Source organism: Rhodanobacter sp. Root561, assembly GCF_001427365.1.
Lineage (GTDB): Bacteria > Pseudomonadota > Gammaproteobacteria > Xanthomonadales > Rhodanobacteraceae > Rhodanobacter.
Genome location: NZ_LMGH01000016.1, coordinates 196,813 through 251,929, shown reverse-complemented (window position 1 = coordinate 251,929; position 55,117 = coordinate 196,813). Strand labels below are relative to the sequence as shown.

General features: G+C 67.8%; 54 protein-coding genes (2 of these 54 running past the window's edge). 36 read left to right on the top strand and 18 right to left on the bottom strand.

The window, feature by feature from the left end; translation table 11 throughout:
• Positions 1 to 87 carry the 5' portion of a LysR family transcriptional regulator gene (locus ASD55_RS17545; protein ID WP_056768268.1) on the bottom strand. Its footprint begins 822 nt before the window's first position, so only the first 87 of its 909 coding nucleotides appear in the window; it begins with the start codon at positions 85 to 87; its stop codon lies off the left edge, out of view.
• A gap of 99 nt (positions 88 to 186) precedes the next feature.
• On the opposite strand from ASD55_RS17545, the gene ASD55_RS17540 reads away from it, so the two are divergent.
• Positions 187 to 1,407 (top strand): MFS transporter, encoded by a 1,221-nt coding sequence (locus tag ASD55_RS17540; protein WP_056768267.1) that lies wholly within the window; start codon positions 187 to 189, stop codon positions 1,405 to 1,407.
• Between the two features lie 59 nt (positions 1,408 to 1,466).
• Positions 1,467 to 2,483, top strand: a complete 1,017-nt coding sequence (locus ASD55_RS17535; RefSeq protein ID WP_056768266.1) for a zinc-binding alcohol dehydrogenase family protein — start codon at positions 1,467 to 1,469, stop codon at positions 2,481 to 2,483.
• An 84-nt stretch (positions 2,484 to 2,567) separates the two neighbouring features.
• Here ASD55_RS17535 and ASD55_RS17530 read toward each other — a convergent pair whose 3' ends face one another.
• Both ASD55_RS17530 and ASD55_RS17525 read right to left on the bottom strand, forming a co-directional pair.
• Positions 2,568 to 3,167 (bottom strand): ferritin-like domain-containing protein, encoded by a 600-nt coding sequence (locus tag ASD55_RS17530; RefSeq protein WP_056768265.1) that lies wholly within the window; start codon positions 3,165 to 3,167, stop codon positions 2,568 to 2,570.
• An 81-nt stretch (positions 3,168 to 3,248) separates the two neighbouring features.
• Positions 3,249 to 3,914: a TetR/AcrR family transcriptional regulator gene (locus tag ASD55_RS17525; RefSeq protein ID WP_056768263.1), complete on the bottom strand. Its 666-nt coding sequence runs from the start codon at positions 3,912 to 3,914 to the stop codon at positions 3,249 to 3,251.
• Positions 3,915 to 4,175: 261 nt separating this feature from the next.
• Between ASD55_RS17525 and ASD55_RS17520 the strand changes: the two genes are divergently transcribed.
• A complete protein-coding gene (locus ASD55_RS17520; protein ID WP_056768378.1) occupies positions 4,176 to 4,835 on the top strand; it encodes a protein-L-isoaspartate O-methyltransferase in 660 nt (219 codons plus the stop codon).
• Positions 4,836 to 4,869: 34 nt separating this feature from the next.
• On the top strand, positions 4,870 to 6,171 hold the full coding sequence (locus tag ASD55_RS17515; RefSeq protein ID WP_056718040.1) for a TolC family outer membrane protein: 1,302 nt from the start codon (positions 4,870 to 4,872) through the stop codon (positions 6,169 to 6,171).
• 69 nt (positions 6,172 to 6,240) lie between these two features.
• Here ASD55_RS17515 and waaA read toward each other — a convergent pair whose 3' ends face one another.
• The gene (gene waaA, locus ASD55_RS17510) at positions 6,241 to 7,482 is read right to left on the bottom strand and encodes a lipid IV(A) 3-deoxy-D-manno-octulosonic acid transferase (RefSeq protein ID WP_235577872.1); all 1,242 of its coding nucleotides are present in this window, start codon (positions 7,480 to 7,482) and stop codon (positions 6,241 to 6,243) included.
• 124 nt (positions 7,483 to 7,606) lie between these two features.
• Here waaA and lpxL point away from each other — a divergent pair, with 124 nt between their 5' ends.
• Entirely contained in the window at positions 7,607 to 8,524 is a 918-nt protein-coding gene (gene lpxL, locus ASD55_RS17505; protein ID WP_235577869.1) for an LpxL/LpxP family Kdo(2)-lipid IV(A) lauroyl/palmitoleoyl acyltransferase, read from the top strand.
• Here the strand turns inward: lpxL and ASD55_RS17500 are convergent.
• The 4 genes from ASD55_RS17500 to ASD55_RS17485 all read right to left on the bottom strand — a co-directional run bounded on the left by ASD55_RS17500 (position 8,518) and on the right by ASD55_RS17485 (position 12,165).
• Positions 8,518 to 9,294: a glycosyltransferase family 2 protein gene (locus ASD55_RS17500; RefSeq protein WP_056768257.1), complete on the bottom strand. Its 777-nt coding sequence runs from the start codon at positions 9,292 to 9,294 to the stop codon at positions 8,518 to 8,520. The two genes, lpxL and ASD55_RS17500, sit on opposite strands and share 7 nt — an antisense overlap.
• Positions 9,284 to 10,675, bottom strand: a complete 1,392-nt coding sequence (locus ASD55_RS17495; protein WP_082542845.1) for an O-antigen ligase family protein — start codon at positions 10,673 to 10,675, stop codon at positions 9,284 to 9,286. Before ASD55_RS17495 ends, ASD55_RS17500 begins: the two co-directional genes overlap by 11 nt.
• A 74-nt stretch (positions 10,676 to 10,749) precedes the next feature.
• A complete protein-coding gene (locus ASD55_RS17490) occupies positions 10,750 to 11,877 on the bottom strand; it encodes a glycosyltransferase (protein ID WP_056768377.1) in 1,128 nt (375 codons plus the stop codon).
• 78 nt (positions 11,878 to 11,955) lie between these two features.
• On the bottom strand, positions 11,956 to 12,165 hold the full coding sequence (locus tag ASD55_RS17485) for a zinc-finger domain-containing protein (protein WP_056718035.1): 210 nt from the start codon (positions 12,163 to 12,165) through the stop codon (positions 11,956 to 11,958).
• A 197-nt stretch (positions 12,166 to 12,362) separates the two neighbouring features.
• Between ASD55_RS17485 and ASD55_RS17480 the strand changes: the two genes are divergently transcribed.
• Positions 12,363 to 13,628 (top strand): Yip1 family protein, encoded by a 1,266-nt coding sequence (locus ASD55_RS17480; RefSeq protein WP_056768254.1) that lies wholly within the window; start codon positions 12,363 to 12,365, stop codon positions 13,626 to 13,628.
• Between the two features lie 66 nt (positions 13,629 to 13,694).
• Here ASD55_RS17480 and ASD55_RS17475 read toward each other — a convergent pair whose 3' ends face one another.
• Complete coding sequence (locus ASD55_RS17475; protein ID WP_056768251.1) at positions 13,695 to 14,279, bottom strand: YceI family protein; 585 nt, start codon at positions 14,277 to 14,279, stop codon at positions 13,695 to 13,697.
• A 252-nt stretch (positions 14,280 to 14,531) separates the two neighbouring features.
• Between ASD55_RS17475 and ASD55_RS17470 the strand changes: the two genes are divergently transcribed.
• Positions 14,532 to 15,506 (top strand): mitochondrial fission ELM1 family protein, encoded by a 975-nt coding sequence (locus ASD55_RS17470; protein WP_056768249.1) that lies wholly within the window; start codon positions 14,532 to 14,534, stop codon positions 15,504 to 15,506.
• A gap of 15 nt (positions 15,507 to 15,521) precedes the next feature.
• Here the strand turns inward: ASD55_RS17470 and glnE are convergent, their stop codons facing one another.
• Positions 15,522 to 18,365: a bifunctional [glutamate--ammonia ligase]-adenylyl-L-tyrosine phosphorylase/[glutamate--ammonia-ligase] adenylyltransferase gene (glnE, locus tag ASD55_RS17465; RefSeq protein ID WP_056768247.1), complete on the bottom strand. Its 2,844-nt coding sequence runs from the start codon at positions 18,363 to 18,365 to the stop codon at positions 15,522 to 15,524.
• 158 nt (positions 18,366 to 18,523) lie between these two features.
• Between glnE and ASD55_RS17460 the strand changes: the two genes are divergently transcribed.
• Both ASD55_RS17460 and ASD55_RS17455 read left to right on the top strand, forming a co-directional pair.
• Positions 18,524 to 20,422: an LTA synthase family protein gene (locus ASD55_RS17460; protein ID WP_056718029.1), complete on the top strand. Its 1,899-nt coding sequence runs from the start codon at positions 18,524 to 18,526 to the stop codon at positions 20,420 to 20,422.
• Positions 20,423 to 20,592: 170 nt separating this feature from the next.
• On the top strand, positions 20,593 to 21,138 hold the full coding sequence (locus ASD55_RS17455; RefSeq protein WP_056718028.1) for a hypothetical protein: 546 nt from the start codon (positions 20,593 to 20,595) through the stop codon (positions 21,136 to 21,138).
• A gap of 104 nt (positions 21,139 to 21,242) precedes the next feature.
• On the opposite strand, the gene groL is transcribed toward ASD55_RS17455, so the two are convergent.
• Together groL and ASD55_RS17445 are read right to left on the bottom strand one after the other, a co-directional pair.
• Positions 21,243 to 22,892: a chaperonin GroEL gene (gene groL / locus ASD55_RS17450; RefSeq protein WP_056768241.1), complete on the bottom strand. Its 1,650-nt coding sequence runs from the start codon at positions 22,890 to 22,892 to the stop codon at positions 21,243 to 21,245.
• A 120-nt stretch (positions 22,893 to 23,012) separates the two neighbouring features.
• Positions 23,013 to 23,306, bottom strand: coding sequence for a co-chaperone GroES (locus tag ASD55_RS17445; protein ID WP_007806603.1), 294 nt, complete (start codon positions 23,304 to 23,306; stop codon positions 23,013 to 23,015).
• A gap of 221 nt (positions 23,307 to 23,527) precedes the next feature.
• Between ASD55_RS17445 and cutA the strand changes: the two genes are divergently transcribed.
• The 12 genes from cutA (at position 23,528) to ASD55_RS17385 (ending at position 34,571) form a co-directional block, all read left to right on the top strand.
• Positions 23,528 to 23,884, top strand: coding sequence for a divalent-cation tolerance protein CutA (cutA, locus tag ASD55_RS17440; protein WP_056718026.1), 357 nt, complete (start codon positions 23,528 to 23,530; stop codon positions 23,882 to 23,884).
• A 49-nt stretch (positions 23,885 to 23,933) separates the two neighbouring features.
• Positions 23,934 to 26,192, top strand: a complete 2,259-nt coding sequence (locus ASD55_RS17435) for a protein-disulfide reductase DsbD (RefSeq protein ID WP_056718025.1) — start codon at positions 23,934 to 23,936, stop codon at positions 26,190 to 26,192.
• Positions 26,192 to 26,731 carry a TlpA disulfide reductase family protein gene (locus ASD55_RS17430; RefSeq protein ID WP_056718024.1) on the top strand — a complete coding sequence of 180 codons (540 nt, stop codon included), beginning with the start codon at positions 26,192 to 26,194 and terminating at the stop codon, positions 26,729 to 26,731. The genes ASD55_RS17435 and ASD55_RS17430 overlap by 1 nt, the downstream gene beginning before the upstream one ends.
• 159 nt (positions 26,732 to 26,890) lie before the next feature.
• Positions 26,891 to 27,343, top strand: a complete 453-nt coding sequence (gene aroQ, locus ASD55_RS17425) for a type II 3-dehydroquinate dehydratase (protein WP_056718068.1) — start codon at positions 26,891 to 26,893, stop codon at positions 27,341 to 27,343.
• Between the two features lie 68 nt (positions 27,344 to 27,411).
• A complete protein-coding gene (gene accB, locus ASD55_RS17420) occupies positions 27,412 to 27,873 on the top strand; it encodes an acetyl-CoA carboxylase biotin carboxyl carrier protein (protein WP_056768240.1) in 462 nt (153 codons plus the stop codon).
• A gap of 16 nt (positions 27,874 to 27,889) precedes the next feature.
• Positions 27,890 to 28,273 carry a four helix bundle protein gene (locus tag ASD55_RS17415; RefSeq protein WP_056718022.1) on the top strand — a complete coding sequence of 128 codons (384 nt, stop codon included), beginning with the start codon at positions 27,890 to 27,892 and terminating at the stop codon, positions 28,271 to 28,273.
• Between the two features lie 46 nt (positions 28,274 to 28,319).
• Complete coding sequence (gene accC, locus ASD55_RS17410; RefSeq protein WP_056768238.1) at positions 28,320 to 29,693, top strand: acetyl-CoA carboxylase biotin carboxylase subunit; 1,374 nt, start codon at positions 28,320 to 28,322, stop codon at positions 29,691 to 29,693.
• A gap of 91 nt (positions 29,694 to 29,784) precedes the next feature.
• Entirely contained in the window at positions 29,785 to 30,684 is a 900-nt protein-coding gene (prmA, locus tag ASD55_RS17405; RefSeq protein ID WP_056768236.1) for a 50S ribosomal protein L11 methyltransferase, read from the top strand.
• Positions 30,685 to 30,754: 70 nt separating this feature from the next.
• Positions 30,755 to 31,615 carry a zinc-ribbon and DUF3426 domain-containing protein gene (locus ASD55_RS17400; RefSeq protein ID WP_056768233.1) on the top strand — a complete coding sequence of 287 codons (861 nt, stop codon included), beginning with the start codon at positions 30,755 to 30,757 and terminating at the stop codon, positions 31,613 to 31,615.
• Between the two features lie 158 nt (positions 31,616 to 31,773).
• Positions 31,774 to 32,097 (top strand): helix-turn-helix domain-containing protein, encoded by a 324-nt coding sequence (locus ASD55_RS17395; protein ID WP_050981427.1) that lies wholly within the window; start codon positions 31,774 to 31,776, stop codon positions 32,095 to 32,097.
• Between the two features lie 72 nt (positions 32,098 to 32,169).
• On the top strand, positions 32,170 to 33,780 hold the full coding sequence (gene purH / locus ASD55_RS17390; protein ID WP_056768230.1) for a bifunctional phosphoribosylaminoimidazolecarboxamide formyltransferase/IMP cyclohydrolase: 1,611 nt from the start codon (positions 32,170 to 32,172) through the stop codon (positions 33,778 to 33,780).
• Between the two features lie 80 nt (positions 33,781 to 33,860).
• Entirely contained in the window at positions 33,861 to 34,571 is a 711-nt protein-coding gene (locus tag ASD55_RS17385) for a glutathione S-transferase (protein ID WP_056718017.1), read from the top strand.
• A gap of 116 nt (positions 34,572 to 34,687) precedes the next feature.
• Here the strand turns inward: ASD55_RS17385 and ASD55_RS17380 are convergent, their stop codons facing one another.
• Positions 34,688 to 35,218 carry a DUF2782 domain-containing protein gene (locus ASD55_RS17380; RefSeq protein ID WP_056768374.1) on the bottom strand — a complete coding sequence of 177 codons (531 nt, stop codon included), beginning with the start codon at positions 35,216 to 35,218 and terminating at the stop codon, positions 34,688 to 34,690.
• 159 nt (positions 35,219 to 35,377) lie between these two features.
• Here ASD55_RS17380 and polA point away from each other — a divergent pair, with 159 nt between their 5' ends.
• The 3 genes from polA (at position 35,378) to ASD55_RS17365 (ending at position 41,046) form a co-directional block, all read left to right on the top strand.
• The gene (gene polA, locus ASD55_RS17375) at positions 35,378 to 38,158 is read left to right on the top strand and encodes a DNA polymerase I (protein WP_056768227.1); all 2,781 of its coding nucleotides are present in this window, start codon (positions 35,378 to 35,380) and stop codon (positions 38,156 to 38,158) included.
• A 326-nt stretch (positions 38,159 to 38,484) separates the two neighbouring features.
• Positions 38,485 to 38,703 (top strand): hypothetical protein, encoded by a 219-nt coding sequence (locus ASD55_RS17370; protein ID WP_056718015.1) that lies wholly within the window; start codon positions 38,485 to 38,487, stop codon positions 38,701 to 38,703.
• Between the two features lie 72 nt (positions 38,704 to 38,775).
• Positions 38,776 to 41,046 carry a 3'-5' exonuclease gene (locus tag ASD55_RS17365; RefSeq protein ID WP_056768371.1) on the top strand — a complete coding sequence of 757 codons (2,271 nt, stop codon included), beginning with the start codon at positions 38,776 to 38,778 and terminating at the stop codon, positions 41,044 to 41,046.
• Between the two features lie 5 nt (positions 41,047 to 41,051).
• Here the strand turns inward: ASD55_RS17365 and ASD55_RS17360 are convergent, their stop codons facing one another.
• The 3 genes from ASD55_RS17360 to ASD55_RS17350 are packed head-to-tail and all read right to left on the bottom strand — an operon-like array spanning position 41,052 to position 44,288.
• A complete protein-coding gene (locus tag ASD55_RS17360) occupies positions 41,052 to 42,308 on the bottom strand; it encodes a heme biosynthesis HemY N-terminal domain-containing protein (RefSeq protein WP_056718014.1) in 1,257 nt (418 codons plus the stop codon).
• Positions 42,305 to 43,459, bottom strand: coding sequence for a uroporphyrinogen-III C-methyltransferase (locus tag ASD55_RS17355; protein ID WP_056768224.1), 1,155 nt, complete (start codon positions 43,457 to 43,459; stop codon positions 42,305 to 42,307). Before ASD55_RS17355 ends, ASD55_RS17360 begins: the two co-directional genes overlap by 4 nt.
• A 58-nt stretch (positions 43,460 to 43,517) precedes the next feature.
• Positions 43,518 to 44,288, bottom strand: coding sequence for a uroporphyrinogen-III synthase (locus ASD55_RS17350; protein ID WP_056768218.1), 771 nt, complete (start codon positions 44,286 to 44,288; stop codon positions 43,518 to 43,520).
• Between the two features lie 376 nt (positions 44,289 to 44,664).
• Here ASD55_RS17350 and ASD55_RS17345 point away from each other — a divergent pair, with 376 nt between their 5' ends.
• The 3 genes from ASD55_RS17345 to ASD55_RS17335 all read left to right on the top strand — a co-directional run bounded on the left by ASD55_RS17345 (position 44,665) and on the right by ASD55_RS17335 (position 46,142).
• Complete coding sequence (locus ASD55_RS17345; RefSeq protein ID WP_056718011.1) at positions 44,665 to 45,135, top strand: YiiD C-terminal domain-containing protein; 471 nt, start codon at positions 44,665 to 44,667, stop codon at positions 45,133 to 45,135.
• Between the two features lie 56 nt (positions 45,136 to 45,191).
• Positions 45,192 to 45,608, top strand: coding sequence for a hypothetical protein (locus ASD55_RS17340; RefSeq protein WP_056718010.1), 417 nt, complete (start codon positions 45,192 to 45,194; stop codon positions 45,606 to 45,608).
• Between the two features lie 87 nt (positions 45,609 to 45,695).
• Positions 45,696 to 46,142 carry a rhodanese-like domain-containing protein gene (locus ASD55_RS17335; protein ID WP_056768212.1) on the top strand — a complete coding sequence of 149 codons (447 nt, stop codon included), beginning with the start codon at positions 45,696 to 45,698 and terminating at the stop codon, positions 46,140 to 46,142.
• A 76-nt stretch (positions 46,143 to 46,218) separates the two neighbouring features.
• Here the strand turns inward: ASD55_RS17335 and ASD55_RS17330 are convergent, their stop codons facing one another.
• A complete protein-coding gene (locus tag ASD55_RS17330; RefSeq protein ID WP_056768210.1) occupies positions 46,219 to 47,280 on the bottom strand; it encodes a 2Fe-2S iron-sulfur cluster-binding protein in 1,062 nt (353 codons plus the stop codon).
• Between the two features lie 62 nt (positions 47,281 to 47,342).
• Here ASD55_RS17330 and ASD55_RS17325 point away from each other — a divergent pair, with 62 nt between their 5' ends.
• The 8 genes from ASD55_RS17325 (at position 47,343) to ASD55_RS17290 (ending at position 53,334) form a co-directional block, all read left to right on the top strand.
• The gene (locus ASD55_RS17325) at positions 47,343 to 47,783 is read left to right on the top strand and encodes a hotdog fold thioesterase (RefSeq protein ID WP_056718007.1); all 441 of its coding nucleotides are present in this window, start codon (positions 47,343 to 47,345) and stop codon (positions 47,781 to 47,783) included.
• Positions 47,784 to 47,871: 88 nt separating this feature from the next.
• Positions 47,872 to 48,819, top strand: a complete 948-nt coding sequence (locus ASD55_RS17320) for a serine/threonine protein kinase (protein WP_056768207.1) — start codon at positions 47,872 to 47,874, stop codon at positions 48,817 to 48,819.
• A 26-nt stretch (positions 48,820 to 48,845) separates the two neighbouring features.
• Positions 48,846 to 49,340, top strand: coding sequence for a hypothetical protein (locus ASD55_RS17315; protein ID WP_157599049.1), 495 nt, complete (start codon positions 48,846 to 48,848; stop codon positions 49,338 to 49,340).
• 78 nt (positions 49,341 to 49,418) lie between these two features.
• Positions 49,419 to 49,958, top strand: a complete 540-nt coding sequence (locus ASD55_RS17310) for a DUF1190 domain-containing protein (RefSeq protein WP_007806646.1) — start codon at positions 49,419 to 49,421, stop codon at positions 49,956 to 49,958.
• Positions 49,958 to 51,136, top strand: a complete 1,179-nt coding sequence (locus ASD55_RS17305) for a glutathionylspermidine synthase family protein (RefSeq protein WP_056768197.1) — start codon at positions 49,958 to 49,960, stop codon at positions 51,134 to 51,136. The genes ASD55_RS17310 and ASD55_RS17305 overlap by 1 nt, the downstream gene beginning before the upstream one ends.
• A gap of 28 nt (positions 51,137 to 51,164) precedes the next feature.
• The gene (locus tag ASD55_RS17300) at positions 51,165 to 51,599 is read left to right on the top strand and encodes a hypothetical protein (RefSeq protein ID WP_007806653.1); all 435 of its coding nucleotides are present in this window, start codon (positions 51,165 to 51,167) and stop codon (positions 51,597 to 51,599) included.
• Positions 51,600 to 51,773: 174 nt separating this feature from the next.
• Positions 51,774 to 52,109, top strand: coding sequence for a VOC family protein (locus ASD55_RS17295; protein WP_056768196.1), 336 nt, complete (start codon positions 51,774 to 51,776; stop codon positions 52,107 to 52,109).
• A gap of 52 nt (positions 52,110 to 52,161) precedes the next feature.
• Positions 52,162 to 53,334 (top strand): class I SAM-dependent rRNA methyltransferase, encoded by a 1,173-nt coding sequence (locus tag ASD55_RS17290; RefSeq protein ID WP_056768195.1) that lies wholly within the window; start codon positions 52,162 to 52,164, stop codon positions 53,332 to 53,334.
• A 19-nt stretch (positions 53,335 to 53,353) separates the two neighbouring features.
• Here the strand turns inward: ASD55_RS17290 and ASD55_RS17285 are convergent, their stop codons facing one another.
• Positions 53,354 to 54,547 carry an FAD-dependent oxidoreductase gene (locus ASD55_RS17285; RefSeq protein WP_056768194.1) on the bottom strand — a complete coding sequence of 398 codons (1,194 nt, stop codon included), beginning with the start codon at positions 54,545 to 54,547 and terminating at the stop codon, positions 53,354 to 53,356.
• A 123-nt stretch (positions 54,548 to 54,670) separates the two neighbouring features.
• Here ASD55_RS17285 and rmuC point away from each other — a divergent pair, with 123 nt between their 5' ends.
• Positions 54,671 to 55,117: the 5' portion of a DNA recombination protein RmuC gene (gene rmuC, locus ASD55_RS17280; protein ID WP_056768193.1), read on the top strand. The gene runs 996 nt beyond the window's last position; the window shows 447 of its 1,443 coding nt (coding positions 1-447); it begins with the start codon at positions 54,671 to 54,673; the stop codon falls past the right edge of the window.

Genomic DNA, 55,117 nt, shown 5'->3' with positions numbered 1-55,117 from the left:
CGACAGGTCGAGGCTGCGCGCGGCGGCGCTGATCGAACCCAGGTCGAGCACGCGCAGGAACAGGCCGAGGTCGCCGATGCGGTCCATGACTATCAACCATTCATTGATAATGATTAGTCATCTTGGTGGTTTTTGCAGAAAAGGCAAATCCCTAAGCTGGCGCATCGTTTCTTCAGGACTGTCGCCATGCGCTCCCCTTCCGTCCGGCCACGCACCCCGCTGGCGCTGTACGCGCTGACCGCCGGCGCGTTCGGCATCGGCACCACCGAATTCGTGATCATGGGCCTGCTGCTGCAGGTCTCCGCCGACCTGCACGTCGGCATCGCCGCCGCCGGCCTGCTGATCTCCGGCTATGCACTGGGCGTGTTCGTCGGCGCGCCGCTGCTGACCGCGGCCACCAGCCGGCTGCCGCACAAGACCGCGCTGATCGCCCTGATGATCATCTTCACCCTGGGCAACCTGGCCAGCGCGCTGGCGCCGAGCTACACCGTGCTGATGATTGCGCGGGTGCTCACCTCGCTGGCCCACGGCACGTTCTTCGGCGTCGGCGCGGTGGTGGCGACCGGGCTGGTGGCGGAGGATCGCAAGGCCTCGGCGATCTCGATCATGTTCACCGGCCTCACCGTAGCGACCCTGCTCGGCGTGCCGGCCGGCGCCTGGCTGGGCCTGCACCATGGCTGGCGCGCCACGTTCTGGGCGGTGACCGCGATCGGCGTGCTGGCCACGATCATCATCGCCACGCTGGTACCGGCCGATCGTAGCCGGCACGCGCCGATGAAATTCGTCGAGGAGCTGAAAGGCATCGCCCATCCGCAAGTGTTGCTGGGCCTGCTGATGACCGTGCTCGGCTTCGCCGGCGTGTTCGCGGTGTTCACCTATATCCAGCCGATCCTGACCCGCATCACCGGCTTTGCCGACAGCGCGGTATCGCCGATCCTGCTGGTGTTCGGCGGCGGCATGGTGGTCGGCAACCTGCTCGGCGGCCGGCTCGCCGACAAACGGTTGATGGCGACCCTGCTGGGTTCGCTGGTCGTGCTGGCGGTCGTGCTGGGCACGATGACCTTGGCCCTGCACAGCAAGCCGGCGATGATCGCGTTTGCCGCGGTGTTCGGCATCGCCGGGTTCGCCACCGTGGCGCCGCTGCAGCTGCGGGTGCTGCAGAAGGCCAGCGGCGGTGGCGTGCTGGCGTCGAGCTTCAACATCGCCGCGTTCAACCTCGGCAACGCGATCGGCGCGTGGCTGGGCGGCGCGGTGATCAGCCACGGACCGGGCCTGGGCGCGGTGACCTGGGTGGCGGCGACCTTGCCGCTGCTCGGCCTGATCGTGGCGCTGTACAGCATGCGGCTGGATCGCGCCCACGCTTCCCGTGTCGCGCCCCGCGCCGCCGGCCTCGAAGCATCCTGCTGAAACCGCGTTCGCGCCAGCGCAAACTCTTTCCCGTCCCCTGCCCGAAGTCCGGAGCTCCCATGAAAGCCGTCGCCCTCACCCGTTATCTGCCGATCGACGATCCGCAATCGCTGATCGACATCGAACTGCCCCGCCCCGTCGCGGGAGAACATGACTTGCTGGTGCGCGTGGAGGCGGTTTCGGTGAATCCGGTCGACACCAAGCTGCGCTCGCCGAAGCCCCAGGTGGAAGTGCAGCCGAAGGTGCTGGGCTATGACGCCGCCGGCACGGTCGAGGCGGTCGGCGCGGCGGTGACCGGCTTCCGGCCTGGCGATCGCGTGTACTACGCCGGTGACGTCACCCGGGCCGGCAGCAACGCGCAGTACCAGCTGGTGGATGCACGGCTGGTCGGCCACGTGCCGCCATCGGTCGAACTGGCCGACGCCGCGGCCTTGCCGCTGACCGTGCTCACGGCCTGGGAGCTGCTGTTCCAGCGCATGCCGTTCGACAGCGAGCACGGCGGCGAAGGAAAGTCCCTGTTGATCATCGGCGGCGCCGGCGGAGTAGGCTCCATCGCGATCCAGCTGGCCCGCCGCGCTGGTTTCACCGTGATCGCCAGCGCCTCGCGCGCCGAAACCATCGACTGGTGCCGCACGATGGGCGCGCAGCACGTGGTCAACCATCGCGAGCCGCTGGTCGCGCAGCTGCAGGCGCTGGGTTTCTCCCAGGTCGATGCAGTGCTCAACCTCGCCGACACCGACCGCTACTGGTCCGTCATCGGCGACCTGCTGGCGCCGCAAGGCCACGTGGGGCTGATCGTGGAACCGGTCGGCGCGCTGAAGATCGGCGATCCCTACAAGGCCAAGTGCATCGGCATCCACTGGGAAATGATGTTCGCGCGTGCCCGCTACAAGACGCACGACCAGGCCGAACAGGGACGCATCCTCGAACGCGTGGCAGCCCTGCTCGCCAGCGGTGAACTGCGCGGCACGCGCACCGCCACCCTGACGCCCATCCATGCCGCCAACCTGCGCGAGGCGCATCGCCAGCTGGAATCCGGCAGCATGATCGGCAAACTGGTGCTGGCCGGCTGGTAAAAATGAAGCAGGGTGGCGGCGGCCACCCTGCTTCCTGTTCCAGCCACACTTTTGATCGAGGGATTTCCTGGCCTTTCGACAGGACTATCTCGACGAAACGGGCTTGGCCGGTTCGCCTTTCTTGCCGAAATCCTCCATCAGGGTCTTCATGTCCTCGGCGTGCTCTTCCTCCATCGCCAGGATGCCTTCCAGCATGCGCTTGGTGGTGGTGTCCTGGTCACCCACGTAGTTGATGATTTCCCGATAGCTGTCGATGGCGATGCGTTCGGCAACGAGGTTTTCCTCGATCATCGCCGCCAGTTCCTCGGGCACCACGAATTCGGCATGGCTGCGACTGGAAAGGCCATCCGGCGAGAAATCGGGTTTGCCATCGAGCTGGGTGATGCGCTCGGCGATCAGGTCCGCGTGACCTTGTTCCTCGTTGGCGTGTTCGAGGAATTCGGCGGCCACGCTCTTGGCGTTGATGCCGGAGGCAAGATAGTGGTGGGCCTTGTAGCGCAATACGCAGACGAGTTCGGTGGCCAGCGCCTCGTTGAGCAGCTTCAGCACCGTTTCCCGATCCAGCGTGTAGCTGTCGGTGACCGCCCCGCGCTGCATGTGTTCCCGTGCTCGCCGCCGGATCGTCTCGATGTCGGAAAGAAACGGCGTGGATTTCGACGGCGTGGACTTCGACTGGGTGGCCATGAAATATCCCTTGCGTGGGCGGATTCAGATCAGTCTAGTCACCCGGTGTGGCGGCGGCGTCAACGCCAGCTCGCCTGCCACTCAGGCCGCGGACGAATCACGCGGCAGATAGGCGCGCAGGAACATGTCGACACCAGCCCGAGCGGTGGCTTCGATTTCTGCGGCATAGCTTTCGGGACAATCCGTGCAACCGAACATCTGGCGCATCATCAGGTTGCCCTTGATCAGGCTGAGGAATTGCGTGCAGGCGCGTGGCACGTCCGCGATATCCAGCTGGCCGGCGTCGACCGCCTGCTGCAACAGCCGCTCCATCAGTCCATGCGTGCGCGCGGCACCTTCTTCCCAGATCAGCTTGCCGTAGCGCGGATTGCCCTGACGGCAATCACTGAGGATGGCGCGAAACGTGCCCACGGTCTCCACGTTGCAGTCGAGGTGGGCATGGATCAGCGCCACCCGCAACAAGGTCTCGCGGATGTCCGCGTGCGGGTCGAAGGCATAGGTTTCCTCCGGCAGCAGATCCTCGATGCGCGAACGGATCACTTCGCGGAACAGGTTGTCCTTGTCGCCGAAGTGGCTGTACACCGTGAGCTTGGACACCCCGGCGTCGGCGGCGATCGCATCCATGCTGGTGCCGGCGAAGGCATTGCGGATGAACAGCGCCTTCGCCGCGACCAGAATGGCCGCACGCTTCTCCATGTCCTTCGGACGACCGGGACCCTGGGCTCTGATTTGCGCGCTGCTGCTCATGCCTCCACCTTCACAAACGGGGTTCATCGCTTTATTATACGCCCCGGTTCATTTATTTTCCAGAACAGGCACCGGCGCCAGTTCCCGTGTCGAACGCACGCGTGCATCAGGTGACGTGCGTCAACCGCTTCCGATGACTTCCGGCACTTCGTGGCCCGTCGCGCAACCGGCAGGCTGTGACCGTCGGAGCGTGTCATTGTGGGAGCGCGCGCTAGCGCTTATCCTTTTTGACCTTTTTCGATCCGCATGGGACACGAGCAGATGGCGATGAATATCGAGCAGGCGCGACTCAACATGGTGGAAAACCAGGTGCGCCCGTGGGAAGTCCTGGACGCCCGCGTGCTGGACGTGATCGCCCGCGTTCGCCGCGAGGATTTCGTCGCCGCCGAACATCGCCAGCTCGCCTTCGCCGACCTGTGCCTGCCGCTGGGCCACAACGAAGTGATGATGAAGCCGGTGGTGGAAGGCCGCGTGCTGCAGGCGCTGGAACTGCAGGGTACCGAGCACGTGCTGGAAATCGGCACCGGCTCGGGGTTCCTCACCGCCTGCCTGGCCGGCTTGTCGGCGCATGTCACCAGCGTCGACATCCATGCGGACTTCACGGCGGCCGCCGGTCAACGCCTGCAGGCCGCCGGCGTTTCCAACGCTGACCTGATCACCGGCGAAGCCGTGAACCAGTGGCAGCCCGACGGCTTGTTCGACGGGCTGGTGGTGACCGGTGCGGTGCATGCGATACCGCCACGCTGGCTGACCTGGCTCAAGCCCGGTGGTCGCGCCCTGGTGGTCCGCGGTGAATCGCCGGTGCAGCATGCCACCCTGCTCATGCACGAGGGCGCCGGTCGCTACCGCGAAGAGGCCCTGTTCGAAACCGATCTTCCCTACCTGAGTCACGCCGAGCCGCCGCCGCGGTTCGTGTTCTGAGCTCATCCCCGAATCGATACCCACGAGGCAACTCATGCGTTTGAAGCTGCTCACTCTTGCACTGGCCCTGGCCGCCATCTCGCTGCCCAGCCACGGCGAGGACTTGCTGGACGCCTACCGTGAAGCCCGCAACAACGACCCGGTGCTGTCGCAGGCCGACGCCAGCAGGCTGGCGACCGGTGAAGGCGTGACCCAGGCCCGCGCGTCGCTGCTGCCGCAGATCGGCGCCAGCATGAGCCTGAACCAGACCAATGGTGGCGGCCAGATCGGCCACAGCCGCTCGCGCACGATCAACGGCACCTTGAGCCAGAGCGTGCTGGACTTCAGCAAGTACGCCAACCTCAAGGCCGCCCACTCGGCGTCCGAGGCCCAGGACGAGCTGTACGCCTCCGCCGGGCAGCAACTCTACGTGCGCGTGGTCGCCGCCTACTTCGGCGTGCTGACCAGCGAGGATGGCCTCACCTACGCCAAGGCCAACGAGGACGCGTTCCGCCAGCAGTACGAGCAGTCTGACCAGCGCTTCAAGGTCGGCCTTTCGGCGATCACCGACGTCTACCAGGCCAAGGCGTATTACGAAGCGGCGAAGTCGCAGACGATCGCCGCGCAGAACACCCTCAATGATTCCCGCGAGGCGCTGGCCCAGATCACCGGCAAGCCCACCGGCGACCTGAAGAAGCTGCGCGACGACCTGCCGATGCAGCCGCCGTCCCCGGCCGACCAGGACGCCTGGGTCAAGCAGGCGCTGGAAACCAATCCCGACCTGCTCGCCCAGAAGAGCAACGTGGAAACCGCCCAGCACAACATCAGCGCGGCGCGGGCGGCGCATCTGCCCACGATCACCGCCGGCGTGTCCTACGGCAAGGGAGCCGGCTGGTCCGAAGGCAATGCCGCGGCCCGCTATCGCGACCCCGCCTCGACCACGATCGGACTGACCCTCAACGTGCCGATCTTCTCCGGCGGTGCCACGCAGTCACTCGTGCGCCAGTCGATCTACCAGCGCGACGGCGCCGCCGACGCGCTGGAAGCGCAGCGCCGCCAGGTCGTGCGCGACACGCTCAACTACTATCGCTCGGTGATCGCCGGCATCGCCCAGGTCGAATCGGCGAAGGCCTCGGTGGAATCGGGCCGCAAGGCGCTGGAAGCGACCCGCGCCGGGTTCGAGGTCGGCACCCAGACGATGACCAACGTGCTGCTGGCGATCCAGACCCTGACCTCGTCGGAGAGCAGCTACTCGCAGGCGCGGCACCAGTTCATCCTCAACAAGCTGCTGCTCAAGCAGACTGCCGGCACCGCCGACGTGAAGGACATCGAGCAGATCAACGCGTTGCTGCAGTAAACCGCGGCGCCACGTTTCACGGAACGGCCGGGCATGTCCCGGCCGTTCTGTTTCCGGGCGGACGATCCGTCATTCCTGCAGCATGCCGTCGATCAGTTGCATGACCCGCTGCACCGCCCCGCGCTCTCGTTCGAACACGCCCTGGGCATCGCGACCCATGCGTTCGCGGCTGGCCGCATCCAGCAACAGCCGTAGCACGTCGGGGCCCAGTTGCGCGGCGCCGGTCACGCGCATCGCGCCACCCTGCTCGATCAGGCTGCGGGTGATCTCGTCGAAATTGAAGGTGTGTGGCCCGACCAGCACCGGCACCGACAGCGCTGCCGGCTCCAGCACGTTGTGGCCACCGATCGGCACCAGGCTGCCGCCGACGAAGGCCACGTCGGAGCCGGCGAAGAACGGCATCAGCTGGCCCATCGCGTCGATCACGAAGACCTGGTGCGAAGACGACGGCACGCCTTCGAGACCGCGCGTGGCCACCGTGAAACCCAGGCTGCGCACCGAGTGTTCGACCAGCCGGAACCGTTCGGGATGGCGTGGCGCCAGCAGCAGCAGCGCATCGGGCAGTCGCTTGAGCACCTGCAGGTGCGCCTCCAGCACCGCCTGCTCTTCACCCTCGTGCGTGCTCGCCGCCATCCACACCGGGCGACGCGGCCCCCACTGCTCGCGCATGCCGGCGGCCAGCTCCACCGCGCCATCGGGTATGGGCATGTCGAACTTCATGTTGCCGGTGACCAGCACCTGTTGCGGATCGGCACCGAGCAGGCGATAGCGTGCGGCATCAGTGCGTGACTGCGCGGCGATCAGGGTCACGCAACGCAAGGCGGATCGCAGCAGCCCGCGCAGCGGCCGGTAGCCGCGCAGCGAACGCTCGGACAATCGCGCATTGACGATCATCAGCGGAATGCCGCGGCGGCGACAGGCAAAGTAGAGGTTGGGCCAGATCTCCGTCTCGACGATCAGCGCCAGCCGTGGCCGGATCTTCTTCAGGAAGCGGCTCACCGCGTACGGCAGGTCATACGGCAGATAGACATGGAACACGCTGTCGCCGAACAACTGTTGCACGCGCGCCGTGCCGGTCGGAGTCACCGTGGTGACCACCAGTTGCGCCTTGGGGTAATCGCGTTGCAGTGCCTTGATCAGGGGCTCGGCAGCATTCACCTCGCCCACCGACACCGCGTGCACCCACAGGCTGCCGTTGAAGCCCGGCGTCCTGAAGAACCCGAAGCGCTCCGGCCAGCGCTGGTGGTAAGGCCGCGAACGCACCCCGCGCGCCAGCAGCCGCAGCACCAGCAACGGCGTGACCAGGAACATCGCCAGTGTGTAGAGATAGCGCAATGGCACGACTCGTGGTGTTGACGCGGCAGTATACGAGAGCGGGAACGAGGCCACGCGGAACAGCCGTCCGCGATCCACTACAATGCCCACGATGCCCGGCATGTCCCGTCCCGCCTTCCACCGTTCGCTGCTCGCACCTCGTCACTGGCCGGCGTGGCTGGGCGTGGCCACGATCTGGCTGATCGCACGACTGCCGCAACCTGTGCTGATGTGGTTGGGCCGTCGCCTCGGCGCCCTGGTGCTGCGCATTCCTTCGGCGCGAAAGCGCATCGCCGCAGCCAACCTCGCCCTGTGTTTCCCCGAACTCGACGCCGACGCCCGGGCACGCCTGGTCGACGCCAACCTGCGCGACATCGGCCTGATGCTGGTGGAGTTCGCGCTGGGCTGGATGGGCAGCGACCGGCGCATCGCGGCGATCCCCACCCGCATCGAGGGACTGGAGCATCTGGAAGCGGCGCGGGCGGAAGGTCGGGGCGTGCTGCTGGTGGGCGGACATTTCTCGCATCTGGAGCTGTGCGCGCGACTGGTCTCGCAGCGCATCCGCATCGCCGGCATGTATCGGCGGATGGACTCGACCGTGTTCGAGTGGGCGGTGCTGCGCGCGCGACTGGATTACGCCGACGCCATGTTCGACAAGGACGACATCCGCGGCACGGTGAAATACCTGCGCAACGGCGGCACCCTCTGGTACGCGCCGGACCAGGACATGCGCAGCAAGGACACCGTGTTTGCGCCGTTCTTCGGCGTGCCGGCGGCCACCATCACCGCCACCCATCACCTGGCGCGGATGTCCGGCGCGAAGGTGATTCCGTTCTTCCATCGCCGCCTGCCCGGCAACCAGGGCTACGTCCTGCGCCTGGGCACGCCGCTCGAAGACTTCCCGGGACCCGCTGCGGAAGCCGACACCGCACGCGTCAATGCCTGCATCGAACAGATGGTGCGCGAGGCGCCCGAGCAGTACCTGTGGGTGCACAAGCGCTTCAAGACCCGGCCGCCGGGCGCGCCTGCGATCTACTGATCGTCGCCGGTTCCCCGCTTCGAACGCCGCTGCTCGAGCTCGTACAGCTTCGCGTACTTCAGGAACGCGTAGAACGCGTGGATGCGGGCGGCGATGAAGCCGGCCCAGCCGGAACGCCAATGGCCGCGCAGCAGGTAGTAGCGCAGGAAGGCCACCGTCGGATACGCCACCATGCGCAGTCGCAACCCGCCGACCCGGCGCCTGGCCAAGTCGGGAAGCTGCAGGCTGGAATAGCGATCAGCCTTGCCCACGCGTCCGCTGATGTCGGGCTCGCCGTGGTGATCGATGACGACATCGAGCACCCCGATCGCGCCGTCCACCTGCACCTCCTCGTGCACCTCATGGCGGCTCATGCGGGCATGTTGTCGATCGAACAGGCGCACGTAGTGGTTGAGCCGCGCCCGTCGCGATTGCCAGCGCCAGAACTGCCACTCGCGCCGCCACAACTGGTATCCCGCGCAGGTCGGCGCCAGCAGCGCCTGCTGCAGCGGCGCGATCGACGCTTCGTCCAGCGACTCGTCCGAATCGAGCAGCAGCACCCAGCGATGGCTGGCCAGATCAATCGCCGCCTGTTTTTGCGCGCTGTATCCGGCAAACGGCTGGGCGTGGATGCGCGCACCGTAGCGGGCCGCGATCGCCATGCCGGCGTCGGTGGAACCGGAGTCCAGCACCACGATCTCGTCCGCCCAGCTCACGCCGCGCAGGCAGGCGTCCAGCGTGGCGGCGCTGTTGAACGTGGTCACCACCACCGACAACGGCTCACGCCCCATCGCGGGCCTCCACGGAGGCAGCTCTTTTGAGAAGTCCGGCAGGGACGCCGGGCTCTTCTTTGCCGGCTGGGATGCCGGCTACAAATTCGGGCAGTCCGGCACGGATGCCGGGCTCTTCTTCGCCGGCAGGGACGCCGGCAACGAACAAACTGGCACACCACAGACCGAGCAACCAGGCGAACAGCAACCCCCACCAGGCCGAATAGAAGGCCAGATGGGTGTTCAGCGGAAACAGCATCACGCCCAAGGCCAGGCTCACCGGGAACGCACGCTCCCGCGCTGCCGCACCCACGCTGCGCCACGCCCGCCATGCCAGCACGACGCCGGCCAGCCACAGCAGCAGGCCGATCGAACCGGTCTCGGTAAGTATCTCGAGCACCAGCTGGTGGGCATGACAGGCACCTTCGCCGACGCCGCAGGCTTCGGTCGATACCACGAAATGATCATTCGCCGGGGCGTACTGCGGATACGCATAACGATAGCCACGCACGCCCACGCCGTTGAGCGGATGCGCGGCGAACATCCCGACGCTGGCATGCCAGATGTCGAGGCGGCCGCTGAGCGCGGCGTCCAGCGACTGGTCGGTGCCGTGCAGGGCCAGCAGGGTGCGATCGATGCGGTCATGGAAGCGCGTCGAAGTCTTCCAGGCCAGTCCCCCGGCCAGCGCCAGCAGCAGCGCCGCCACCGCGCAGAAGCCGGCAAAGCGCAGCGGCGATTTCGTCTCGCGCCAGGCAAAGCCCAGCGCCACCAGCACGTAGCACAGCCACGCGGCGCGCGCACCGGCCAGCAGGATCGGGCCCAGGATCAGGGCAAAGGCGAGCAGCAGACCCGGCAAGCCCCAGCGCCGTCGCGCGGTCCAGAGCGCAAACGGCGACAGCACCGCCAGGGTGGGTCCCAACTTGAGGTTGTCCGCACCGAAGATGCCGGAGACGCGCTCGGCCTCCGCCTGGCCGCCAAGGCTCCAGCCGGTCAGCGCCTGCACCCAGGCATCCAGACACCACAGCGCCAATACCCAGGCCACCGCCACATACAGGGCCTGCAGCTTGCTTTCGCGGCGGATCGCAAAGCACGCGTACAAACCCAGCGGCGCATAGCGCAACAGCGCGGCCACCGTGCTCCAGCTCTTGCCCGGCCGGACCGCATCGAGCGCGGAGCACAGCGCCGCCCCGACGTAGGCGGCCAGCAGCCAGAGCAGCAGGCGTGCCCCCGCGTGCTGCTGCAAGGCCTGCGGATCGCGGGCGAACAGCATGATCACGCCGAGCAGGCACAACACGGTGCCCAGCTCGGAACTGCGCCCGAACGGCAGCAGCGCGATCACCAGCCAGAACGGCAGCAGTGGCGAGCGCAACGCGCCCTTGAGTGAGGTGCCGAACGAATTCATGCATGAACCGGATGACTGCGATCCCGCATTGTAGGCGAGCCGCCGCAGCCAATCCGCACGCCGCGGCGACCTGATCAGGACGCGGCGATTTCGTCGTACAGGGCGAGCGTGGCCTGCTGCATGTCGCCCAGGCGATAGCTCTGCAGCGGCGAGATCGGCGGCGCTACCCGCAGCAATTCGGCGGCGCGCTCCACCAGCCGCTCGCGGTCACCGGGAGGCACCCGGCCGGCGGGGTACAACTCGGCCAGCAATTCGCCGACGCCGCCATGGGCGTAGCCCAGCACCGGACGGCACAGCGACAGCGCCTCGACCACGGTGCGGCCGAACGATTCGGGCCGGTTCGACAGCTGCAGCACCAGCGCGGAAATCGCGTAGATGTCGCGCACGTCGTCGCGCGGCGGGCTCAGCACCACCTGCGAAGTCACCCCGCGCAAGCGGATCAGTTCCTGCAGCTCCGCCACGTAGGCCTCACGGCCGGGTTCGATCACCCCCAGCAACAACAGGCGCGCCTCGATCCCCCGTCGCTTCAGGTCGGCCAGCAGCTCGATCGCGTCATGGTGCCCTTTCAGGCGCGTGCCACGACCCGGCAGGGTCAGCAGGGGTGCGCCGGTCAGCGCGGGAAACTCGGCAAGAAAGGCCTTCTGCCAGGCGTCATCGGGCCGGTGGCCATAGGGAAACGCCTGCGGATCGATGCCCCGCGGAATCACCTTGACCCGGCCCGGCTCCAGCCAGCGGTAGTGGCTCAGCACGTAGTCGCGCAAGGTCTGTGACACCGCCACCACGCGCTCGCCGCGCAGCAGGATCGCACTGTAACGCCCGGGTGAATTGAGCCCGTGCACGGTGGTGAGGAAATGCGGCCGCGGCGACATGCCCTTCAACGCCCACCAGCCCATCCAGGCCGGCAGCCGCGACCGGGCATGCACGATGTCCGGCTTGATTTCGCGCAGCAGGCGCCGCAAGGCGCCCAGATGGCCCAGCGTAGACAGCGACTTGCGGCCGATGTCCAGCGTGATGTGCTCGCTGCCCTCGGCCTTCAATTGCTCGACCAGCCGGCCACCCGCCGAGATCACCACCGAGCGGTGGCCAGCCTGCACCAGCGCACGGGCAATCTCCAGCGCTGACCGCTCGGCGCCACCGGAGTGCAGCGCAGGGATCAACTGGACCACGGTCAGCAGCTTGGCGGGCACGGCAATGCTGGACATGAGCTCGGGGCTGGCGGCTTTCATTCCATGAAGGCAAGCAAGAACAATGCCGCCGAAGGGTGTGACTGGCCCGAAAGCTCAGTCCTGCAGCACGTAACAGGCGCCACAGTAGGCACAGGTTGACTCGCCGCCATCATCGACGATCGGCAGGTAGACCTTCGGATGCGAATTCCACAGTTCCATGCCGGGCATGGGACAGGACAGCGGCAGGTCTGCGCGCGTCACTTCATAACGATTTTCGGCATTTGCCGGCACCATCGGCGCCGCCGCAGAGCGGGGGGATGACATCAGTGAACTCCAGACTGGACATCAGGCCGCAAATGGTAGCAGGCTGCAGCCTTCTGTCGGGGGACAGCAGGGGTACCCAAGGAAGCCGGACGCAGCTCCCAGCCGTGAGGCTGCGGTGGCGGTCCTCATCACGTGAGCACTCATCCACGACCCGGCGTTTCGTGCCGGGCCCACTGCAACGAGTTCGGGAGCTGACCATGGATTCAGGAAAGATCATTGCACGCGTCAAGGCCATACTGACCACGCCGAAGACCGAGTGGCCCGTGGCCGCCGCCGAACCGGCCACGGTGAACAGCCTGTTTACTGGCTACATCCTCATCCTCGCCGCCCTGCCCGCGGTGGCCGCCTTCATCAAAGGCAGCCTGATCGGCACCAGCGCATTCGGCATCACCGTGCGCGACTCGATCGGTGGCGGCATCACCCGCATGGTGCTGGGCTACCTGCTGTCGCTGGTCGTGGTCTACCTGATGGCGCTGATCATCAACGCGCTGGCCCCCACCTTCGGCGGCCAGAAGGACATGGTGCAGGCCCTCAAGACCGTGGCCTACGCGTGGACCGCCAGCTGGATTGCGGGCATCGCCGTGATCGTTCCCTGGCTGGGCTGGCTGGTTGCGCTCGCCGGCGCGATCTATGGCGTGTACCTGCTCTACCTCGGCCTGCCGCAGACGATGAAATGTCCGACCGAAAAATCGGCCGGCTACACCGCGGTCAGCGTGATCATCGCCTTCGTGCTGAGCTGGATCGTGGGCGCCATCGTGATCGGCGTGGTCGGCACCGCCGCACTCACCGGCGCGGCGATGGGCGGCATGCATGTCACCGGCAGCAATGGCGACAGCGTCACCATCGACGGCAACAGCGCGATGGGGCAGCTGGCCGCGATGGGCAAGCGCGCCGAACAGGCCAGCAAGGACATGGAAGCCGCGCAGAAATCCGGCGACAGCGCCGCGCAATCCGCCGCGATGGGCAAGATGATGGGCGCGATGGCCGGCACCGACGGCAACGTCGAGGCGCTGGCACCGGACCAGATCAAGGCCTTCCTGCCCGACAGCCTGGGCAACCTCAAGCGCAGCAGCCTGTCGGCCCAGCGCAACAAGGCGATGGGCATGCAGATCTCCGAAGCCAGCGCCGACTATTCCGCCGACAACGGCCAGCACCTCACGCTGGAAGTTTCCGATACCGGCGGCGCCAAAGGGCTGATGTCGCTGGCCAGTGCGATGGCGCCGGAGGAGGAAAAGCAGACCGAGCACGGCTACGAGAAGACTTACAGCGCCGGCGGCAACCTGGTCCACGAGGCATGGGATACGCAGTCGAAATACGGCGAGTACAGCGTGGTGGTCGGCAAGCGATTCACCGTGAAGGCCACCGGCAATGTCGACAGCATCGACCAGCTGAAGCAGGCGGTCGGCAGCGTCGACCTGTCCCGGCTGGAATCGCTGAAGGACACCGGCGTCAAGGCGAACTGACCCACTCGTCCGAACACGAAAAAGCCGCGCCGTCACCGGCGCGGCTTTTTTTGTGTTCGCGCAGACTTACTTCTTCTTCGGCACCGAGCCTTCGGTGGTGATGCGGATGGCGAGCTCGTCGCTGACGTTAGGCACATAGGCGCCGACGCCGAAATCCGAGCGCTTGATGCTGGCGGTGGCGTCGAAACCGATCGACGGCGCCTTGCTCATCGGATGCGGGCCGATCTTGTTCAGCGTCGCGTCCAGCACCACCGTCTTGGTCACACCGTGCACGGTGAGGTTGCCGGTCACCTTGAACTTGTTGCCGCCCAGCGGCTGCACCGCCGTGCTCTTGAAAGTCACCACCGGGTACTTGTCGGCATCGAGGAAGTCCGGCTTCTTCAGGTGCTCGTCCAGCGCCGCCACGTGGGTGTCGAGGCGGGCCAGCGGCAGGGTCACTTCCACGCTGGAATTGGCCGGGTGCTGTTCATCGAACACCACGGTGCCCTCGCCCAGGCCGAGGTCGGCGGTGGGGTTGGAGTAGCCGAAGTGGTTCCAGCTGAACAGGACCATGGTGTGGCTCGGGTCGAGCTGGTAGGTGACCGGGGCGGCCTGGACCGACACGGCGGCGCCGAGCAGGCCGGCGAAAGCGAGGCATTTCAGTGCACGCATAGGTAAGCTCCTGTGAATGGTGGGAAGTGTGGTTCAAGCGAACGTGCAGGCTTCGTCGAACGCCAGGCGGGGGCGACGCCCGAACAGGTTGCGGCTGGCCTCGGAAAGCCACCCGCGCATCGCTATCCTGTGGCGGGGCGCGCCCGAAGTGACGGTATCCTGCCAGTGTATAGGCGGCTGCAGGCGAACGGTCCACCCATGGGAAGAACGTAGAGTGGTCATTCGGGAAACAGTGACGGAGCCTGCAGCCTCATGCTGAACCTGCATGGCGAATGCTGGGTGATCACCGACACGGCCGCCGGCAACCAGCGGCAGGCGCTGGCGCTGGCGGAGTATCTGGGCATGCCCATGCGTCACCTGGTGCTGCAGCCGCGGGCGCCGTGGTCATGGCTGGCGCCGAAACTGGAACTCGGCGGGCGACTGGCCCTGTCCGCCCGCCAGCGCCGCCTGTTCGCGCCGCCCTGGCCGAACGTGGCGATCGGCTGCGGCCGCGCGGCCGCCCTGTTCACCCGCATGCTGCGCCGCCTGTCCGACGGACAGTGCTACACCGTGCAGATCCTGGACCCGCGGATCGATCCCGCCCACTGGGACACCGTCATCGCGCCCCGTCATGACCGGCTCGACGGCCCCAACGTGCTGCAGCCACTCGGCTCGCTGAATCCGGTCGACGACGAATGGCTGGCCGACGGCCGCGATGCCTGCCCCGGCTTTGCCGACTTGCCGCAGCCGCGCGTCGGCGTCCTGCTCGGCGGCTCGCGCCAGGGCATCACGCTGGACGGCGACTATGCGCGCCAGCTGTCGACGCGACTGCTCGAACGCCAGCATGGCGAAGGCGGCAGCCTGCTGGTGCTCGGTTCGCGACGCACCTCGCCCGTGCTGGTCGAAGTGTTCCGCCGCAGCCTGCGCGACGTGCCCGGCCTGGTCTGGGCCGGACCCGACGACGGCCGCAATCCCTATCCGGGCGTGCTCGGCTGGGCCGACCGGCTGGTGGTCACTCCCGATTCGGTGAACATGCTTTCGGAAGCCTGCGCCGTGGGCTGCCCGGTTCAGACTTTCGTCGCCGCGCCGTTGCCGGCGAAGATCGGGCGTTTCCATCACGCCCTGCGCGAGGCCGGGCGGCTGCACGACCTGGACGGCCCGGCCGCTCGTCCACCGCCGCCACTGCGCGAGACCGCAGCGATCGCCGCCGATTTGCTTGCGCTGATCGCGCGACGGCAATCGAACTGAATCACCCGCGCCCGTTCAGTCGAACGCGAACCCCAGTGCGTCGGTGACCTCGCGGACACTGCCGCACAGCTGCGCCAGTTCCGCGTCGCGCGGCGCGATGCGCGAGCGCAGGTCAAGGGTGCAGGCCAGGGCGCGCTGCAGCAGGTCGGCGTGGGCCACGGCGAGGATCGCGGCCTGGTTGTTGTCGAGCAGGCCGGCGCCGCGGCAGGCCTCGATCAGGCCCGCATTGGCGGTGACCCCCAGCAGTGACGGCTGCTGCGCCGCATGCGCCAGCACCAGCCCCTGCAAGGCGAACTCGATATCGAGCAGGCCGCCGTGGCCCTGCTTCAGGTCGAACTGGCGCTCGTCGGAGCGGTCGCGTTCGGCACGCCAGCGCTGGCGCATGCTGCCGACCTCGGCCAGCACGGTGGCGCGTTCGCGCGGCACCGCCAGGATGCTGCGTCGTACCTCGGCCAGCTGCGCGTTGAGCGCCGCGTCGCCGGCCATCGGCCGCGCGCGCAGCAGCGCCTGGTGTTCCCAGGTCCACGCACGACTCTGCTGATAGGCCACGAACGCATCCAGGCTGCTGACCAGCAGCCCCTTGGAGCCATCCGGCCGCAGCCGCGTGTCGACTTCGTACAGGCGCCCGCCGCGGGTCAGCACGGTGAGCCAGTTCATCGCCCGCTGGGCCAGCCGCTGGTACCAGCGCGAACCTTCGATCGGCCGCGCGCCATCGCTCATCGCCTGGGCGCGGCGGCCGTCGTAGACGAACACCAGGTCCAGATCCGAGGCGAAACCCAGCTCCTCGCCGCCGAGGCTGCCGTAGCCCAGCACCGAGAAGCCCGAACCTTCGCCGGGCAGCCGGCCGTGCTGCGCCACCAGCTCGCGCTCGGCCAGGGCCAGCACCGCGCCGACCACCGACTCGGCCAGCGCGGCGAGCCGGCGCGCGGTGGCTACCGCGTCGGCGCGGCCGTCGTTGAACGCCAGACCCAGCCGGAAGGCGGTCGACGCCTTGAACTCGTTGACCCGCTCCAGTTCCGCCTCGGCCTCGCGTTCCTCCAGCGTGCCCAGCACGCGGACGATCTCGGCGGCGATGTCGGCGCGCTTGAACGGCAGTTGGTCGATGCGCGGATCGAGCACGTCGTCCAGCAGCAGCGGTTGCGCGATCACCCGTTCGGCCAGGAAGGCACTGTCGGCGAACAACCGCACCAGCCGGCGTCGCGCGGCCGGCTGCTCCTCCAGCAGGGCCAGGTAGGACGAACGCCGCGCCACCGCCTGCATCAGGCGGACCAGCCGCAGCAGACTGGCCACCGGCGCCTTGCTGGCGCGGGCGGCCTCGAACAGCTGCGGCATCAGGTGATCGAGCCGTTCGCGCGAACGAGGCGACATCGCGCGCACCGAAGCCGCCTGCGGCAGCTTCAGCAAGGCGTCGGCCAGTTCGCTGCCGGGCACGAAGCCGGAACTTTCCAGCACGCCGGCGTCCAGCGACTCGTCGCAGGCGTGTTGCCACAGTTGCAGGTCGGCGACCGGCACGCTGGCGGCGCGGCCGCCCTGCGGCATCAGGACCGCGGCGAACTCCTCGCTGACGATGGCCCGCTGCGCCGCCAGCGCCGCCTGCAGGCTGTCCCAGTCCGGATGGTCCAGGCTCAGCGCCAGGCGCTCGCGACTGAGCGCATCGGGCGGGATGTCATGGGTCTGCGCATCGCGCAGCATCTGCACCCGGTTCTCCACGCGCCGCAGCAGCACGTAGGCCTGGCGCAGCGCACGCGCCCGCGCGGCGGGAATGTGGCCGCGCGCCTCGCACGCGGTCAGCGCCGGCAGCAGGCCACGCACGCGCAGGCTCGGCTCGCGGCCGCCACGGATCAGCTGGGTCAGCTGCACGATGAACTCGATCTCGCGGATGCCACCGGGGCCCAGTTTCAGATTGTCGGCCAGATCCTTGCGCGCCACTTCCGCATCGATCAGCGACTTCATCTCGCGCAGGCCGGCGAACGCGGTGTAGTCGAGGTATTTGCGGTAGACGAACGGTCGCAGCAATTCCTGCAACTGCTTGCCGGCGGCACGATCGCCGGCGACCGGGCGCGCCTTGATCCACGCGTAGCGTTCCCAGTCGCGGCCTTCGCTCTGGTAGTACTGCTCCATCGCGGCGAACGACAAGGCCAGCCGGCCGGCGTTGCCGAACGGGCGCAGGCGCATGTCGACCCGGGCGCAGATGCCGTCCATGGTCGGCTCGTTGAGCAGGCGCACCAGCTGGCGGCCCAGCCGCACGAAGTACTCGCTGTTGTCGAGCGGCCGCGCGCCGTCGGTGTGGCCGCCGTGCGGGTAGGCGAACACCAGGTCGATGTCCGAGGAGAAATTCAGCTCCGACCCGCCCAGCTTGCCGAAGCCGATCACCAGCAGGCGTTGCAACGCGCCCTCGGGGTTGCGGCTGTGGCCGTAGCGCGCGGCCAGCATCCGCTCGGACCAGCCCAGTGCCAGTTCCAGCAGCACCTCGTACAACACGCTGGTCGCCGACAGGGTTTCCGGCAGCTCGTCCAGCCCGTTGGCATCGCGGAACACCAGCCGCAATGCCTCGGCGTGGCGGAAGCGGCGCAGCGCGACCATGCACCCGGCCTCGTCCTCCGGCAGCTTCAGCGCCTCGACGCGCGCACTGGCATCACTGCCCGAGCGCAGGCGCTCCAGCCCGGCCGGTGCCAGCAATTGCGGCTGGCGACACCAGGTGTCGAAGGCGAAATCGCTGGCCAGCAGGGTACGCCGGATGCGCTCGGCCACGCCGGCGTCGTCGTGCAGCGGCACGCCGGCCGCGCGGCAGCGACTGGCGAGTTCGCCATAACGGTCATCGATCAGTGCGCGCAGTGCGGGGCTTGCCGGATGGGTCATCCGGGCATTGTGCCGCATGGCGGGCGGCTGCCGGCAGCTGAGCACCGCTTGAACAAGCCCTCGACAAGCCGGACACTCGCCGGCCACGCCTACTCCTTGTTCATCTGGCCGCCATTACATTGGCGCGTCCAGACCATGACAGCAAACGCAGGACTGCCATGCCGCCACTTGCTTCCCCGCCCGTTTCCCGTTGGCGAGCGATCGCTTCCCGGGTCGCGCTGCTGTTGCTGCTGGCCGTGGCCTTCGTGCTGCTGACCGGGTGGGTGGACGGTGGCGTCGGCGTGACCCCTCTGCGCATCTTCGACCAGGCACGTTACCCGCTGGCCAACGCCTTGCCGGGCCTGCTGCTGGCAGCGCTGCTGCTGGCGATCAGCCGGCGCGCATGGCTTTCGTTCGCGCTGGCGTTCCTGTTGCAGGGCCTGCTGTACGCGGTGAACGTGCTCAAGGTGGCCAACCTCGGCACGCCGCTGTTGCCGGACGACTTCCGCATCGTGGGGCAGTTGCACAAGGGTGGCATGCACCTGCTGTCGGGCTATCTGCCGCACAGCGCGTGGCCGTACCTCGGCCTGCTCGCCGCGGTGATCGCGATCGTGGTGGCGTGGCGACTGGAACCGCCGCTGTTCGAACGCCGCCCGCGGTTGCCGCGCGCGCTCGGTGGCGGCGTGGCGGCACTGGCACTGCTCACGATGCTGGTCGGCCTGCAGGCGTGGACGAAGATCTACAACGCGAAGACCTTGTGGCTGGAGCCGTGGTCGGCCATTTCCACCACCACCCATTCCGGCCTGATCAGCTCGCTGATGCTGTTCCACCTGCAATACGGCAAGGGTGCGCACAAGCCGGATCCGATCACGGCCAGCCGTCTGATCAACCAGTCCGCGCCGGCACTGCTGCAGTCCATGCAGGCGGCGACACCGGCGGCGGCCGACCTGCCGGACGTGGTGGTGGTGCAAAGCGAGTCGTTCTTCGACCCGACCATCATGCGCGGCTACGAGCACAGCAACTTCGCGCCCAATCTGCGCCGGCTGGCTGCGCACGGCATCAGTGGCAAACTGCACGTGCCCACTTTTGGTGGCGGCACCATCCGCACCGAGTTCGAATTCCTCACCGGCCTGTCGCTGCGCTATTTCGACAACCTGCAGTTCCCCTATCTGCAGATGAGTCACCAGGCACTGCCGGGACTGGTCCGCACGCTGAGCCGGCACGGCTATTCGACGCTGGCACTGCACGGCAACGACCCGGCGTTCTGGAACCGCACTACCGCGTTCAAGGCGATCGGCTTCGATCACTTCGTGTCGCAGTCGTCGTTCCCACCCGGCGCGCCCAACGACGGCAAGTACATGGCCGACAGCGCGATGACCGACGAGATCATGACCCAGCTGAAGGATCAGGGCCCACCGCAGTTCATCTTCGCCATCAGCATCGAGGCGCACGGCCCGTACGACGTCGAGCCCACCCATGTCGCCGAGCGCGACGCGATCCCGGTGCCCGCCGGCATCACCGGCCGCGACAAGCTGGAGCTGCAGAACTACCTGTATCACCTCAAGCATGCCGATGCCGAGCTGGGACGCCTGGTGAAGCTGCTGGCGGCACGCGAGCGTCCCAGCGTGGTGTTGTTCTACGGCGATCACCTGCCAGCGTTGAGCAACAGCTACCAGATCACCGGCTTCGTCGACGGCGGCGACATGCTGAGCCAGGCCGGCGTGTGGCTGCTGGTCGATCCGAAGCACCCGGGCAAGCGCAGCACGGCCGACACCGCCTCCTGGCTGCTGCCCGGCAAACTGCTGGCGCACATCGGCATCCACGACGATCCGTACTTCGCGCTGACCGAACTGGTCGGCCCACAGCTGGCCTCGCTCACCGAGGCGCCCGGCGCACCGCCATTGCCCGAGGGCGACGACCTGCAACAACTCGACAAGGCCATGGCCAGCGTCGAACAGCTGCGCATGAGCAACAAGCTGGACAGCCTGCTGCCGCAGCCCGCACCGGCGCCCGCGCCTGGCCAGATCGTCCACAACGCCGCACCACCGGCACCACGGCCGGCATCCTCCGCGCAGTGACGCGAACAGTGGCGCCTTTGCCCCGGACTCGCCGTTCAGCGAGCTGTCCGACGACTGAAGAGCGCGACCCGGTATTCACGCGGCAGTCGGGCGAGGCCGCCTAGCGTCGGTGTGGCCGTCGGCGCGTGCCATGCGCTTGCGGCGGCATTCCCCACCTGGAGGTCACCCTCATGCGCAAGACCATGCTTTCCGCCCTCATCATCGGTGCCAGCGTATTCACTGCTTCCGCCTTCGCCCAGGCCAGCCTCGGCGGTGCCGCTCACATTGGCGCCGGCGCCCACGTCGGCGCAGCCGCACCAAGCGCCATGCACGCCGTTGGCCAGACCACCGCGCAGACGGAGCAGACCCTGCACCGCACCGGTTCCCACGCGAAGCACCGGACCCGCAAGGCCGCTGACCGGACCCGCTCGACCGTCAATGACCACGCCAACGCCAATGCCAACGCGAATGCGAATGGCACGATCGGAGCGGGCGCCGGCGACTCGCATGCGGGCGCCAACGCCAACGTCGCTACCGGTGCCGGTCTCGATACAGCCGCCACCGCAGGCAGGGCTGGTGAGATGGGCCGGGGCGTGGGCGGCGACGTGCGCGATACCGCGCATTCGGCGATCCAGTCCACCGACCGCGCGGCCGGCTCGGTCGGCGACGCGGTACAGGGCGTCAACGCCAGCGGCAACGCCGCCGCCAGCGGCAGTGTCCACGCCCACGGGCACTGAGTTCACTGCCACCAACCCGGCAGATATCGCCGGGATTCCGGCGCCACAAAAAAGAAAACCCCGCCGAGGCGGGGTTTTCTTTTGTCGTGCCTTGAGCGGGGAACTCAGAAGTCCATGCCGCCCATGCCACCCATGCCGCCGCCCATGCCACCGCCGTGGCTGTGGCCTTCGTCCTTCTTCGGCAGCTCGGCAACGATCGCCTCGGTGGTGATCGCCAGGCCGGCCACCGACGCGGCGTGCTGCAGGGCCGAACGGGTGACCTTGGTCGGGTCCAGGATGCCCATGGCAACCATGTCGCCGTACTCGCCGCTGGCGGCGTTGTAGCCGAAGTTGCCGGTGCCTTCCTTGACCTTGTTCAACACCACCGACGGTTCTTCGCCGGCGTTGGCGACGATCGCGCGCAGCGGCGCTTCCAGCGCGCGGCGGGTGATCGCAATGCCCAGGTCCTGGTCGGTGTTGTCGCCCTTCAGGCCTTCGACGGCCTTCAGCGCGCGGATCAGCGCCACGCCACCACCGGGGACCACGCCTTCCTCGACCGCTGCACGGGTGGCGTGCAGGGCGTCTTCGACGCGTGCCTTCTTTTCCTTCATCTCGACTTCGGTAGCCGCACCGACCTTGATCACGGCCACGCCGCCGGCCAGCTTGGCCACGCGTTCCTGCAGCTTCTCGCGGTCGTAGTCGGAGGAGGTCTCCTCGATCTGCGCCTTGATCTGGCCGATGCGCGACTGGATCTTCTCGGCCTCGCCCGCGCCGTCGATGATCGTGGTGTTTTCCTTGGTGATGACGATGCGCTTGGCGCGACCCAGATCGTTGATCGTGGTCTTCTCCAGCGACAGGCCCACTTCCTCGGACACTACCTGGCCGTTGGTCAGCACCGCGATGTCTTCCAGGATCGCCTTGCGACGGTCACCGAAGCCCGGCGCCTTCACGGCGGCGACCTTGACGATGCCGCGGATGGTGTTGACCACCAGGGTGGCCAGCGCCTCGCCCTCGACTTCCTCGGCCACGATCAGCAGCGGCTTGCCGGCCTTGGCGACGGCTTCCAGCACGGGCAGCAGCTCGCGCACGTTGGACACCTTCTTGTCGTGGATCAGGATGAACGGGTCATCCATTTCGACCTGCTGGCTCTGCTGGTTGTTGATGAAGTACGGCGACAGGTAGCCGCGGTCGAACTGCATGCCTTCGACCACGTCGAGTTCATTGTCCAGGCCCGAGCCTTCCTCGACCGTGATCACGCCTTCTTTGCCGACCTTCTTCATCGCGGTGGCGATGATGTCGCCGATGTTGGTGTCGGAGTTGGCGGAGATCGTGCCGACCTGGGCGATTTCCTTGTCATTCGCGGTCGGGTTGGAGAGCTTCTTCAGCTCGCCCACGGCGGCCACGACGGCCTTGTCGATGCCGCGCTTCAGGTCCATCGGGTTGATGCCCGCGGCGACGGCCTTAAGGCCTTCCTGGATGAACGCCTGCGCCAGCACGGTGGCGGTGGTGGTGCCGTCACCGGCGACGTCGGAGGTCTTGGAAGCGGCTTCCTTGACGATCTGTGCGCCGAGGTTCTCGTACTTGTCGGCCAGCTCGATCTCCTTGGCGACGGACACGCCGTCCTTGGTGATCGTGGGGGCACCGAAGCTCTTCTCGAGCACGACATTGCGGCCCTTCGGGCCCAGGGTGACCTTGACGGCATTGGCGAGCGTGTTCACGCCCTTGAGGATGCGCGAGCGGGCGTCTTCGCCGAAACGGACTTCTTTAGCGGCCATAAAATTTTTCCTTGAAAAATTTTGAATAAGTAAGGGGAAACGTCACGAAAGAGCTGCAAGAAGGAGCCAAAGGCGACCGGGAGCGCGGCTTTCGCGCTACACCACCAGGCTCCAGCTCAATCAGCCCTCGATCACCGCCACGATGTCGTCTTCCTTCAGGAACACGAGCTCTTCGCCGTCGATCTTGATTTCCTGGCCGGCGTACTTGCCGAACAGCACCACGTCGCCAGCCTTCAGCGACATCGGACGGACCTTGCCGTCGGCCATGATCAGGCCGGTACCTGCGGCGACGACCTTGCCGCGAGTCGGCTTTTCGGTGGCGCTGTCGGGGATCACGATGCCGCCGGCGGAGACGCGCTCTTCTTCGAGACGCTTGACGATGACGCGGTCATGCAGGGGACGCAGTGTGCTCATGGAGGACTCCAGCTGGTTCAAACAGTTGATGGACAAGGTCTTGCAGAGCCCGGACGGCAGCTCTGTTAGCACTCGATGGTAATGAGTGCCAATTCTACGCAGATAGCATCCCGCAGCAAGAGTGTTCGTACGCGGGGATGGACAGCACATTGGGCGAACCCGGCAGCGTTTCAAGGGCGCGGCGGTGAATCACCTCGCGCAAGCTCGGCTACGCTGCCGGCATGACCATGACCGATCCCGCCACCGTCCTGCTCTGCCATTGCAGCTGCCCCGACCAGGCCTGCGCCCGCCAACTGGCCGAAACGCTGGTTGGCGAACGGCTGGCCGCCTGCGTCAACCAGCTGCCGGGCGTGCAATCGACCTATCGCTGGCAGGGTGCCGTCACCACCGACAGCGAGGTGCTGCTGCTGATCAAGACCACCGCCGGTCGTTTCGAGGCGCTGAAGGCGCGGCTGCTGCAACTGCACCCTTACGAACTGCCGGAACTGGTCGCGGTGCCCGTGACCCACGGTCACGACGCCTATCTGGACTGGGTGCGTGCCAACGTCGCAGGGGGATTCGCGGCGACTGGGCCATAATGGTCATCCACCCGCGCGGCGCGCGGGCCGCACTGTTCCCGGAGTCGTGATGCGATCAATGCTTGCCGGCCGGATGGCCGTTCGCCTGCTGATCGGGCTGAGTCTGCTGTTTGCCATGTTGCCCGCGTTCGCCCAGGACACGGCCGAACTGCTGCCGGTGACCGAGGCCTACAAGCTCAGCGCCGATGCCGGCACGCCCGGCGTGCTGAAGCTGCACTGGACGATCGCGCCGGACTATTACCTCTACCGCGGCCGCATGAAGTTCAAGGGTGGCGATGGCGTCAGCCTGGGCACAGCGCAGTTGCCCGACGGCGAGAAACATCACGACGAATACCTCGGTGACGTGGAGACCTATCACCACGGCGTCGACGCCAGCATTCCGTACACCGTGGCCGCCGGCACCGATCGCCTGCGGATCAGCGTGCAATACCAGGGCTGCCACGAAGTCGATCCGAAGATCTGCTACCCGCCGCATACCGAGAAGCTCGACTTGCCGCTGCCCGCCGATGGCGCCGCCGCGGCGGCCCCCGTCGCCGGCTCGCTGGGCGCCGCGCTCGGCCAGCTCGGCAGCAACAGGATCGAGGCCGTGGCGGGCACGGTCGGCGCGCCGCTGCCCGCCGAACAGGCCTTCCGTTTCGAGGCGCTGGCGCAGAACCCGCACCAGTTGCTGCTGCGCTGGACGATGCCCAGGGGTTACTACCTGTATCGCGACCAGACCACGCTGAAACTCGAAAACGCCGGCGGCCTCGCCCTGAAACCCGCGTGGCCGGCCGGTACCGCGCACCACGACGAGCACTACGGCGACGTCACCGTGTATTTCGACCAGGTCGAGCTGCCGGTGGCGGTCGAGGGCGACCTCGGCGACGCCAGAGCGCTGACCCTGCTGGCCAGTTTCCAGGGTTGCCAGGACGGCGGCCTGTGCTATCCGCTGATGACCCGCCGCGTGAACCTCGATCTTGGCAGTGGCGCCACCGTCACCGGCCAGACCACCGAAACCCCGCCGGAACTGCCACCGGGCAATGCTGATTCGGTTCCGGCTGACTCGGTTCCGGCTGACTCGGTTCCGGCCGACTCGGTTCCGGCCGGCCCGGCCCCGCTGCAAGTGAGCCTGATCGCTGCCCTGTTGCTGGCGCTGGGCGGCGGCCTGGTGCTGAACCTGATGCCGTGCGTGCTGCCGGTGTTGTCGATCAAGGCCGTCAGCGTGCTGGAAAGCGCGGAAAGCCACGCCGCGGCGCGCCGTCACGCACTGTTCTATACCGCTGGCGTGCTGTGCAGTTTCGCGGCACTCGGCCTGGGCATCCTGGCCCTGCGCGCGGCGGGGCATGCGCTGGGCTGGGGCTCGCAACTGCAACAACCCCTGGTGGTCGGCGTGCTCGCCTGCCTGATGCTGGCGGTCGGCTTGTCGATGTCCGGCGTGGTGCAGTTCGGCGCCTCGCTGGGCAATACCGGCGCCAGCCTTGCCGCGCGCTCCGGTCCGGCCGGCGACTTTTTCACCGGCGTGCTGGCCGTGGTGGTGGCCAGCCCGTGCACCGCGCCGTTCATGGGCAGCGCGCTGGCCTATGCCTTCGCCGCACCGATGGTTTCGGCCCTGCTGGTGTTCCTGATGCTGGGCGTCGGCCTGGCGCTGCCGTTCCTGGCGGTGGGCTTCGTCCCGGCGCTGGGCCGTCTGCTGCCACGGCCGGGACGCTGGATGGAAACGCTGAAGCAGGTGCTGGCCTTCCCGATGTACCTCACCGCCGCGTGGCTGGTCTGGGTGCTGGCCAATCAGCGCGGCGCCGACGCTGTCGGCCTGGTGCTGGTGGCGATGGTGCTGCTGGCGATGACCCTGTGGTGGTTCGAGCGCAGCCGCTCGCGCGGCGCGATCAGCAAGCTCGCGGTGGTGGTGCTGGCCATCGCCACCGTGGTGCCGATGGCCCTGCTCGCCCACGTGCCGCCGCCGTCGGCCAGCGCGGCGATCGAGGAAGGCGTGGTCGCCTACAGTCCGGAAAAACTGGCCAGCCTGCGCACCGCCGGCACGCCGGTGTTCGTCGACATGACCGCCGACTGGTGCGTCACCTGCAAGGCGAACGAGCACACCGTGCTGGACACCGACGCCTTCCGCGCCCTGCTCAAGCGCACCGGCGCGGTCTACATGAAAGGTGACTGGACCGACGTCAACCCGACCATCAGCGCCTTCCTGCAGCAATACAACTCGCCCGGCGTGCCGTTGTACGTGGTCTTCCCGAAGAACGGCGGCCCCGGCAAACAGCTGTCCACCGTGCTGACCCGCTCGATGGTCGAGCAGGCGCTGACGGAAGCGGCGCGCTGATGCTCAGTCGCGGCAACTGGACCATTCTCGGCCTGGCCGCGCTGGCCGCCGCGGTCGGCGGCTACGCGCAGCACCACCTGCAGACGGCCCCGGCCGCAGCGGTGACCACCGCGGCTTCGACCATCATCGGCCAGCCGTTGCCGGCGCTGAGCCTGCCCGACCTGGATGGCAGGCTGCATGATCTGGGCGAGTATCGCGGACGCCGCGTACTGATCAATCTGTGGGCCAGCTGGTGCCTGCCCTGTCTGCAGGAAATGCCCGCGCTGGTCAAAGCCCAGCAGAAATTCGGCGATCATGGGGCGATCGTGATCGGAATTGCGCTGGACGAGCCAGCTCACGTTCGGGCCTTTTTGGCCGCACATCCGGTGAATTACCCGATCTTGATCGGCCAACCGGAATCGCCGGGCACGTCGCTGAAACTGGGAAATACCCTGCGGAACCTCCCTTACAGCGTGCTTGTCGCCGACGATGGGCGCATTTTGGCCACACATGCGGGAGCCATGACCGCCGATCAGATGGAGCAGTGGCTGGCTCCCTGATCCACGCGTCGTCCGAAGGCGGCCGACATACGGTTACGCACGGGAACCCGGCGCTTCTCCGTCAAACATCGCCGATCTGCGGCGAACTGGACAAGACTGCTGGGGGCGCGCACACTGCGCCCGTTCCGGGGCGTCCGGACGCGGCCTTGGACAATGACGTTGGCGAAAATCCTGGTCCTGCATGGACCCAACCTCAATTTGCTGGGCGCCCGCGAACCGGAGATCTACGGTCACGAGACGTTGACCGACATCAACCAGCAACTGGCCGAGCGCGCGCAAGCCGCGGGGCACGAACTGGTCTGGTTCCAGTCCAACGCCGAGCATGAACTGATCGGGCGGGTGCACCAGGCCCGTGACGATGGCACGGCGATGATCCTGTGCAATGCCGGTGCGTTCACGCACACCAGCATCGCGCTGCGCGATGCGTTCGCCGCCACGGCCATTCCGTTCATCGAGGTACACCTGTCCAACGTCTTTGCCCGCGAGCCGTTCCGCCACCACTCCCATCTTTCCGACATCGCGGTCGGCGTGATCTGCGGCTTCGGCGGCAACAGCTACCGGCTGGCGCTCGACGCGACGCTGCAACGGCTGCAAACCGCCGCCACGGCCTGAGCGCCGGCGACCCACCCACTCATCTTCCAGCCACCCGCGCGTGGCATGACTGACCAAAGGCTGATCCGATGGATTTGCGCAAAATCAAGAAACTGATCGACTTGCTCGAGGAATCCAACCTCGCCGAACTGGAGATCAAGGAGGGCGAGGAAGTCGTCCGCCTGTCGCGCGTGCCGAAGAACGCCGCGCCGGTCGCGGCCGCCCCGGCGGTTGCCGTCGCTCCGGTCGCCGTCGCCGCTCCCGCCCCGGTGGCGGCCACCGCGGCAGAGCCGGCACCGTCCTCTGCACTGCCCGCCGGCACCGTGATCAAGGCGCCGATGGTCGGCACCTTCTACGCCTCGGCTACCCCGGGCACGCCCGCCTTCGTCAAGGTCGGCCAGCAGGTCAAGGCCGGCGAGACGCTGGGCATCATCGAGGCGATGAAGATGTTCAACCAGATCGAAGCCGAAGTCGCGGGCACCGTCCAGGCGATCCTGGTCGAGAACGGCCAGCCGGTGGAATTCGACGAACCGATGTTCGTGATTGCCTGAGGGCCGGGAATCGGGAATGGAGAATGGGGAATCGTTCAAGCGGCCGCATGAGGGTCTGCAGGTGTGGCAAGACGCCATGCACCTCGTCGAAGCGATCTACGAACTTTCCGCAGGATTCCCAGACACCGAGCGTTTCGGCCTCACATCACAAATTCGCCGCGCCGCAATCAGCATTCCCTCGAACATCGCCGAAGGCGCGGCTCGTCGATCCAGACAGGAGTACCAGCGCTTTCTCTCGATTGCCCGGGGCTCGTTGTCGGAATTGGATACCCAGTATCAGATCGCGATCCGGTTGGGCTTTGCACAGGAGTGCCAACCCGTGAACGACCTCACCAATCGCGTTTTCGCAAGAATTACGGCATTGCTCAACGCACTCGAAAAGCCCAAGGGGGCGCGATGAACATGATGTTGATCTTCCCATTCCCCATTCCCGATTCCCGATTCCCATGCTAGAAAAAGTCGTCATCGCCAATCGTGGCGAAATCGCGTTGCGCGTGTTGCGCGCCTGCCACAGTCTGGGCATCAAGACCGTGGCGGTGCATTCCACGGTGGATCGCAACCTCAAGCACGTCGGCCTGGCCGACGAGTCGATCTGCATCGGCCCGGGGCCGTCGGTCGACAGCTACCTCAACATCCCGCGGATCATCGCGGCGGCGGAGATCACCGACGCCCAGGCGATCCACCCGGGTTACGGCTTCCTGTCCGAGCGCGCGGATTTCGCCGAGCAGGTCGAGCAGTCCGGTTTCATCTTCATCGGTCCCACCGCCGACGTGATCCGCCTGATGGGCGACAAGGTCGAGGCGATCAAGGCAATGAAGGCGGCCGGCGTACCGTGCGTGCCAGGCTCCGGCGGCCCGCTGGGCGAGGATGTCGACACCAACATCAAGATCGCCCGCGAGATCGGCTACCCGGTGATCATCAAGGCCGCCGGTGGCGGCGGTGGCCGCGGCATGCGCGTGGTGCGCACCGAGGCGCACCTGGGCAACTCCATCGTGATGACCAAGCAGGAGGCCAAGGCGGCTTTCGGCAACGACGTGGTCTACATGGAGAAATTCCTGGAGAACCCGCGCCACGTGGAAGTCCAGGTGCTGGCCGACGGCCAGGGCAACGCGATCCACCTGGGCGAGCGCGACTGCTCGATGCAGCGCCGCCACCAGAAGGTGGTCGAGGAAGCTCCCGCTCCCGGCATCACGCCCGAGCTGCGCGCCGAGATCGGCAAGGTCTGCGTGGATGCCTGCATCCGCATCGGCTACCGCGGCGCCGGCACGTTCGAATTCCTGTTCGAGAATGGCCGCTTCTACTTCATCGAGATGAACACCCGCATCCAGGTCGAGCACCCGGTGACCGAGTGGATCACCGGCGTCGACCTGGTCCGCGAGCAGTTGCTGATCGCCGGCGGCGAGAAGCTGTCGATCAGGCAGGAAGACATCGTGATCCGCGGCCATTCGATCGAGTGCCGCATCAACGCCGAGGACCCGGACACCTTCATGCCGAGCCCGGGCACGGTGAAGCGCTTCGAGGCGCCGGGCGGCCCGGGCGTGCGCGTCGACACGCACCTGTACGACGGCTACCGCATTCCGCCGAACTACGATTCGATGATCGGCAAGCTGATCGTGCACGGCCCCGACCGCGCCACCGCGATCGCCCGGATGCAGCTGGCGTTGGCGGAAACCGTGATCGAAGGGGTGAAGTGCAACATCCCGCTGCAGCAGAAGATCATGGCCGACGTCGGCTTCCAGCATGGCGGGCAGAACATCCATTACCTGGAAAAGCGCATGGCCGAGCAGAAGGAGAAACGAGAAGTGAGTGCGGAGAAGTGAGGTGTGAGTAAAGGCGGCTCTCAACCGCCCCCACCCTGACGCCCGCCCCGCCTTCTCTCTTTTCTCACTCCTCTCCACTCACTTCTCGCCCATGCCTTTTCTCGAACTCTCCCTGGTCGTCCGCCTCGAACAGCAACCCGGCGCGGAAGAAGCGCTGGAGGATCTCGGCGCGCTGTCGATCACCTTGCGTGACGCCGATGCCGAAACGCCGGACGAACAGGCGATCTTCGAACCCGGCGTGGGCGAGTTGCCGCTGTGGTCGACGATCACGCTGAATGCGCTGTTCGATGAAGACGCCGACCGCCGCGGCCTGGCCGCGGCGCTGGGCGAGCTGTTGCCATGGCTGGAACCGGACCAGCTGAGTTTCAGCGAGGTCGCCGACCAGAACTGGGAACGCGTCTGGATGGACCAGTTCAAGCCGATGCCGTTCGGCCGGCGCCTGTGGATCTATCCGTGGAACATCGAACCGCCGGTTGACGACGACCTCGTCGTGGTCCGGCTCGATCCCGGCCTCGCCTTCGGCAGCGGCACCCATCCCACCACGGCCCTGTGCCTGGAATGGCTGGATGGCCTCGACCTCGTCGGCAAGACGATTACCGACTACGGCTGCGGCTCGGGCATCCTGGCCATCGCCGCGCTGAAACTCGGCGCGGCCAGTGCGGTCGGCGTCGACAACGATCCGCAGGCGCTGGTCGCCTCGGCCGACAACGCCGGGCGCAATGGCGTGGACAACCAACTCGCGCTGTTCCTGCCGCAGGACGTGGACGCCCCGCCAGCGGACGTGTTCATCGCCAACATCCTCGCCGGTCCGCTGGGCGAGCTCGCGCCCACCTTCGCCGCCGCCGCCAAACCCGGCGCGCCGTTCGCGATCTCCGGCATCCTCGCCGGCCAGCAGGACGAACTGCTGCAGCGCTACGCCGAATGGTTCGAGGACCTGCGCGTGGACACACGCGAGGACTGGGTGCGCATCAGCGGACGCCGCCGCGGCTGAACCGGCGATGCAGGCTTGACGGCGCGATCAGCCTGCTAAGCTTGGCCGATACCGATTCAAAACGGCCTGCATGTATACCCAATGCCCCGAATGCCTGTCCGTGTTCTCGCTGGATGCGCCGACACTCGCCAAGGCGCACGGCCACGTCGTGTGCGGCCATTGCCATGCCGGTTTCGACAGCCTGGCCACGCTCGCCGAACAGCTGCCGCCTGAACCCTTCGTCGAGTTGCCGCTCAATGAACCCGCGTTCGAACCACCGCTGCTCGACCTGGTGGTCTATCGCCCGCGCCCCGAGCCGACGCCCGTCGTCGTGCTCGGCGAAACGCCGGTCGCGGTCGCCTCGCAGGCGCCAGTGGAAGACTTCTCGCAGCTGGTGTTTGCGCCGCGCTTTGCACGCGAGTCGAAGGCCCAGGCGCCGAAGCGAACGGGACGAAGGGAGCGGCGGCACCTGTCGTCATCGGACGAACGGCGCTGGCCATGGGTACTGGCCTGCAGCCTGCTGACACTGGTGCTCGGCGTCCAGCTGGCCTGGGCCAAGCGCAACGACCTGATCCGCGATCCGCTCACCGGCGGCTGGCTGCGCAGCACCTGCGCGACCTTGGGCTGCGAGCTGCCGCTGGTCGCCGCACCGGGACGGCTGCGGCTGCTGGCCAGCAACGTGCAGGCGCACCCGAGTGTCGCCCACGCGCTGATGATCAGCGCCAGCGTGCGCAACGATGCCGCCTTCGCCCAGCCGTACCCGGTGCTGACGGTCACCCTGTCGAACGCGCAGGGCCAGCGCATCGCGATGCGCCGGCTGCAGCCGGAGGAGTACCTGGACGACACCTCGATCCTGCGCAGCGGGCTGTCACCCGGGGGCACGGCGGTGTTGCTGCTGGAGGTGGAGGACCCGGGCGACAACGCGGTGGCGTTCGAGCTCGGTTTCGAATGAAGGCATCCGTGGTACTTAAAATTATCCGCCCGCGCGGGTAGACTCGGTTCTTCGCGTCTGCATGCCTCGACCGCATGCAACAGGCGCCACGAAGCACCAGCATCATCCATAACCATTCGCGACGGCCCATGCAGTCGTCGTTTCGTACGTGAGGGAAAATGTCCGTGAATGCCGTAAGACTGCCTGCTGCCGAGCCCGCCAGAGCGGCCTCGTCGCAGAACGCAGGTTCGCCTGGCGCCAGCCACCATGGCCAGAGTGCCCTGAGCGAATGTGTCACCCGCACGGTGCGCCGCTATCTCGCCGATATCGGTGACACCGAGTGTGCCGAAGGCCTGCACGCGCTGGTCCTGCGCGAGGTGGAGGTGCCGCTGTTGCGCGAGGTGCTGGCCTTCCACGACGGCAACCAGAGCCGCGCCGCCAGCGCGCTCGGCATCAACCGCGCCACGCTGCGCAAGAAGCTGGCCGCGCACGGCCTGCTGTAATTCCCGCCCGCAAAAGCCGGCCTGCGTTTGGCCGGCTATAATGACCGGCTTTCCCCCTACGGAAACCCGCTCATGCCCGCTCCCCAGCTCGTCCCGGTTCGTCGCGCCCTGCTCAGCGTCTCCGACAAGACCGGCCTGATCGACCTGGGTCGACGCCTCGCCGCGAAAGGCATCGAACTGCTCTCCACCGGCGGCAGCGCGAAGGCGCTGCGCGATGCGGGCATCGCGGTCACCGACGTCAGCGACGTCACCGGCTTCCCCGAAATCATGGACGGCCGGGTCAAGACCCTGCATCCGAACGTGCACGGCGGCCTGCTCGGTCGCCGCGGCACCGACGACGCGGTGATGGCCGAACTCGGCATCGCGCCGATCGACCTGCTGGTGCTGAACCTCTACCCGTTCGAGGCGACGGTGGCCAGGCCGGACTGCACCCTGGAGCAGGCGATCGAGAACATCGACATCGGTGGCCCGGCGATGCTGCGTTCGGCGGCGAAGAACTGGAACGACGTGGGCGTGCTGACCTCGCCCGGGCAGTACGACGCGGCGCTGGCCGAGATCGAACAGCATGGCGGCCTGACCCGCGCCACCCGCTTCAGTCTGGCGGTAACGGCATTCAACAACGTGTCGAACTATGACGGCGCGATCAGCGATTACCTGTCGGGCCTGCAACTGGACGAGACGCAGCAGACGATCGCCGGCCACGCCACCTTCCCCGCGCAGATCAACGGCCGCTTCACCAAGCTGATGGACCTGCGCTACGGCGAAAACCCGCACCAGCAGGCAGCGTTCTACAGCGACCTGTATCCCGCCGCCGGCACGCTGGCCACCTTCCGGCAGCTGCAGGGCAAGGAGCTTTCGTTCAACAACATCGCCGATGCCGATGCCGCGTGGGAATGCGTGCGCAGCTTCGTCAAGCCGGCCTGCGTGATCGTCAAGCACGCCAACCCCTGCGGCGTGGCGGTGAGCCTGGACGGCATCGGCAAGGCCTACGACCTGGCCTTCCAGACCGATCCCACGTCCGCCTTCGGCGGCATCATCGCGTTCAACCGCGAAGTGGATGGCGCCACCGCGAAGGCGATCGTCGAGCGCCAGTTCGTCGAGGTGGTGCTGGCGCCGGCGTATGCGGACGAAGCGCTCAAGGCGTTCCACAAGAAAGGCAACGTGCGCGTGCTGGTCATTCCGATTCCGGAGGACGGCGACCTGCTCGGCGCGCATCCGGGCGGCCATTCCAAGCGCGTGGGTTCGGGTCTGCTGGTCCAGAGCGCCGACACCGGCATGATCACCGCCGCCGACCTCAAGGTGGTGACCCGCAAGGCGCCCACCGAAGCGCAGATCCACGACCTGATCTTCGCCTGGAAGGTGGCCAAGTTCGTCAAGTCCAACGCCATCGTCTACGCCCGCGACCGCCAGACCATCGGCATCGGCGCCGGCCAGATGAGCCGCGTGTACAGCGCGAAGATCGCCGGCATCAAGGCGGCCGACGAGAAGCTCGAAGTGCGTGGTTCGGTGATGGCATCGGATGCGTTCTTCCCGTTCCGCGACGGCATCGACGCGGCGGCCGCCGCGGGCATCAGCGCGGTGATCCAGCCGGGCGGCTCGATGCGCGACGCCGAGGTGATCGCCGCCGCCGACGAGCACGACATGGCGATGGTGTTCACCGGGATGCGCCACTTCCGCCACTGAACGTGACGGAAGCAGGTCGGCATTGAGTCCGGGCGCGGACAGGCGCACGCTCGGCATCCACCCTCAGGCGGGAGGCTGCCATGCATTACCAGCTGTTCTACTGGAGCGGCATCCAGGGTCGCGGCGAATTCGTGCGGCTGGCGCTGGAGGATGCCGGCGCCGCTTATGACGACATCGCCCGCGAGCAGGGCGACGACGTCATGGTGCAGTACCTCGACGGCGTCCACGAGGGTCCGCTGCCGTTTGCGCCGCCCTTCCTCAAGGCCGGCCGGCTGCTGATCGCGCAGACGGCGAACATCCTGCACTACCTCGGGCCGCCGCTCGACCTGGTGCCGGACAGCGAGAGCCGCCGGCTGCTTGCGCAGCAGTTGCAGCTGACCATCGCCGACCTGGTCGCCGAAGTGCACGACTCGCATCACCCGGTCGCCGTCGGCCTGTACTACGAAGAGCAGCGCAGCGAAGCCGCCCGCCGCGCGGCGGACCTGCGCGAGACGCGGCTGCCGAAGTATCTCGACTACTTCGAACAGGTGCTGGAACGCAGCGGCGGGCATCACGCCCTGCACGCGCACTCGTACGTCGACCTGTCGCTGTTCCAGCTGATGAGCGGGCTGGAGTATGCGTTTCCGCGGGCGATGCAGCGCATCGGCCGGCAACTGCCGCTGTTGCGGGCACTGAAGGAGCGGGTGGCGCAACGACCACGCGTCGCCGCCTATCTCGCCTCGCCACGACGCCTGCCGTTCAACGAGAGCGGCATCTTCCGCCACTATCCGGAACTGGACGATCCGGGCTAGGCGGCCCAGGCGAACAGCGCCGAGCCCGGCGCGGACGGCAACCAGCTTTCACGCAGTTGCCCAGGGCATCCCCACTGCCGGCACCGGCATGGCCGGATGCCGGTGAAGCGCGCCCGTCAGTGACCGGTGTCGTTCGGCGTGGTGTCGTCCGACTCTGCCGGCGGCCGCGCCTTGCCCCACTCCAGCACCTTGTACATGACCGGGCCCACCGGCTTCTGGCCATGCTCGTCGACCAGCCGACCCTGCGGGTCGACCATGTAGGTCTGGGCGATGCCGCTTTTCGGCGTGATCACGACCATGTAGACACGGCCGTTGCGGCTGTATTCCTGGATGCTGTTGTCGCCCTCCTGGCGCACCCGCACTTCCGGCGTCACTTCGTCGCGCGGATGCCGCGCGCCATCGTCGTGCATCGCCGGCAGGGTCTGCGGCTTCAGGTTCAGGGACTTCGCGGGCGCGCTGGTGGCATGCCCGGTCTTCGTCGCGGCCTTCTTCGCCGCCGGCGGACTCACGGCCTTCACTCCCGGGTCGTTGAGGCCCGGCGGCGGTGGCACGCTCGTCGATGGAGCGGATTGCGCCAGTGCACTCGAGCCCGGCAGGCTCGCTGCGAACAGGAAGCTGGCGGCAACCAGCAAGGCAACGGTCTTCATGGCGGCAACCTCGTTCGGGGAGGGCAGCATAACAGCGCGGCACGCCCGCTTTCGTGAAGCGCGGCGTTTCGTCCTGCATGCGAGAATGACCGACACTCTTCCCCGGACCCGCCGGCCTGCAACATCCGGCGCGACGGCTCCGCCCAGGTCATCATTGCCATGTCCAAGCTCATCCTCATCGACGGCTCTTCCTATCTGTACCGCGCCTTTCATGCGCTGCCGCCGCTGACCAATGCGCATGGCGAGCCCACCGGAGCACTGTTCGGCGTGGTCAACATGCTGCGTGCCACGCTGAAGGCGAAACCGGAGTACCTGGCCTTCGTCAGCGACGCGCCCGGGCCGACCTTCCGCGACGCGCTGTACGACCAGTACAAGGCGAATCGTCCGCCGATGCCGGACGACCTGCGCGCCCAGGTCGAGCCGATGCTGGCGATCGTCGGCGCGCTGGGCTTTCCGATCCTGCGCGTGGGCGGGGTCGAGGCCGACGACGTGATCGGCACGCTGGCGATGCAGGCGCACGAACTGGGCATCGAGGTGGAGGTGTCCACCGGCGACAAGGACATGGCCCAGCTGGTCGGCCCCCACGTCACCCTGGTCAACACCATGAGCAACACGGTGATGGACAGCAACGGCGTGATGGAGAAATTCGGCGTGCGGCCGGATCAGATCATCGACTTCCTCGCGCTCACCGGCGACGCCATCGACAACGTCCCTGGCGTGCCCAAGTGCGGCCCCAAGACCGCCGCCAAGTGGCTGGCCGAATACGATTCGCTGGACGGCGTGATCGCCAACGCGGACAAGATCGGCGGCAAGATCGGCGAGAGCCTGCGCGAGGCGCTGCCGCGGCTGCCGCTGTCGCGCCAGCTGGTCACCATCAAGACCGACGTGCCGCTGGAATTCGGCCCCGCCGAACTGGCCCAGCGCGATGCCGACGTGGCGCAGCTGCGCGAGCTGTACACGCGCTACGAGTTCAAGGCCGCGCTGAAGGAGCTGGATGGCCAGGAGCCGGGCATCGGGGATCGCGCAGGGGGAGTTCCTGACGGTCCTCGGGCATCGGGTATCCATGCCGCGCCCGGCATCGATCAAGCCACCGCTGCCAGCAGCCCTGCCGCGCCTGATGCCGCGTTGTCCGCGCCGGGTGACTACGAGCTGGTCACCACCCGGCCGCAGTTCGACGCCTGGCTGGAAAGACTCCGCGGCGCCGAACTGATCGCCTTCGACACCGAGACCACCAGCATCGACGCGATGCGCGCGGACATCGTCGGCATCAGCCTGGCGGTGGAGCCGGGCAAGGCCTGCTACATCCCGCTGGGCCATGACTATCCCGGTGCGCCGAAGCAGCTCGATCGCGAAGAGGTGCTGGCCGCGCTGAAGCCGGTCTTCGAGGATCCGTCGCGGCCCAAGCTCGGCCAGCACGCTAAGTACGACATCAACATCCTGTCGCACTACGGCATCGCGGTGCAGGGGCTGGCGCACGACTCGATGCTCGAGTCCTACGTGTGGAACGCCACCGCCACGCGCCACGACATGGATTCGCTGGCGAAGAAGTACCTGGGCTACGAGACGATCAAGTACGAGCAGGTCGCCGGCAAGGGCGCGAAGCAGATTTCATTCTCCCAGGTAGACCTGGACACCGCCTGCCGCTATGCCGCCGAGGACGCCGACATCACCCTGCGCCTGCACCATGCGCTGTGGCCGAAGCTGGAGAGCGTGCCGTCCTTGCGCGACGTGTACCGGGACATCGAGATTCCGCTGGTGCCGGTGCTGGCCGAGATGGAACGCCGCGGCGTGCTGATCGATGGCGACGAACTGCGGCGGCAGAGCCAGCAGCTGGGCAAGCGCATGCTGGAACTGCAGCAGCAGTCGTACGCGCTGGCCGGTCGCGAGTTCAACCTGGATTCGCCCAAGCAGTTGCAGGCGGTGCTGTTTGACGAGCTCGGCCTCGAAGCGAAACTGAAGACGCCCACCGGCCAGCCTTCCACCAACGAAGAAGCGCTGGAGGCGATCGCCGAGGCCCACGAGCTGCCGCGGCTGATCCTCGACTATCGCGGCCTGGCCAAGCTGCGCAGCACGTACACCGACAAACTGTCAGGCATCGTCAACCCGCGCACCGGCCGCGTGCACACCAGCTACCACCAGGGTTCGGTGGCGACCGGGCGGATCTCTTCCTCCGACCCGAACCTGCAGAACATCCCGGTGCGCACCGAAGAGGGGCGGCGCATCCGCCAGGCCTTCATCGCGCCACCCGGCTGGAAGGTGATGGCGGCGGACTATTCGCAGATCGAGCTGCGCATCATGGCCCACCTGTCCGGCGACGAAGGCCTGCTGCGCGCATTCCATTCCGGCGGCGACGTGCATCGCGCCACCGCGGCCGAAGTGTTCGGCGTGGCGCCGGAGGAGATCACCACCAACCAGCGCCGCGCGGCCAAGGCGATCAACTTCGGCCTGATGTATGGCATGAGCGCGTTCGGCCTGGCCCGCCAGCTCGGCGTGGACCGCGGTGAGGCCGGCGACTACATGGGCCGCTATTTCTCGCGCTATCCCGGCGTGCGCGCGTTCATGGATGCCACCCGCGAACAGGCCCACCGCGACGGCTACGTGGAAACCATCTTCGGCCGCCGGCTCTATCTGGAGAACCTCAACGCGCGCAACCAGGGCCTGCGCCAGGGCGCCGAGCGCGCCGCGGTGAACGCACCGATGCAGGGCAGCGCGGCCGACATCATCAAGCGCGCGATGATCGCGGTGGCCACGTGGCTGAAGGATCGCGACGACACACACATGCTGATGCAGGTGCACGACGAACTGGTGTTCGAGGTGCGCAACGAGGCGATCGAGGAAGTGCGGGCGGCCGTGGTCGAACGGATGTCCGGCGCCGCGGCGCTGGCGGTGCCGCTGCTGGTCGACGTGGGCGTGGGCGCCAACTGGGACGAGGCGCACTGAGCGGCGTTCCCGTTAATTTTTCATGAGACTGAATCGCCCGTAAATTTCCCTGGAGGCCTTGCAACTTTTTCGATCCACCCCACTCTAATCCCACGGATGCACGCAACGGCATCCGCGGCGCGCTCACCTCCCTGAGCCGCCACAGGCACGAACCTCTCCCCTGGGTCTTCGTGTCTGCCCCGCCCCGGAGGCTCCCCCTAGCCTCCGGGGCTTTTTTTGTCTGCTGTCCGTGCCCCGACTGCCCACGGGGCTGCCGCCTCACCTGTACGTTTCATGCACACCGGCGCACGGCATACTCCGGGGCACACTCATCAAGGGGGAACTTCATGCGCACAGGTCTGATCATCGTCGGCATCATCCTCGTCGCCGCGGGCATCTGGGTGGTGGCCGGCCATGCCTTCTACCAGGACACCGACACCCTGGTGCAGATAGGTTCGGCCAAGCTCACCGCCACCCACGACAAGGGCGTGCCGCAATGGATCGGCATTGCCGGCATCGTGGTCGGTGCGTTGCTGGCGCTTGGCGGCTTCATGCAGAAGCGCTGACCTGCAGGCTTCGTTCTCCGAAAACCGCCGCCTACGCGGCGGTTTTCCTTTGCGCCCACTACAATGGGCACGATGGATGTCTCGTACCTGATCGACCCGCTCAACGACGCGCAACGCGAAGCCGTCTGCGCCCCTCCCGGCCATTACCTGGTGCTCGCCGGCGCCGGCTCGGGCAAGACCCGCGTGCTGACCCACCGCATCGGCTGGCTGACCCAGGCCGAACGCGTGCCGCCGTGGGCAATCCTCGCCGTCACCTTCACCAACAAGGCGGCGGGCGAGATGCGCGCGCGGCTGGAGGCGCTGATCCCCGGCGGCACCCAGGGCCTTACCGTGGGCACCTTCCACGGCATCGCGCACCGGCTGCTGCGGCGGCACTGGCGCGAGGCCGGACTGCCCGAGACGTTCCAGATCCTCGATTCGGACGACCAGCTGCGGTTGGTGAAACGAGTGGTCGCCGGGCTGGGCCTGGACGACGCGAAGTACCCGCCACGGCAGGCCATGTGGCAGATCAACCACTGGAAGGACGAAGGCAAGCGCCCGGACGGCATCGAGCATCGCGATCACCCGGTCACGCAGACCTTCGTCAACATCTACAAGGCCTACGAGGACGCCTGCCGTCGTGCCGGCCTGGTCGATTTCGGCGAGCTGCTGCTGCGCGCGCACGAATTGTGGCTGAAGCATCCCGCCGTGCTGGAGCACTACCAGCAACGCTGGCGCCACCTGCTGGTCGACGAGTTCCAGGACACCAACACGCTGCAATACGCCTGGATACGCGTGCTGGCCGGCGCCACCGGCCAGGTCTTCGCGGTCGGCGACGACGACCAGTCGATCTATGGCTGGCGCGGCGCCAGGGTGGAGAACATGACGCAGTTCCTGCGCGACTTCCCCGGTGCCCGCACGATCAAGCTGGAACAGAACTACCGCTCCACCTCGACCATCCTGAAAGCCGCCAACAGCGTGATCCAGCGCAACGGCAGCCGCCTGGGCAAGGAGTTGTGGACGGCCGGCGACGACGGCGAACGCATCGCGCTGTACGCCGCCTACAACGAGCAGGACGAGGCGCGCTTCGTGATCGAGCGCATCCGCGAGTACATCGACGAGCACGGCTCGGCGAAGGACTGCGCGATCCTGTATCGCTCCAACGCGCAATCGCGCAACTTCGAGGAGCAGCTGGTCCAGCGCAACATCGGCTACCGCGTCTACGGCGGCCAGCGCTTCTTCGAGCGCGCCGAGGTGAAGGACGCGCTGGCCTATCTGCGCCTCACCGCGAACCGGCACGACGACGCCGCGTTCGAGCGCGCGGTGAACACCCCGCCCCGCGGCATCGGCGATCGCACGCTGGACGTGCTGCGCCGCCGCGCCCGCCACGACGATACGTCGATGTGGGAAGCGGCACTGCTCGAGCTGGCCGGCGGCAGCGAACTGGCCGGGCGGGCGAAGAACGCGGTAAAGGCGTTCCTGGCGCTGATCGACGGGATGGCGCGCAGCTTCGCGGGAAGCGGGAATGGGGAAGCGGGAATCGGAGAAGCCGATGCCGCACCTCCCGCTGTTGATCCTCCCCTGCCCGACTCTCCATTGCCGATTCCCGGCCTCACCCTGGCCGAACAGATCGACCACGCGATCACCCACACCGGCTTGCGCGATTTCTACGAGAAGGACTCGCGGGGCAACGCCGAGTCGCGGGTGGAAAACCTGGACGAACTGGTCAACGTGGCCAGTCGCTTCGAGCGCACCGCCGAGGACATCGACGCGGGCCTGAGCGAACTCTCCGCGTTCCTGTCCCACGCCACCCTGGAAGCGGGCGAGAACCAGGGCGAAGCCTGGGACGATTGCGTGCAGCTGATGACGCTGCACTCGGCCAAGGGGCTGGAGTTTCCGGTGGTGTTCCTGGTCGGCATGGAGGAAGGCCTGTTCCCCAGCCAGCGTTCGGTCGACGATGAAGGCCGGCTGGAGGAGGAACGCCGGCTCGCCTACGTGGGCATCACCCGCGCCCGCGAAAGACTGGTGGTCACCCACGCCGAATCGCGTCGCATGCACGGCACCGAGATGCTGGCGCGGCCGTCGCGTTTCCTCGGCGAAATGCCGGCCGAACTGATCGACGAAGTGCGCCCGCGCGTGCACGTGACCCGACCGATGTACAGCGGCCGTCCGCGCGAAACGTCGTCGTCGCTGGAAGAAACGCTGCCGGTGAAACTCGGCCAGCGCGTCAGCCACCCCAGTTTCGGCGAAGGCGTGGTGGTCAGCGCCGAGGGCAGCGGGGCGCACACCCGGCTGCAGATCAATTTCGAAGGCGTGGGCAGCAAGTGGCTGGTGGCCGCCTACGCGAATCTGACGACGCTGTAGCGGCGTTACCCGGGCAACCTCGGCAGCCCGTGCGCGTCACGCTCCTCGATCGCGATCGGATGTGTGTCCGGCTGCATCGGATTGGCGGTCTGCGCCAGCGGCGTGACGACGTCACCACGGGTGAACGCCAGCGCGTTGCGATAGCAGCGTTGCGCCTGGGCGGCGTCACCCTGGCCAGCGAAGGTATCGCCCAGCGCTTCCCACGCGGCGGCGCCTGGCGCCAGCGCCAGTGAGCGCTGCAGGTACTGATGGGCCTTGCCCCAGACCTTCAGCCGCACGCACATGCGGCCCAGCGTGAGCAGCAGGTTGGCGTCGTTCGGATGGGCGTCCAGCCAGCCTTCGGCGCGACGCAGGCGCGCCTCCACGTCATCGCCGGACAGGCTGCCGTAGGTTTCGATCAGCAACGGCGACCACTCGCGGCGCAACGCGGATTCCACTTCATCCATGGCCGGCAGGGTCAGGCCGAAACCGGCGGCGCGACGCGCGTAGGCATCGATCACGGCCGGCACCCGCCGCTGCGGCTTGGGCCATTGCGACCACATCGCGTTCAGCGTGGCCCCGTCGGGCGTGGCGTTCAGCGTGGCAACCAGCACCTGCGCCTCCAGCGCGGCATAGGCACGATGACCCAGCGCGCCGCTCTTCTGCAGCGGCGCCAGCGCCTCACGGGCGCGACGGGTGTCGCCGGTGGCCAGCGCGGCCTGCACCAGTTCGCGCCAGCCGCCGGGAGTCAGCGTGCCCTTGTCCGATTCGGGCAGCAGCAGGGCCAGCGCTTCGGCCGGCTTGCCTTCGCGACGCAACACGCGGGCGCGCAGCACCCGTGCGGCCTGCGGCACCGACTGCGCCGCCTGGTCCAGCGCTTCCAGCGCGCGGCCGGGTTCGCCACGGCGCAAAGCGGCTTCGGCCGAGGCGAGCAGGGCCGGACCACGCAGGCTGTCCAGCCGCGAGGCACGATTGAGATCACGTTCGGCATCGCCGTGGCGACCTTCGATCAGCGCGATCAGGCCAGCGCCGAGGCGCTGCTGGCTGAGTCGCCGATGCCGCCGCGAGAGCGCGCCGAACGGCCAGCGCAACAGGCGCCACAAGGTGGTCAGCACGGCCCACGCCAGCAGCAGGATCACCAGCGCGGCGACCATCGTGGTTTCGATCTTCCAGCCACGCAGGCGCAGCAGCACGTAGCCGGGGTCCTCCGCCACCCAGTGCCAGCCGAATGCGGCCAGCGCGGCGGCGAGCACCGCCAGCAACACCCCGTACCAGAGCCTCATGGCTGTGCCTCGGCCGGCGCTGCGCTGCTGCTGGACGATGCCGGACCCAGTGCATGCACCGCGCGCAGGTTGCGCAGTTCGGTCAGCGCGGCGCCGAGCTGTACCGACGGCTTCGCCGGCAATTGCGCCGCCAGTTGCCGCAGCGTGGCGCGTGCCTGCTGCACGGCAGGCGCAGCGGCGTCGAACTGGCTGGCCAAGGCGGCGTCCGCCCGCTGCAGGGCTGCGGCGTAATCCTTGCTGTCGTAGGCCAGCAACGCTGCCTGCGCCTGCGCCAGGTCGAGCGTCGCCAGCTCGCGGGCAAGGCGCGCGTCGGCGACGGCCAGCGGCGCGCCGTTGTCACGCTGCACGCTGACCACGCTGGCCAGCGCGCGACGAATCCGCGACCACGTGTCGGTGCCGCCGGCGGTGCCGCTGTCCAGCGGCTTCAGCGGCAGCGTGGCCAGCTCGCCACGCAAGGTCAGCAACTGTTGCAGGGCGGCGGCCTGGCTGGCCGGCTGGCTCCTGGCCAGGGCCTCGCGCTCGGCTTCGATGCTCTGGCGCAGCCCGCCGAACGCGCCGTCGTTGACCGCGGCCAGGGTCTGGTCGGCCAGCGCATAGGCGGCCGCCGCGCCCTGCGCGTCGTGGAACAGCGTGTAGCGTTCGCTGGCCATGCGCAGCAGCGATTCGGTTTCGTCCAGCAACATGCCGTCATGGCCACTGAGACTCTTCTCGGCAAGCCTGGCCACCGCGTCCTCGACATGGCGGGTCCGTTCGGCCTGGCCCAGCAGTTCCTCGCGCAGCGAACGGTTGACCTGGGCCGCATCGTCCAGCCGCTGGTTGAGGCTGCCGCGCTGCTCGCCCATGGCGGTCAGGGTGGTCTCCAGGGTCTCCACGCGCTGCTGCAGGCTGGCCACGTTCCGCGTGTCGACCGCCGCGCCCTGCTCCTGCTGCCACTGGCGCCAGCCAATGTAGCCGGACGCGCCCACCGCGATCAGCGCCAGCAGGATCGCCAGCGCCAGCGTGCCGCCACCACGGGGGCGTGGTGCGGGGCGATGGGAAGCCGGCCGTGTCGGGCGCAGCGGCGGTTCGACCAGCACCGCATCGGGCGCGACGGGTGCGGAACGGGCGCCCTCGGGCGCGGCGGGCTCGTTGGGCATGTCGTGGTTGCTCATGAGCGCATGCTAGCAGCCCATACGCGCGCGTTCGTAGCACGCGGATGTGAAGATTCGCTCAACCGGCCGTGCCGGCCTCGGCCAGCAGGTCGGCGGACACCGCCGAAGCCGCCACGCGGGTGCGGCGGAACCCGGCCGCGCGCGCCGCCTCGGCCAGGCGCTCGCTGCTGACGACCGCGGTGGCCGCGCACAATCGCGCCCATGCCGGCGTCGGCAGCAACCTCTGCAGGTTGTGCAGGGCCTCGGCACTGGACAGCAGCAACCGCGCCGAGGCGGGCAGCTGCAGCAGCGCTTCCACGTGACGACGATCGAGTCGCGGCGGCACGCGATGGTAGACATGCAGCTCGCGCAGGCGCGCGCCCCGCGCCGCGAGCTGCTCGCGCAACACGCCGCGACCACCCGGCGCGCCGATCAGGGCCACCCGGCGTCCGCGCAACGACTGCAGCTGGGGAAGTTCCAGCAGCCCCTCGCTGTCCTGACGGCGCGGGGCCAGCGGCGCGTCGACACCGTGTCGACGCAGGGCTTGCGCGGTGCCCTGGCCCACCGCCAGGACGCACGCGGCGGTGCGCAGCGGCAGCAGTGCCGCGGCATGACGGACCGCGGCGGGGCTGGTGAACACGATCAACTCGTCGGCCAGCGCGGCGCGCATGCTCGCACGCACCGCGTCCGCATCGGGTGCGGCACGCAAGCCCATTCCGGGCAGGCGCAACGGCACGCCGCCCAGCGCGCGCACCTTCCGCGCCAGCGCGGAGGCGGTGCCCGCCGGACGGGTGATCACCACGATCCGGCCATGCAGGTCTGGGGTTTTCCGGCTGGATGGTTGCTGCATCCGCGCACCGCGCACGCTCACTGTCATGGCTCCAGTGTAGCGGTGGCTCAGGATGTTCTGATCTATTCAGCGCAGGCGGCATGACGTCCAGAAGGCCCCCAGGTGGCAGTGCGCGGTGCCGGCAAGGCTGGCCGCCTTGGCAAGCCGTGCGCTGCCGCCTGGGGGCCTTCTGGACGTCACCCCATCTTTCGTATTCAATCGGTTGGGGCCGGCTCTGTCTGCCCGCATCTCCGCGGCGCGCCTCCTCGACAGGCCGACGCCTGTCTTCGTCCGCGCACCACGAATCTGCGGGCAGACAGAGCCGGTGACGCCCGTGCTGAATAGATCAGAGCATCCTTTACACTGCCGGGCTTTCCCCACGCGAATCCCCGATCACGTGAGCAAGACCGAAGCAACCCTGCAGGCACGACAACTGATCCAGTTCATCCGCGACGAGATCCCGCTGGCCCATGCGATGGACCTGGAACTGGCGGACTGCGACGAGCACAGCCTGACCCTGCGCGCGCCGCTGGCGCCCAACGTCAACGACAAAGGTTGCGCCTTCGGCGGCAGCCTGGTCAGCGTGATGACCTTGAGCGGCTGGGCGCTGGTCGAACTGGCGTTGCGCCGGCGCGGCACGGACTGCGACGTATTCGTCGCCGAGTCCAGCGTGCGCTACCTGGCGCCGCTGTGGGACGACTTCCACAGCCAGGCGCGACTGGCCGAGGACGCGGACTGGGCGACGTTCTTCTCCACCCTGGACAACCGCGGCCGTGCGCGCATCGCGATCGACTGCGTGGTGCCCGGCGAGAATGGCGAACCGGCGTGCACCTTGAACGCGCGCTTCGTGGCCAAACGCCGCGCCTGAGTGGACTGCCTGCGCATCAGGCAGAATGGGCGGGATTTCATCGGGGAGGAAACCACATGCGCCGGATGTCTAGTCTTCTGATCGTGCTGTTGTCGGGCCTGCTGCTGGCCGGCTGCGCCACCAAGACCCGCAGCGATGCCCTCACCACCACGCTCAAGGCGTACGGCAGCACCCTGCGCTGGGGCGATTTCCAGAGCGCCGCCCAGTTCGTCGAGCCCAAGGTTCGCGCCGCGCATCCGCTGACCTCGCTGCAGCTGGCGCGCTTCCAGCAGGTGCGGGTCACCGAATACAACGACGATGCAGGCCCGGTGCCGACCGGCGACTTCGACGTGCAGCAGACGGTGGTGATCAACCTGGTCAACATCCACAACCAGTCCGAGCGCAGCGTGGTCGACCACCAGACCTGGCATTACGACGAGGCGACCAGGCACTGGTGGCTGACCAGCGGCCTGCCGGACATCACCCAGGATTGAGTCGGCGCGGCCCGCGCAAGCGGCGGCAACCCCGTATAATCGCCGGTTTACCCGAATTGGTGCGATCAAGGCACCTGTGGACTGACGATGAACGATTTCCTGCACAAGCTGCCCGAATTTGTCGGCAACCATGTGGCCCTGGTGGCCCTGTTCGCGATCCTGCTGCTGGCATTGATCGTGATGCAGGTCAGCGCCCTGTTCAGCAAGGTCGGGGAACTGAGCCCCGCCGGCCTGACCCACCTGATCAATCGCGAGAACCCGCTGCTGATCGACCTGTCGGCGATCGCCGAGTTCGAGAAGATGCACGTGCCCGGCGCGAAACACGTGGCGATGAGCCAGTTCGATCCGGAGAACAAGGATCTGGCCAAGGCGAAGGAGCTGCCGGTGGTGGTGATGGACAAGGACGGTCGCGGCAATTCGATCAAGGCCGCGCAGCGGCTGGTCAAGGCCGGCTTCGCCAAGGTCCACCGCCTCGACGGCGGCGTGCTGGCCTGGCACGCGGCGCAATTGCCGGTGGCCAAGGGCAACCGGTAAGGAACCCGCTGGCGGGCCACGCTCCCGCCCTGCTGCCCGATCAGCCAGCGATCGCCAGGCGTCGATCGCCAGGTGTCTACGGTACCGGCAAGTCGTGGATGCCCGCGCGCCCGGCGATGATCTGCGCCAGCACGTCGGGCGCGTATTCGAACGAGTCGTAGTAGAGCCGATCCTCCGGCAGGCCGGCGGCGAGGAAGCGCGGATGCGCGGCATCGATCATCGCCGGCGGCCCGCTCATGTACAGGTCGTGGCCTGACAGGTCCGGCTGGTCGGCCAGCACCGCCTCGTGCACCAGGCCGGTGCGCAAACCCGCCGCGCCGTCCGCGTCGGACACCACCGCGTGGAACGCGAGGTTCGGCAGCTCGCCCGCCCAACGTTCGGCCAGCGCGCGCAGATACAGGTCATCCGCCACGCGCGCGCCCCAGTAGACCTGGATGGCGCGACGCGTGCCCAGCGCGATGAAGTGCTCGACGATCGCCTTCACCGGCGCAAAACCGGTGCCGCCGGCCATGAAGATCATCGGGCGTTCCGAATCCTCGCGCGGCACGAAGGTGCCCAGCGGACCTTCCACGCGCAGGTGATCGCCCGGCTTCAGCGTGCTGCTGACCCACGACGTGAAACCGCCGCCGGCCACGTGGCGCACATGCATCTCGATCATGCCGTCGGCCTGCGGACCGTTGGCGATCGAGAACGGACGACGCTTGCCGTCTTCCAGCAGCACGTCGACATACTGGCCGGGCAGACGCTTCAGGCGACGCTCGCCGCGTGCCGGCAGCAGGCGCAGGCCGGTGACGTCCGGCGCCAGCGACCATTTCTCGGTCACCACCATGCCCAGCTGGCGCCGCGCGATGTCCTCCACCGAGGTGACTTCGCGCGCCTCCAGCAGCAGGTCGGTCGCCGGCACCGCCTGGCACAGCAACACCGCATGGTGGGCCTGCTCGTCCGCATTCAGCGCCAGCGGCGGATTGCGCGGATACTCGCAACGCCCGTCCAGCAAGGTGGCCTTGCAGCTGCCGCAGACGCCGGCCCGGCACGAGTAGGGCAAGGCCACGCCCGCCCGTTGCGCCGCTTCCAGCACGGTTTCGCCCGCGACCACCGAAAACTGGCGGCCGGATGTCTTGAGGGTGACCTTGAACACGTGTGCATTGTCGCGGCGATGACCCCGGACGACAATGCGGGCTCGATCCACGGGAATCAACGATGAGCATCTGGAAACAATCCACCGACCTGGACCGCGTCAACGCATGGAGCGCCAACACCATGATGGAGACGCTGGGCATCCGCATCACCGCGGTCGGCGACGACTGGCTGGCCGGCACCATGCCGGTCGACCATCGCACCCACCAGCCCTACGGCCTGCTGCACGGCGGCGCCTCGGTGGTGCTGGCCGAAACGCTGGGCAGCACCGCCGCGATGCTGACCCTGGACCCGGCGAAGGAGCTGGCGGTGGGACTGGACATCAACGCCAACCACATCCGCGGCGTGCGCGGCGGCAGCGTCACCGGCACCGCCAAGATGCTGCACATCGGCCGCACCACCCAGGTATGGGAGATCCGCATCGAAAGCGAGGAAGGCGCGCTGGTGTGCATTTCGCGCATCACCATGGCGGTGATCGCGGCGCGCGGCATGGGCACGCGTTGAACACGCCGCATCTCGATAGAGCGTCCCCTCACCTCAATCCTCTCCCCGACACGGGGAGAGGAGGCGAAAGCAAGAGGCGCGTTTCCTGATGGCGGCTGCGCCGTATGACAGCCTCACGCCCGATCTCGTGCTCGACGCCGTGAGCGCCTGCGGGCTGTGGCCGGACGGCCGCCTGCTGGCGCTGAACAGCTACGAGAACCGGGTGTGGCAGGTCGGCATCGAGGACGCCGCTCCGGTGATCGCGAAGTTCTACCGGCCGGACCGCTGGAGCGATGCGGCGATCATCGAGGAACACGCCTTCGCGCAGGAACTGGCCGACGCCGAACTGCCCGCGGTGGCGCCGCTGTTGTTCGACGGTCGCAGCCTGCTGCATCACGGCGGCTTCCGCTACGCGCTGACCCCGCGCCGGGGCGGTCGCGCGCCGGAACTGGAAGCGGTCGACCAGCTGCAGTGGCTGGGTCGGCTGATCGCGCGCATGCATCTGATCGGCGCCCGCGCGCCGTTCGAACATCGCGGCAGACTCGACCAGGACACGATGGTGCAGCAGCCGATGCATGCGGTACTCGGCTCGTCGCTGCTGCCGACCGGCCTGCAGACCAACTACCGCGCCGCCGCGACCCGGCTGGACGCGGCGATCGGCGCGCGCATGGAGGCGCTCGGCCCGCTGCGTCAGTTGCGCCTGCATGGCGACTGCCATCCGGGCAACGTGCTGTGGACCGAGGCCGGCCCGCACTTCGTCGACTTCGACGACGCCCGCAGCGGCCCCGCCGTGCAGGACCTGTGGATGCTGGCCAGCGACGAACGCACGATGGAGGCGCTGCTCGAGGGCTACCAGCAGTTCCGCGATTTCGACCACGGCGAACTGGCGCTGATCCCCGCCCTGCGCGCGATGCGCCAAGTGCATTACGCCGGCTGGATCGCCGCGCGCTGGCACGATCCGGCCTTCCCCATCGCGTTTCCGTTCGCCGCCGAATCACGCTGGTGGGAGCAGCACATCGCCGACCTGCACGAGCTGGCGGACGAACTCGGCGCGTGATGGAATGGCGGCAGGGGGAAACTGCCATGACGAAGATCCACGGAACACACTGGATGGTGCGGGCCACCTGCATCACGCTGGGCGCCGGCGCCGTGCTCGGCATCATCAACGGCTTCAATGCGATGGGCTCCACGGCATCGGGCTCACCCGTGATGTGCGCCGTCGCCGTGCTGATCTACCTGGCCATCGGCGCCGCAGCGGTGGGACTCTGGTTCGGCGAGGACCTTGGGCTGCAGGCGACGCGCCTGCTGCTGCTCGTGCAGATTCCCCTGGCTCAGTCGGCCAGCTTCAGCTACCTCTTCTACACCGGCGCGCTCGGCGTGCTGTACGGCGGCAGCAAATTCGGCCTGCAAGGCCTGGTGGGGTCTTTGTTCGCGCTGGGCATCCACCCCGGCAGTGCTTCGAATGGTGACTACATCGTCGGCGTGAACCTGCTGGCGATCGCGATGCTGGTGATACTCGGCCGTGTCGACCTGCTGCCATCCGCGTCGCCACCGCCACTGCCGCAATCGCCGTCCTGACGGCGACCACCTCGCAAGAACTTTCATCCGGGCGCCCGAACAGGCATGCTTGAGCGGATACCCTGGCCGAGCATCCCCATGAAACGATCCCGCACCGCCGCCCTGCTGCTGATGGGCACGGCTCCGCTGCTGCTGACCGCCTGCGACCGCAACGAGGCGCGCGAAGGCCTGTACACCTCGGTCGAGGCCTGCGTGGCGCAGACCAATGACAGCAGCACCTGCAACCAGGCCTTCGCCAAGGCCGAGCAGGAAGCGGTGGCCACCGCGCCGCGCTTCGCCAACCGCGAGGAATGCGAGGCCAGCTACGGCAAGGAAAAGTGCGCCGAGCGCAGCGACGGCAACAACCATTCGTTCTTCGGCCCGCTGATGACCGGCTTCTTCCTGTCGCAGATGATGCGCAACGGCGTGGCCGCCAACGGCTTCAACAGCGCCCCCGCGTTCCGCGACAGCAACGGCGGCTGGCAACGGCCGGCGGCGGGCGGCGCCAGCGGCGGCGTCTATCGTGGCGGCACCGCGGGCACCGGCATGGTGCCGATCAACGCCACGCCGAATCGCGCGGTCACCACCAGCCGCTCCGGCTTCGGCCGCTCCAGCGGCAGTCGCGGTTTCGGCAGCTGATGCGCCGCATCGCGCTGGCCGAGCGCCCCGACTGGCGCGCCAGGGCCGCGGACTGCGGTTTCGGTTTCCACACCATCGACGACGCGCCGTACTGGGACGAGTCCGCGTACTACGCCTTCAGCCTGCGCGAGATCGAGCACGACATCGAGTCGCCCACCGAAGAACTGCACGCGATGGCGCTGGACATGGTCGAGCGCATCGTGGGCAGCGAGCAGCTCATGCAGCAGTTGGCGATACCCGAGCCGTACCGCGACTGGATCGCGCAAAGCTGGCGCGAGCGTCAGCCGCATTTGTACGGGCGCATGGACTTTGCCTACGACGGCAGCGGCCCGGCCAAACTCTACGAACTGAACTACGACACGCCGACCTCGCTGTTCGAGGCCGCGTTCTTCCAGTGGCAATGGCTGGAGGACCAGCTCGGGCGCGCCCAGCTGCCGGCTGGCAGCGACCAGTTCAACTCGATCCAGGAATCGCTGGTGGAAGCGTTCGGCACCATCGCGCGCGGCATCGCGCGACCGTTCCATTTCGCCGCCGTGCGCGACTCGAACGAGGATCAGGGCACCATCGCCTACCTGCGCGACTGCGCGCTGCAGGCCGGCATCGAGTGCGGCACGCTGGCGATCGAGGACATCGGCATCTCCGAGGACGGCCGCTTCACCGACCTCGACGACCAGGTGATCGGCTGCCTGTTCAAGCTGTACCCGCTGGAAGACCTGTTCCGCGAAACGTTCGGCCCGTACCTGCCGCGCTCCGGGCTGCAGCTGATCGAACCGCCGTGGAAGGCGCTGCTCAGCAACAAGGGCATCCTGCCGCTACTGTGGGATGCGCATCGCGGCCACCCGAACCTGCTGCCAGCCGAGTTCGACGAAGGCGGCGCGCTGCCGCGCGGCTGGGTGCGCAAGCCGCTGCATTCGCGCGAGGGCGCCAACATCGCGATGCACCTGGACGACGGCCGCGAACTGCGCACCGACGGCCCGTATGACGGCCCGTGCATCCGCCAGGCCTGCCATCCGCTGACCGCGTTCGACGGCCACTATCCGCTGATCGGCAGCTGGGTGGTCGGCGACCGCGCCTGCGGCATCGGCATTCGCGAAGATGCTTCGTTGGTCACCCAGGACAGCGCCCGCTTCGTGCCGCATGCCATCGTCGAGGAAGCGCGCGGCGTGCTGATCGCCTAAGCTTGCATTTTTTCCAACCGGGCTTCGCATGCGCACTGTTCTATTCCGCCTGATCGGCGTCCTCGAAATCGCCGGCGGCTTCTACGGGGTGGCGGCGATGCTGCACCGGCTGTTGCCGTTCGGCGCCCACGACAGCCTGATCGCCCTGCTCGGCCTGGCGCTGTACGGTTTCGTGCTGGCCGCCGGCATCCAGCTGGTCGCCGGCAGCGAGCAGGGCGTGCGGATGTCGCGCTGGGCGCAGCTGCTGCAGCTGCCGCTGATCGCCCTGCCCGTGTTCAGTTACGGCCTGCACTGCGGTGCCTTCGTCAACGTGTTCGCCACGCTGCAGTCGACGCCGCGGCTGGGCATCGACTGGCACCTCGGCTCACAGGGTTTCCTGCTGGCGATCGCCGGGCCGTCGGTGTCGCGGATCGGCATCAACCTGCTGGCGCTGCTGTCGTGGCTGGTGCTGCGACTGCGCTGAGGGGTTATGTTTCAACCTCTCAGCCCGGCCATGGACGGCCGGTCGCGGAGCAGTCACGCAGGTGACTGATTCGCGTGAGCACGTCCGGGCACGTACCGGACGTGCGATAGAAGAAAACCACAGGAAGTGGTTTTCTTCACAGGTGCTGACCTGTTCAACCCCGGAGAGTCCGCGATGGCGCGTCCCAATTACATCGAACTGCCGGCCAGCGACATCGCGGCGTCCAAGGCGTTCTACAGCCAGGCCTTCGGCTGGGAGCTGACGGACTTCGGTCCCAGCTACGCGGCGACCATGACCGGCGACGTGGACGTCGGCCTGCAGGGCGACCCCACCGAAGCCACCCGCGCGCCGCTACCGGTGATCGCGGTGGACGACCTCGAAGCCGCCCTGCTCGCGGTGACGGCCGCCGGCGCCAGCATCGTGCGCCCGATCTTCGCCTTCCCCGGCGGGCGGCGCTTCCAGTTCCTCGACCCGCACGGCAACGAACTGGCGGTGGTCCAGGCCGACTGAGCATTCGCCGTCGCAGGGCGGCCGGCGCCCGGCCACCAGCTATCATGGGCGGATGAATACTCCCGCCGCGCTACCCGTCATCCGCCTGAAATCCGACCGCAGCCCCGGCCATCCGTGGGTGTGGTCGGCACAGATCTACAAGCCCGAGTCGAAACTGCCGCCGGGCAGCGTGGTCGAGGTACAGGACGCGAAGGGCCGCTTCGTGGGCCGCGCGTTCTGGAACGGCCACGCGCGCATCGCGCTGCGCCTGCTCGACACCGATCCGCAGGCCGCGATCGACGCCGACTGGATTGCCGCGCGCATCGGCCGCGCCGTGCAGCTGCGCCGCGACTGGCTGCAGCTCGATGCGGTCAGCGACGCGTGGCGCGTGGTGCACAGCGAAGGCGACGACCTTTCGGGCCTGATCGTCGACCGCTACGCCAACGTCATCGTGGTCGAATACTTCGCCGCCGGCATGTGGAAGTTCCGCGAGGCGATCCACGCGGCCCTGCTCGCGCATTTCCCCGGCGCGCAGTTGTACTGGTTCGCCGAATCGCACGTGCAGAAGCAGGAATCGTTCGACTGCCGCAGCCCCGACGTGCCCGCCGCGTTCGAGGTGCACGAACACGGCCTGCGCTTCCACGCGGCGCCGGGTTCCGGCCACAAGACCGGCTTCTTCGCCGACCAGCGCGACAACCGCAAGCGCTTCGCCGAACTGGCGAAAGGCCGCCGCGTGCTCGACCTGTGCTGCAACGCCGGCGGCTTCGCGGTGCACGCGATGGCGGCCGGTGCGCGCGAGGCGGTCGGCGTGGACCTGGACGCCGGCATCCTCGACGTCGCCCGGGCCAATGCCGAGGCCAACAACGTCGCGGTGAGCTTCGAGCAGTCCGACATCTTCGACTGGGTGCGTGCGGCGGTGACCCGCGGCGAGCGCTACGACGCGGTGATCCTCGACCCGGCCAAGCTCACCCGCGACCGCAGCAAGGTGATGGACGCGCTGAAGAAATACTTCGCGATGAACCGCATGGCGCTGGACATCATTCCGCCCGGCGGCCTGCTGCTGACCTGCTCGTGCACCGGCCTGGTCGGCGAAGGCGAGTTCCTGGAAATGCTGCGCCGGGTCGCGCTCAACGCCGGCCGCACGATCCAGGTGCTGGAAGTGCGCGGCGCCGGCGCCGATCATCCGTTCCGCACCGACGTGCCGGAAGGCCGTTACCTGAAGGCGGTGTTCTGCCGGGTGGATTGAGGCTGCCTCCGTACGGGGGTCAGGCGCTGCGCGGCAGGCGCCCGCGCAGCGAGGCGGCATCGAACGGGCCAGGCTCGGCGATCAGCTCGCGCGCGGCGCCGACCTGGTCCCAGGTGTTCCACAACAGCACGCCGCGCACGCGACCGCCGTCGAGGTAGTACACCACGCCTTCGCGATACGGCTCACGCCAGTCCTCGACCACCTGAAGCCGCGTATCGAGCAGGCCGACGGCTTCGTAACCCAGGTCGAACAGATCCGAGTAGAAGAACGGCTGGACCACGTAATCTTCCGCCACGCCGGCCATTGCGCGTCCCGCATGCCGGCCCATGCCGATCGCGGCATCCTCGTGCTCCACGCGCATCCGGCGATCAAGCGCGACACTGTGGAAATTGGCCACGTCGCCGGCGGCCCAGATGTCCGCATCGCTGCTGCGCAGTTGCGCATCGACCACGATGCCGTTGTCGACGGTGAGCCCGGCCTGCTCGGCCAGCGCGGTGTTCGGCGTCACGCCGAGGCCGGCCACCGCCGCCTCCACCCGCAACACCTCGCCGTCGGACAGGCTCAGCTCCACGCCGCCGTCGGTCCTGCTGCCACCGATGACCCGAACGCCGCTGCGCACATCCACGCCACGGCTGCGGTAGTAGTCGTCGAGATAGTGCGCCAACCCATCGGGATAGCGGCCCGCGCCGATCGTCTCGCCGGGAAACAGCAGGCTCACCTTGCAGCCGATGCTGCATAGCGAGGCCGCCAGCTCGCAGCCGATGAAGCCGCCGCCGATCACGGCGATGTAGGCGCCGGGTCGGGCGTAGCGGCGCAGCGCTTCGTAGTCGGCCAGCGTGCGGTAGTGGATCAGCCTTTCGCCGCCATCGACCGGCAGCAGGCGCGGCGTGGCGCCGGTGGCCAGCAGCAGCCGGCGATAGCGATAGCTGTCGCTCCGGTCGTCGCGGGCCACGTGGGCGACGCGATCCAGTGAGGCAATGCGCCGCCCCGGATGCAGTGTCGTTCCGCTCCCTGCGGTGGCCAGGTCGATGTCCGCGAGCGACTTGTCGCCCTTCCACATCGCCTTGCTCAGCGGCGGCCGCTGGTAGGGTGGCGCGGGATCGTCGCCCACGATGCCGACGTTCGCTGCGCCGTCGACCTCGCGGATGGCCTTGGCAGCGGCGTCGGCGGCCATGCCGCCGCCGATGATCAGGTAATCGTGGACATGTTCCATGACGTTCTCCCGGGCTGAACCTCCGCCCATGATGCACCGCCCCGGCGACGGCGACATGAATCCGGGCGCAGCCAATGAGACCGCTCGACGTACACTGGATGCATTGCTCCGGGAAAACGTTCCATGCCGCTCAATGAAACCCTGCTGATTGTCCTCGTGATCCTCGCCGCGCTGGTGTTGCTGCTGCAGGTGGCGCTGCTGCTGCGCGGCCGCGGCGATCCCGGCCTCGCAGCCAAGCTGGACACGCTGAAGGACGACAGCGCCCGCGTCGAACGCACCGTGCGCGAGGAACAGCGCGCCGGCCGCGAGGAATTGCAGCAGGGCTTCGACCGCTTCCGCGGCCACCTGGGCGAACAGCTCAACGGCATGTCGCAGCAACAGTCCGAGCGCATCGACGGCTTCGGCCAGCGGCTGACCCTGCTCACCGAACGCACCGACAACGGCCTGCAGTCATTGACCCAGCGACTGATCGAGGACGCGCGCAAGGGCCGCGAGGAAATCGCCACCACCCTCAACCGGCTGGGCGAACAACAGCAACAGCGCCTGGCCGCGCTCACCGCCGACAACGAA

What these genes read in the sequence shown, in the direction of transcription:
- accB (WP_056768240.1), top strand. Translation starts at nt 27,412, where the DNA reads ATGGATTTGCGCAAAATCAAGAAACTGATCGACTTGCTCGAGGAATCC.
- ASD55_RS17340 (WP_056718010.1), top strand. Translation starts at nt 45,192, where the DNA reads ATGCGCCGGATGTCTAGTCTTCTGATCGTGCTGTTGTCGGGCCTGCTG.
- ASD55_RS17335 (WP_056768212.1), top strand. Translation starts at nt 45,696, where the DNA reads ATGAACGATTTCCTGCACAAGCTGCCCGAATTTGTCGGCAACCATGTG.
- cutA (WP_056718026.1), top strand. Translation starts at nt 23,528, where the DNA reads ATGACCATGACCGATCCCGCCACCGTCCTGCTCTGCCATTGCAGCTGC.
- ASD55_RS17295 (WP_056768196.1), top strand. Translation starts at nt 51,774, where the DNA reads ATGGCGCGTCCCAATTACATCGAACTGCCGGCCAGCGACATCGCGGCG.
- ASD55_RS17290 (WP_056768195.1), top strand. Translation starts at nt 52,162, where the DNA reads ATGAATACTCCCGCCGCGCTACCCGTCATCCGCCTGAAATCCGACCGC.
- ASD55_RS17520 (WP_056768378.1), top strand. Translation starts at nt 4,176, where the DNA reads ATGGCGATGAATATCGAGCAGGCGCGACTCAACATGGTGGAAAACCAG.
- ASD55_RS17360 (WP_056718014.1), bottom strand. Translation starts at nt 42,308, where the DNA reads ATGAGGCTCTGGTACGGGGTGTTGCTGGCGGTGCTCGCCGCCGCGCTG.
- ASD55_RS17300 (WP_007806653.1), top strand. Translation starts at nt 51,165, where the DNA reads ATGCGCACTGTTCTATTCCGCCTGATCGGCGTCCTCGAAATCGCCGGC.
- groL (WP_056768241.1), bottom strand. Translation starts at nt 22,892, where the DNA reads ATGGCCGCTAAAGAAGTCCGTTTCGGCGAAGACGCCCGCTCGCGCATC.
- ASD55_RS17355 (WP_056768224.1), bottom strand. Translation starts at nt 43,459, where the DNA reads ATGAGCAACCACGACATGCCCAACGAGCCCGCCGCGCCCGAGGGCGCC.
- prmA (WP_056768236.1), top strand. Translation starts at nt 29,785, where the DNA reads ATGCCTTTTCTCGAACTCTCCCTGGTCGTCCGCCTCGAACAGCAACCC.
- ASD55_RS17480 (WP_056768254.1), top strand. Translation starts at nt 12,363, where the DNA reads ATGGATTCAGGAAAGATCATTGCACGCGTCAAGGCCATACTGACCACG.
- ASD55_RS17320 (WP_056768207.1), top strand. Translation starts at nt 47,872, where the DNA reads ATGGCGGCTGCGCCGTATGACAGCCTCACGCCCGATCTCGTGCTCGAC.
- ASD55_RS17495 (WP_082542845.1), bottom strand. Translation starts at nt 10,675, where the DNA reads ATGAATTCGTTCGGCACCTCACTCAAGGGCGCGTTGCGCTCGCCACTG.
- ASD55_RS17310 (WP_007806646.1), top strand. Translation starts at nt 49,419, where the DNA reads ATGAAACGATCCCGCACCGCCGCCCTGCTGCTGATGGGCACGGCTCCG.
- ASD55_RS17430 (WP_056718024.1), top strand. Translation starts at nt 26,192, where the DNA reads ATGCTCAGTCGCGGCAACTGGACCATTCTCGGCCTGGCCGCGCTGGCC.
- ASD55_RS17470 (WP_056768249.1), top strand. Translation starts at nt 14,532, where the DNA reads ATGCTGAACCTGCATGGCGAATGCTGGGTGATCACCGACACGGCCGCC.
- ASD55_RS17490 (WP_056768377.1), bottom strand. Translation starts at nt 11,877, where the DNA reads ATGTCCAGCATTGCCGTGCCCGCCAAGCTGCTGACCGTGGTCCAGTTG.
- ASD55_RS17315 (WP_157599049.1), top strand. Translation starts at nt 48,846, where the DNA reads ATGACGAAGATCCACGGAACACACTGGATGGTGCGGGCCACCTGCATC.
- glnE (WP_056768247.1), bottom strand. Translation starts at nt 18,365, where the DNA reads ATGACCCATCCGGCAAGCCCCGCACTGCGCGCACTGATCGATGACCGT.
- ASD55_RS17435 (WP_056718025.1), top strand. Translation starts at nt 23,934, where the DNA reads ATGCGATCAATGCTTGCCGGCCGGATGGCCGTTCGCCTGCTGATCGGG.
- ASD55_RS17395 (WP_050981427.1), top strand. Translation starts at nt 31,774, where the DNA reads ATGTCCGTGAATGCCGTAAGACTGCCTGCTGCCGAGCCCGCCAGAGCG.
- ASD55_RS17380 (WP_056768374.1), bottom strand. Translation starts at nt 35,218, where the DNA reads ATGAAGACCGTTGCCTTGCTGGTTGCCGCCAGCTTCCTGTTCGCAGCG.
- ASD55_RS17500 (WP_056768257.1), bottom strand. Translation starts at nt 9,294, where the DNA reads ATGGGGCGTGAGCCGTTGTCGGTGGTGGTGACCACGTTCAACAGCGCC.
- ASD55_RS17485 (WP_056718035.1), bottom strand. Translation starts at nt 12,165, where the DNA reads ATGTCATCCCCCCGCTCTGCGGCGGCGCCGATGGTGCCGGCAAATGCC.
- ASD55_RS17285 (WP_056768194.1), bottom strand. Translation starts at nt 54,547, where the DNA reads ATGGAACATGTCCACGATTACCTGATCATCGGCGGCGGCATGGCCGCC.
- ASD55_RS17540 (WP_056768267.1), top strand. Translation starts at nt 187, where the DNA reads ATGCGCTCCCCTTCCGTCCGGCCACGCACCCCGCTGGCGCTGTACGCG.
- accC (WP_056768238.1), top strand. Translation starts at nt 28,320, where the DNA reads ATGCTAGAAAAAGTCGTCATCGCCAATCGTGGCGAAATCGCGTTGCGC.
- ASD55_RS17350 (WP_056768218.1), bottom strand. Translation starts at nt 44,288, where the DNA reads ATGCAGCAACCATCCAGCCGGAAAACCCCAGACCTGCATGGCCGGATC.
- ASD55_RS17515 (WP_056718040.1), top strand. Translation starts at nt 4,870, where the DNA reads ATGCGTTTGAAGCTGCTCACTCTTGCACTGGCCCTGGCCGCCATCTCG.
- ASD55_RS17385 (WP_056718017.1), top strand. Translation starts at nt 33,861, where the DNA reads ATGCATTACCAGCTGTTCTACTGGAGCGGCATCCAGGGTCGCGGCGAA.
- ASD55_RS17535 (WP_056768266.1), top strand. Translation starts at nt 1,467, where the DNA reads ATGAAAGCCGTCGCCCTCACCCGTTATCTGCCGATCGACGATCCGCAA.
- ASD55_RS17325 (WP_056718007.1), top strand. Translation starts at nt 47,343, where the DNA reads ATGAGCATCTGGAAACAATCCACCGACCTGGACCGCGTCAACGCATGG.
- lpxL (WP_235577869.1), top strand. Translation starts at nt 7,607, where the DNA reads ATGTCCCGTCCCGCCTTCCACCGTTCGCTGCTCGCACCTCGTCACTGG.
- ASD55_RS17455 (WP_056718028.1), top strand. Translation starts at nt 20,593, where the DNA reads ATGCGCAAGACCATGCTTTCCGCCCTCATCATCGGTGCCAGCGTATTC.
- ASD55_RS17365 (WP_056768371.1), top strand. Translation starts at nt 38,776, where the DNA reads ATGGATGTCTCGTACCTGATCGACCCGCTCAACGACGCGCAACGCGAA.
- ASD55_RS17475 (WP_056768251.1), bottom strand. Translation starts at nt 14,279, where the DNA reads ATGCGTGCACTGAAATGCCTCGCTTTCGCCGGCCTGCTCGGCGCCGCC.
- polA (WP_056768227.1), top strand. Translation starts at nt 35,378, where the DNA reads ATGTCCAAGCTCATCCTCATCGACGGCTCTTCCTATCTGTACCGCGCC.
- ASD55_RS17305 (WP_056768197.1), top strand. Translation starts at nt 49,958, where the DNA reads ATGCGCCGCATCGCGCTGGCCGAGCGCCCCGACTGGCGCGCCAGGGCC.
- ASD55_RS17460 (WP_056718029.1), top strand. Translation starts at nt 18,524, where the DNA reads ATGCCGCCACTTGCTTCCCCGCCCGTTTCCCGTTGGCGAGCGATCGCT.
- purH (WP_056768230.1), top strand. Translation starts at nt 32,170, where the DNA reads ATGCCCGCTCCCCAGCTCGTCCCGGTTCGTCGCGCCCTGCTCAGCGTC.
- ASD55_RS17445 (WP_007806603.1), bottom strand. Translation starts at nt 23,306, where the DNA reads ATGAGCACACTGCGTCCCCTGCATGACCGCGTCATCGTCAAGCGTCTC.
- ASD55_RS17400 (WP_056768233.1), top strand. Translation starts at nt 30,755, where the DNA reads ATGTATACCCAATGCCCCGAATGCCTGTCCGTGTTCTCGCTGGATGCG.
- ASD55_RS17415 (WP_056718022.1), top strand. Translation starts at nt 27,890, where the DNA reads ATGGAGAATGGGGAATCGTTCAAGCGGCCGCATGAGGGTCTGCAGGTG.
- waaA (WP_235577872.1), bottom strand. Translation starts at nt 7,482, where the DNA reads ATGTTCCTGGTCACGCCGTTGCTGGTGCTGCGGCTGCTGGCGCGCGGG.
- ASD55_RS17530 (WP_056768265.1), bottom strand. Translation starts at nt 3,167, where the DNA reads ATGGCCACCCAGTCGAAGTCCACGCCGTCGAAATCCACGCCGTTTCTT.
- ASD55_RS17370 (WP_056718015.1), top strand. Translation starts at nt 38,485, where the DNA reads ATGCGCACAGGTCTGATCATCGTCGGCATCATCCTCGTCGCCGCGGGC.
- ASD55_RS17525 (WP_056768263.1), bottom strand. Translation starts at nt 3,914, where the DNA reads ATGAGCAGCAGCGCGCAAATCAGAGCCCAGGGTCCCGGTCGTCCGAAG.